Genomic DNA, 57,671 nt, shown 5'->3' on the forward strand with positions numbered 1-57,671 from the left:
TAGCATTTTGCCTGTAATAAATGATAGTGTCTTTGAAGGATATAGATATACAGTATGTGGAACTTCCCCTGAACAAATTGAAAAGGATTCTTCAAGATAAAAATCTGAGGAGATGAAATTAGTTAGGAGTGATGTCTAAATGGTATCCAAAATAGAATCAGTACCAAACTTGAAAAATGAAAATTTTAGTATAATATGCAACAATTGCATAGGTGGATTTATATATCAATATTACAATATTGAATACAAGACCCCTACAATAGGGCTATTTTTTCTTGCACAAGATTATGTTAAATTTTTGTCGAATATTGAGTTCTATCTTTCAAAGCAGTTAGAGTTTATTGATCCAAAGGAATCTATACATTTTGAGCAATTTAAAAGATATGTAGATTCTATAAACTTCCCAATTGCCAAGTTAGATGATATTGAAATATTTTTTTTGCATTATAAAGATCAAGAAGAGGTAATAGAAAAATGGAATAGGCGAATGAGTAGAGTTAACTGGAAGGATTTGATAATTATTCTTGCGGAAAATGAGACTTGTAACTATGAAGTAATAAAACAATTTGATGCTCTTCCATTTAATAATAAGGTATGTTTTACAAAAGATCATTATCCAGAAATACAATCAGCATGTTGTATAGAGGAAATGAAAGATCCTACAAGGTTGTGGGATGTAGAAATAATAATGAAGCATTTTGACATAACAAGTTTTATAAATAATAGGATTATAAAGTTGGAATAATTAAAACTATGTAGAAGGGGATTATAGTTTGGTAAGGCAAGATAAAGTTGTGATATAATGATTACAAAATAAAGAAAAAATAAGAAATTATCTGGAGTGTAATATGTACAAGATTTTAATTGTGGAAGATGATATGGTAATTGCAAAGTCAATGAAAAATAGCTTGTGTCAGTGGGGTCACGAAACGGAATGTATAACTGATTTCAAAGATGTTATTGCACAATTTGTACAGTTGGAGCCACATCTTGTGCTTTTAGATATATCGTTACCATTTTTCAATGGTTACCATTGGTGCAGTGAAATACGAAAAATATCCAGTGTTCCTATAATCTTTATTTCCTCTATGTCAGATAATATGAATGTAATTATGGCAGTAAATATGGGTGGCGATGACTTTATTGCTAAGCCTTTTGATTTAAATATTCTTGTGGCAAAGGTTCAGGCGCTGCTCAGAAGAACTTATTCTTTTGGAGGGAAAATGGATGTAATAGAACATAAGGGTGTAGTTCTAAATCTTAATAGTGCAATGTTAGAATATAAAAATAATAAGCTTGAGCTTACGAAAAATGAGTTTAAGATTCTTCAGATTTTATTTGAGAATATCGGAAAAGCCATCTCTCGAGATGATATTATGACAAGACTTTGGGAAAGTGATAGCTACATAGATGACAACACTTTAACAGTTAACGTTACCCGTTTGAGAAAGAAACTCTCAGATGTTGGACTTTCTGATTTTGTTAAAACGAAAAAGGGTATAGGTTATATGGTGGAATAAGATGAAGGAAAAAGGTTTTTTACAGGTTTTACTGTGTTACATTAAAGATCACAAAAAAATAATAGTACTGGACAGTGTTTTTATTTTTATATTTGTTATAGTTTTCTATTTATATGCTTTGCCTCTTGAGTCAATATTATATGGATTTCTTTTATCGGGCTCTGTGGGAGTTGGAGTTATATTTAATGACTTCATTAAATATTATAGAAAACATAAACAGTTATGTATTCTTGAAAAACAAATAACTAGTGGTTTAGATAGAATACCTCCAGCTAAAAATTTGATTGAAGATAACTATCAAGATATTTTGATGGCACTTTATAATCAAAGTACGGAACTAGCTTCAAAGATAGATATTAAACAGACTGAAATGATAGATTATTATACACTTTGGGCACATCAAATTAAAACTCCTATTGCTGCAATGAGCTTATTATTGCAAAGTGATAAAACAGAAGAAAACAAAGAATTGTTAACACAAGTCTTTAGAATAGAGCAATATGTTGAAATGGTGCTGTGCTACTTAAAAATAGATGGTACATCATCAGATTTACTTCTTCAGAATTATAACTTATTAGATATCGTAAGACAGAGCGTTAGAAAATATGCTTACATGTTTATTAGAAAGAATATAGTGCTAGAATTAAAAGAAATGGAGTGTACCGTATTAACTGATGAAAAATGGTTAGCATTTGTAATTGAACAAATACTATCAAATGCTCTAAAGTATACAAGTAGCGGTAAAATATCCATATATATGGAGGAAACTGTAGGAAAAGTCCTTGTAATTGAGGATACAGGAATAGGGATTGCAGAAGAGGACTTGCCTAGAGTATTTGAAAAAGGATTTACTGGTTATAACGGGCGAATGGATAAGAAGGCAACTGGAATTGGACTTTATCTTTGCAAAAAGATCCTCGATAAGCTTTCGCATAAAGTAACCATTGATTCTAAAATTAATGTTGGGACAACAGTGAAAATTGACCTTACTTCTATAAAAACTATAGTTGAATAAGGGATGCTCAAAAATAATAGTAATTTTCTTAAGGTATATTTTAGAACATTTACTATTTGAAAAAAGATTTCTAAAATAATAGGCTAGTACATTGGTCTATTATTTTTTTTCTTGCGGACAAAAGTAACCTTACACCGATGTAAGGTTAGAATGCTAAATGTAAGGAAAAGTTATGGATGGGCATTTTTGTTTTTCTTATAATTAGAGTATAGTCAAGTTGCTGTGGAGGTAAAAGTACTAAAGGTACTTTTACAGGTACTCTGGTGAATAAGAAGGAACTCCTTAGTATCTCATGTTTTGACTAAGAGGAGGAAGAAGAGATGAAATTATTAGAAGTAAATAATCTAAAGAAAATATATACTACAAGATTTGGTGGAAATCAAGTTCAAGCACTTAGCAATGTAACATTCTCCGTAGAGAAGGGTGAATATGTTGCAATTATGGGAGAGTCAGGTTCAGGAAAAACTACACTACTAAATATATTGGCATCCTTAGATAAGCCTACTAGTGGCGAGATTTTATTGCAAGGTAAAAACATTGTATCAATTAAAGAAAGTGAAATAGTTGCCTTTCGTAGAGATAACCTAGGTTTTGTGTTTCAAGACTTTAACTTACTTGATACATTTTCTTTAAAGGATAATATATTCCTACCACTTGTTTTATCTAGAAAGTCATATGAGGAAATGGAAAAAAGATTAATGCCTATCGCTGAGAAGCTAGGTATAAAAGATATTTTAGAGAAGTTTCCTTATGAAGTATCTGGTGGGCAAAAACAAAGAGCTGCTGTTGCAAGAGCTCTGATCACAGAGCCACAGCTTATTTTGGCAGATGAACCAACAGGGGCACTTGATTCTAAGGCTACAGATCAGTTGTTAAAATTATTTTCAGAAATTAATAAAGAGGATCAAACTATCGTTATGGTTACTCATAGTACTAAAGCAGCGAGTCATGCAGGGAGAGTATTATTTATTAAAGATGGAGAGGTTTATCACCAGATATATAAAGGCTCAATGTCTAATGAAGAGATGTTTGAAAAAATTTCAAATACACTTACAGTCATTGCTGCTGGAGGTGGAGTAAATGAATAAGTTATTTTATCCGAAGCTAGCAGTAACAAATATTAAAAAGAATAGCAAGACATACTTACCTTTTATCATTACCTGTATATGCACCATAGCAATGTTTTATATTATGCATGCTCTTTCAATAAATAAAGGATTAGATGGCGCAAGTGGCTCTGCAAGCGTAAAAATATTACTCTTTTTAGGAACAATAGTAATAGGGATTTTTTCAGCTATATTTCTTTTCTATACAAATAGTTTTTTGATAAAAAGACGTAAGAAGGAAATCGGACTATATAATGTGTTAGGCCTTGAGAAAAAACATATTGCTAAGGTTATGTTTTTCGAATGTATGTATACTTCGGTTATTAGTTTAGTAGTTGGACTTATTGCTGGGATTATCCTAAATAAACTTATGTTTCTTTTACTTTTAAAGCTTTTAAAATTTGAAGTAGCCTTTGGTTTTTACGTGTCAGTACCATCTATAATAAAAACTTTAATTCTTTTTATAGGTATTTTTTCCTTAAACCTATTATCAAATTTATTTCAAATTAAGATGTCAAAGCCTATAGAGCTTTTAAAAGGTGCAGAACATGGAGAAAAAGAACCAAAAACTAAATGGATTATAACTATCATAGGTGTTATAGCTCTTGTTGCTGGATATACAATAGCTTTAAAGGTTAAAGCTCCTATAGCTGCTTTAAAATTGTTTTTCGGTGCAGTTCTTTTAGTTATGTTAGGCACATATGCCCTATTTACAGCAGGAAGTATTGCAGTACTAAAGCTTTTAAGAAAAAATAAAAAGTTTTACTATAAAACAAGTAATTTCATCTCTGTTTCTGGCATGATGTACAGAATGAAACAAAATGCAGTAGGGCTTGCAAATATTTGTATATTAAGCACTGCAGTGCTTGTTATGCTTTCTACTACAGTTGCTTTATATGTAGGAATGGAAGATGTAATAAGAACTAGATTTCCAAGAAATTTAGTAATGAATGCTTCACAAATTCAAGAGGCGCAAGCACAAAAAATAGATAAAATTTTGGATACTGAAGCAAAAAATAACAACATAGCCATAGAAAATAAACTTAATTATTGGGAAAATAGTTTTCCAGTTATAAAAAAGAATGGAAAATTTTTATTAACTGGCGAAGAAGATATGAGTTCAACTGTTTGCGTTATTGTAGCAATTCCTATTTCTGATTATAACAGAATAACAGGAAAGAATATTACCCTGGCTAATGATGAAGCCTTGAGTTTTTCAAAAGTAAAAGATTATGATAAAAATAGCATTACCATTGAGAACAAAACCTTGAAAATCAAAGAAGCTTTAGATAAGCCTATACAAGGACTAGAATATGGTATTGAAGATATGGTAGACACTTATGTATTGTTTGTAAATAATATAGATTCTATAGGAAAAGAGAATAATAAAAAATATTCAATTGGAGTTGATATTCAAGGAACGGATAAGGAGATTATAACACTATCTAATAAGCTCAGCGAAAAGCTTAGTGAAAACAACATAACAACATATATTGATAGCTCTGCAGGTAGTAGAGAAGATTTCTTTATGGTGTATGGTGGATTATTCTTTTTAGGTATCTTCTTAGGTACATTATTTTTAATGGCAACAGTATTGATTATTTATTACAAACAAATATCTGAAGGCTATGATGATAAAAACCGCTTTGAAATTATGCAGAAGGTAGGAATGGGTAAAGATGAAATAAAGAAAACTATAAGAAGACAAGTATTGATGGTATTTTTTCTACCACTTGTTTTTGCTATGATTCATATTGCTTTTGCATTCCCAATGATTACAAAGCTTCTAGCTGTTCTAAATTTGAAGAATGTATCATTATTTATGATTTCTACTATAGCAACAATCCTTGTTTTTGCAGTGATTTATGCAATTGTATTTTCATTAACTGCGAGAACTTACTACAAAATTGTTGAATAAGTAGAAAGAGTAATAGAAGTTGAGAAAATAGTTATTATATAGTTGATTATGATATAAAGTATTGGATAAAAAATAATGCTTTACTTTTGATATCTTGAGACCCTATACCATTAAGTGGTTAGGGTCTTTAATTTTCATATTATTTGTTATTCTTGCTATTCTAGTAACTTACTAAAGGATTTTCTTGGGTTTTCTGTAGTATTTCAGGATGAACTTTTCACCTTTGATTCAGATATGTGTCTTAGATCTCATTTTCTTAAGTTTTAGGACAATTTTTTTGATTTTATAAGAAACTTATTAAAGGTTAAAATCAGTAAAAATATATATTTAATTGGCACAGAAATAATATTGGCGCAGTAGTAAGAAAGTTTTCAAAAAGTTAAAAACATTATATACTAAATCTATTCAAAATAATGGTAAAATTATATTATATTACATGTGATAAAAAATGTTTGTAGAACATAGCTTGTATTTTTGTAAAGGATTACGAGAGTTTAGTAGGGTATAGAACTAAAATCCTTTGTAAGAATAACAAATCTTGTCTATAAGCTGGAGGAGAAAAAATAATTCAATTAAAAAGGGGGGTATAGTCAGAAAAATAATAAAACATCAAATATAATATTCACGTACATATTTTCTACTGCTTAAGATGAATTAATATAATCCTTATTACGTGTAGATTGTATAAAATTAAGGAGGAACTTTTATGAATATTAAAAAAAACATTCTTAATGTAGTTATGGCTATAGCACTATTAGCTTATAGCATCCCAGTAAGTGTAAATGCAACAGAAGCTGATTATTCTAATTTAATTGTTAGTCCCGCTGAAAAACCTTCTGAGGGAGGAGCATTACAAATTCTTGAAAAGAGCGGGCAAAAGACAATATGTGATCAAAGTGGGAAATCTATTCAATTACGTGGAATGTGTACTCATGGACTACAGTGGTTTCCAGGAACAATCAATAACAATGCTTTTGCAGCTCTTTCTAATGATTGGGGCTCAAATGTAATACGTTTAGCTATGTATGTAACTGAAAATGGCTATAATAATGACCCAATAGGTATGAAGGAAAAGGTAATAAAAGGAGTAGATTTTGCAATAGCAAATAATATGTACGTTATTGTAGATTGGCATATGATTACGCCTGGAGACCCAAATGCAGCTGAATATTCAGCTGCAAAGGCTTTCTTTGAAGAAATTTCTAGTTTATATCCTAATAATCCAAATATAATTTATGAACTTTGTAATGAACCTAATGGTGAAGCACCAGGAGTAACTGCTGATGCGAATGGTTGGATAAAGGTAAAAAATTATGCAGAACCAATTATAAAAATGTTGCGTGATAAAGGAAATAAAAATCTTGTTATTGTTGGAAGCCCTTATTGGAGTCACCGTACAGATTTGGCAGCTGATAATCCAGTTATAGATAGTGCAGATAATACAGCCTATGCAGCACATTTTTCCGCTGGAAGTGATTACCCAACAACAGATGATACTGATAGGAGAAAGGTTATGACTAGCATTAAATATGCTCTTAATCATGGAGTTGCAGTATTTGTATCTGAATGGACACTTGCTGAAGCTGGTGGGATGATTGAAAGTGGCGGATTATATTATGATTATGCAGATAATTGGTTAGATTTTTTTAGCAAAAACAATATAAGTTGGTGTGCTTGGTCTATATGTAATAATAACTATACATCATCATCCCTAGTACCTTATGAGATGTGTAAGACTAATGAAACAAGCCTAGATCCAGGTGACGATCAACTGTGGTCACCCAATGAAATATCTCCAGCAGGAGAATATTATCGTGCACGTATTAAGGGAATCACATACAATCCAATTGATCGCAAAAAGGTAGACTTTACTACAAATCTTTTTGATTTCGATGATGATACTACACAAGGCTTTGGAATTAATAGAGATAGCTTTGTAAAAAGTGTAATGCTATCTAATGAAAACAAGGCTTTAAAGCTTAATGGTTTAAGTGCTAGTAATGACATATCTGACTATAATTTTTGGGGGAATGCTCGTCTTTCAGCAGAGGCATCTGGGTTATACAAAGATATAAAGGATGCAGAAAATTTAACTATGGATGTTATTACAGCGACACCTGCAACGGTATCTATCGCAGTAGTGCCACAAAGCTACTATCATAGTTGGATTGATCCTAAAAATGCTGTACAAGTAGTTCCAGAGGATTTTAAATTGCAACAAGATGGTTCTTATAAAGCAACTTTGACAATTTCATCAGAGGATTCACCAAATCTCAAGGCAATTGCTTCAGATTCAAAGGATAGTATATTAACAGATATAGTGTTAATTGTTGGATCAACAACAAGTGCTATTTCAATAGATAACATAGCAGTTTCGGGAACCCATACTATAGTTGACCAACCAATTGTACATTCACCAATTGGAACACCGACTATTCCATCAGACTTTGAAGATTCGACTCGTAATGGGTGGGATTGGGATAAAAACTCAGGAGTTAAAGGTTCATTAACTATTGAAGAAGCAAATAATTCTAAGGCTATGTCTTGGTATGTTCAATATCCAAAGGTAAAACCTTCAGATTTGTGGACAGCATCACCTCATATAAGGCTAATTAAAGCGAAGGCTACACCTGTAGCTAACAATTATTTAACCTTTGATTTATATTTAAATCCAATTAGTGCAAGTAAAGGTTCTATACTAATTTACTTAGTAACTGAATCTCCAGAGCTTGGTTATTGGGCAATGGCTTCAGAGAAATATAATATTCCTCTAACAAACCTTAACCAAGTAGAGAAAACAACTGATGGATTATATCACTACAAGGTTAACTTTGATTTAAGAAAAATTGATGGTGATAAAGTTATTTTACCGAATACAAATCTAGATCCTCTAACACTTGTTTTTTATGATGTGAACTGTGATTTTGATGGTAAAATGTACATAGATAACATTAAATTTTCTAATGATATAACACAATAGGTGTAAGAGAGAAGCGAACCCCTATTTATAACGATAAGAAGATAAGAAGTTATATGCTACAGTAAGTATAAGAGTTAAGAGAAACCAATGAGAAAATTATTTTTCTAAAAACATATAGCCTGAAACATTCAACTAGTGTTTATGAATGTTTCAGGCTTAATTATTTCTTGTAAAAATATATTCTAAATATATGTAGCAACATCATGAAAATTTGAAGTAGCTTAGTTACTTCTTGGGTAAATATATTCACAAATTAGAAAGCTAGATTTTTAATTTGTGAACTTGTACTAGATTAATTGTATGTATAATTAAGAGTATAGCTTCCTGTACCATTACTACTGTGAGTTACTTTAACATAATACTGTGTGTAAGCAGGTGAAGTAAACTGAATTTTAAAGTTATTTCCCTCACCACCATTATCTGCTGAGGCAATAAGATTTCCATTGATGTCATACACTTCTCCGTAAGTATCTGTAGTACCTGTTGTTTCAAAAATACATTGATGGTTTGCACTGTTTCCAAAGGAGAATTTGTAGAAATCAACATCTCCGACTTGTCCTATGCTTCCTTGAACTGTTTGGTCATTAGTCAAAGGAAGTGCATCAGATAAAGTATTATTGACAGGTTCATTGTCTGTAGGAAGAGGACTTGCAGGGTAGAAAGTTACGCAAGTGAGAGGAGATACATCAGGAATTATATGCTCCTGTCCGTCTAGTGGATCATTGTAAATAGTATTAATAACACCGTTAGTATCTTCCATATATCCTTTTAAAACTATGACGTGAGCTCCTCCATGTCCGTTTGAAATCTTAGCCAATATAGGATATCCCTTATCAATGCTTTCAATTAACTCAGCTTTGGTGTAACCACATGAATAAGCCTTTTGTGGTTCTAGATAATATGGTCTTACTCTTACGTTAGGAGTAATACTTGGATCTATATATTCACTACAATTTATAAGTTCGTGTGGCTGGTTAAATACAGAAGGATATTTATAGTAGTCAGGTCCATATAGTGACTCAGAGGAAGCATAATCAATTTTAGCACGATTCTGCGCAATCTCTAAAGTACGATCTATTGTATCATGGTTAAAATATGATATTGCCATTGATGTACTTGATGCCCAGCAAAGCATGTCATATGGTAATTGAAGATATTGTGGAACATTTAAGCATTTTCCTTTTGCAATATCAATTGAGTAACTTCCGGTAACACCTGGATAAGAAGAAACCATTAAATAATATGTTTGGTTAGCAGTAAGAGAAACATCTATCATGAAGTTCTCATCAGCGCCACTATCTTTGTCACTTTTAAGAATATTATGATTGTTGTCTAAAACAGTACCATCTACATTAGTTAGACCAGAGCTTTTGAAGGTATATATTCCATCAACTCTAGGTGTAAACTTAAAAAAGTCTATATCTTCTGAATAATTTATACCTAGACCTGAATGTGATACAGCATTACTAGTAGCTGAGGTTAAGTCCACTGCTGAAGAAAAATCAGAGCCATCTAGATCATATGCTGATTGAGTTTGTGATATTTTCAAGTTGTAGCTGCCTGTCCCATTTGGTGAAGCATGATTCACTTTCACATAGTATGTTTGACGACCAGCTAGAGGTGAAATAATTTTCATGTTGTTATCTTCACCGTTGTTATCATCTGCAGAAATTAGGTTATGATTACTATCATATATAGCACCGAAGGTATCTGTAGAACCTGTTGTTTCAACTGAAAAAGTACCGCCACCAGGAAGGGTAAGGGCATAGTAATCTTCGTCACCTGCTGTACCGATTGTTGCAGGCATGTTTGTAATGACACCAGACAAACTTGTTGCTGTTTCAAATGAATTATTGGATTCTATCTCTTTATTGTAATAGTTGCAGATAGGATCAATTTTTAATGTGTAGTTACCTGTGTCAGTAGTATTTTTATGGCTGACTTTTATGTAGTATGTATTACCTGCTGTAAGGTTATAGCATAGCTGAAGATTGTCAGAGTTGGGATTAAACTCATCATCACATACGTCAAGTATATTCATATTGCTGTCATATAAATAACCAAAGGTATCAGTGCTTCCTAAGGTTGATATTGAATAGCCAGCACTGTTTAATGGTACGAATTTGTAGTAGTCTACATCTCCAGGATTTTCGATGGAACCTTGGATTTCTTGAGTTAAATTAAAGTTTGATGGGATTACAGTAGCTGTAGCCACTGAATCATTGGCTGTACTTTCAGTCATACCTATCGTAGCAAGAGCAGGGATAGCAGATGAAAGCATAACGGTAGATGCTGTAATTAAACAAGCAATACTTTTTTTGAATCTTAACATAATTATCACCTCATAGTTTTTTTGATTATTATCTTATTATTAATAATAATGTATTATTATACACTATATTATAAAAAATTACAGTAATTTTATTGAAAATATTACAATAAAATAAACAAAATAAACAATATATTCATTAAATGTATATTGTGTAAACGATAAACAAATAAAGAGTGCTAATTATGATGTATTTATTGTAAAAGTGTAGTATTTTATAAAATCACTAATAAAAAGTCAGATAAAGATTTATTAAATCCTTGGATTAAGAATGTTTGGTAAGGGAATCAATATTGTGAAGTATCGCGAGAATTAATTTATTGAAATATAGGTAAGCTTGTCATGGAAAAATATGAGAGTATAATAGATAGTAAAGTGATATTATGGAAATAGAGGGGAATTGATGAAATGAAAAAAAAGAAAATGCTAAGTAGGACAAGTTTTACAATTTTAGTTACATTAATAGGCGGAAGCCTAATTATAGGTGGATGTAAACAAAATGATATTAAAACAACAGATTCAAGTAAGGAAACAAGTAGTGAGTGTAAAATTGATAGAGAGATAATTAGTCAGGTTTCCACTCTTAATTCATTGATGGCAGGAAATTATGATGGCATAGATTCTGTTGATATTTTGAAGAAAACTGGAGATATTGGATTAGGTACATTTGAGGGCTTAGATGGAGAAATGATAGTGGTTGATGGTCAGGTATATCAAGCAAAGGCGTCAGGGGAGGTTAATATAGCTCCTGAAACAATAAAAGTACCTTTTTCAGCTGTAACTTTTTTTGATAAGGATGTTGAAGCTAAATTTCAAGGAATAAGTAACATAGAGAATCTTAAAACTCAGATAGATAATTTAATTAAAGAAAAAGATGCTTTTTATGCCATAAGAGTAGATGGTACATTCAGCCATGTAAAAGTAAGAAGTGTACCAAAACAGGATAAGCCTTATAAGATACTTTCTGAAGTAACAAAAAATCAACCAACATTTGAGTATCAGGATATAAAAGGAACGATAGTAGGATTTTGGTCTCCAGATTATGTAGGTGGTATTAATGTTCCAGGATACCATCTTCATTTTATTTCGGACGATAAAACAAAAGGGGGACATCTTTTAGAGGTAAGTATGATAAGTGGTGATGTAACACTAGATAGCACAAGAGGATTCATTATGGGTCTTGGCGATGAAAAGAATAGTAATTCAAAAGCTGCCGTAACTAAAGAGGATATAGAAAAAGTAGAAAAGTAAATTGTGCAAGCTACAATTTGAAACTAGAAAGCTTTAATATCTTGACTTCATATAATATAGTATAATAAGATATATAAAGTTGCCTTTGAAAAGTGCAATAAATTTAGGAACAATGGATAGAATACATTTTGTACTAAAAGTTGCACTTTAAGTTCTATAATTAGTAAAAATGTATACGATTTAGTAGAAACTAGCATGAAGTTAAGAGAAGCTTAATTATCATCACTACATAGTGGTTAGATTCAATTTATTATTGAAGAAAAAAAGAATAACAAAGGTTAAAAATATAATTTAGGAGGAAGAAGTTATGTCTCAAATACCAACGCCTCATATTGGCGCAAAATTAGGAGAAGTTGCAAAAACAGTATTAATGCCAGGAGATCCATTAAGAGCAAAGTTTATAGCAGAGAATTTTCTAGAGGATGTTATTCAATTTAATACAACTAGAAACATGTTTGGATACACAGGAACATATAAAGGGAAACGTGTTTCAGTAATGGGAAGTGGTATGGGAATTCCATCTATAGGTATTTATTCATACGAATTATTTAATTTTTATGAAGTTGATAATATTATTCGTATTGGTACTGCAGGAAGTATGAATGCAAATGTTAAGGTTCGTGATGTAGTTATAGCTTTAGGAGCATCTACTAATTCAAATTATGCTGCACAATATAACCTACCAGGAACTTTTGCACCTATTGCAAGCTATGATCTAGTTAGTGCTGCAGTTGAAGTAGCAAAGGAAAAGAATATAAGAGCAGTTGTAGGAAATGTATTATCATCTGATACCTTCTATTCTGCTGATGAAACTGCAATGAGTAAGTGGATGAGTATGGGTATTCTTGCGGTAGAAATGGAAGCAGCTGCATTATATATGAATGCTGCTAAGGCAGGGAAAAATGCTTTATGCTTACTTACAATATCCGATTCTATAGTTACTGGAGAAGCACTTTCAGCTGAGGATAGACAATCAACCTTTACAGATATGATGGAAATTGCACTTAGAATAGCAAAGTAATATAAATAAATAGCTTAATGGCATTGATATATAGCTTAAAAACATAGAGTCATTTGCAAATATAGATTGTGTTTTGCTATTATAGTGTTATTGTAGAATAAAGCGAGCGATAAGGGAAACTTTTATCGCTCGTTATGTTTATATATAGGTTTCAATAATGCTTCTACATAAATACCTAGATAGCTTATTGGAATCAATGTAGAGTTTAAATCAGAATATATGTATCTCAAATTCTAATGGAACCTCATATTGGTTTTTCTTGATAAAACTTAAGAAGGATTTCTTTGAATAGGAGTAAGAACATATGAATTTTATAGCTATAGATTTTGAAACAGCAAATGAAAAAAGAAATAGTCCCTGTTCTATTGGTATTGTTGTGGTGAAGAATGGAGAGGTTGTAGAAAGAATACATCATTTAATCAAACCTAAGGAAATGAGATTTATGCCCATTAATATTGGAATTCATGGCATAAGACCAGCCATGGTTGAAAATGAACCAGAATTCCATGAAGTATGGGCTAAGATTAAGCATCATTTTAATGAAAGCTTAGTAATAGCTCATAATGCCTCTTTTGATATCTCAGTTTTAAGAAAAAGTGCAGAGCTTTATGATATAGAATTACCTAGTTTTAAGTATATTTGCACCATGAGGCTGGCTAAAAATTTTTATAGAGGAATTGAGAATGCAAAATTAAATACAGTGAATGACTTTTTAGGATATGAGTTTAAACACCATGATGCATTATATGATGCGCTTGCTTGTAGCAACATATTACTGAATATATCGGAAGAACTCAGGTGTAAGGATATTGATGAAATATCTAAATTGATAGGGGTAACTATTGGAGCTGTAGATAATGATGACTACAAACCATCGAAGGCAGAGGGGAGACCTATTAAAATATCTAGCAGAAATTATTGCCCTAAAAAGGAAAATATATATGAAAGATTTGAGAAGGATGCTTTTAAAGATGAAGTAGTAGTATTTACTGGAAGGTTATGCTCTATGGCTAGAGATGAAGCCATGAGATTAGTTAGGAGACTAGGGGGAACTGCAGGAAGTTCTGTTACTAAAAAGACAACAATCCTAGTAACTAATACGAAGGATCCAAAGGAGTTACGTAAAGAAGAAATGAGCACTAAGCTTAGAAAAGCAACAGACTTAAGTGAAAAAGGGCAAAATATAAGATTCTTAAATGAAGAGGACTTTCTGAATATACGGTAATAGGAGTGGCTTTTATGAAATATAAAATTGGGGAATTGTCTAATCTTCTTAATGTTTCTACAAATACAGTGAGAAGATATGAAAAGGCTGGTTATATTACATCTAAAAGATCTGAAAATAGTAATTACCGATACTATAGTGAAGATAACATAACTAAGTTTATGACTGTAAGACTGTTACGAAAGTATGGCTTTACACATACGGAAATAGCAAGTATGAAAAACAGTGAAATGTCGAGCTTAATATCTGCATATGAAAATCGAATTGAGAAAATGGATGAGCAAATTAGTTATTTAACTAGCTTAAGACATAGAGTTAAAGATGATTTACTTTTAATGAAGAAGGTTGATGAATTTAAAGAGGTATGTTACATAAGAGATTGTGTTGATTTATCATATGTAATTTATCAAAGTGGAGATAAGCTTTTAAAAGAATCCAAAAGGATAACTACAGTACAGGACTATTTATATATATCACCAGAGGTACAAAGAATTTATTTGATTAGAAAAGAAGATATAGAAAATGATAATATAATTTTAAATGTTGGATGGGCGATAAAATCCATTCATTTAGAAAGATATAAAATAGAAGAAAATGAATATACAGAAAGATATGAAAAACGTAGATCTTTGTTTAGTTTGGTTAAGCTTCCTGTAAAAACAGAAGATGCTGGGAAATCGACTAACGGACAATTGAAAGAAATTTTATTAGATAAATCCTTTAAATATATTGAAGAAAACCACTTCAAAATAGATGGTGATGTTATTGGAGTGGTAATTACTAATGTTATAGAAGAGAATCAAGAAATTCAGTATATTCTAATGTGTGTCCCAATAGTACATAGATAAAACTATATTGACTATGACATTGTGTCAGACTTTATAATTGATATTAGCGTAAAAACGCGAATACTAATTATGGAGAGTGGAATAAGAAATGGAAACAACGGTAAAAAGGCACATGAGATACCTATTAGCAGCAATGTTGACTACAGCATTTTGTCTTGGAAGTGGAAGCGTAGCTAAAAAGGTTACAGCAAAACCAGTGAATCCTAAAGCAGCTGATTCTTCTAACATATGGATTGTAGGAGATTCAACAGTAAGTAGCTTTACAGATAACTATTATTATCCAAGATACGGATGGGGCACTCAGATTGGAAATTATCTTGATGGCTCATTTACAATACAAAACCTTGCATTGTCAGGTCGAAGTTCAAAAAGCTATACAGTTGACCAACAGTATAGTACATTACTTAGCGGAATGAAGAGTGGGGATTACTTGCTTGTAGGTTTTGGACATAATGATGAAAAATTAGAAGCAGAAAGATATACAAATCCAAATGGAACATATTTAGATAAAGGTTCATTTGCTAATTCTTTATATGAAAATTACATTAAACCAGCGCAGACAGCAGGTTGTAAAGTAGTACTGTGTACTCCTATTGTTAGAAGAACTGAGACTGGAGTATGGAGTGATTCAAATCTTCATATTACAACAACTTTTGGAGGCTTTGCTGGTGGAGATTATCCACAGGCTATTAGGGAACTAGGAAAAACTCTTAACATACCAGTAGTTGATATGACAGCTTTAACTAAAGCTTTGTATGAAAAATTAGGCTCAGATGAGACTTTAAATCTACATGCATGGACATCATCAAAATCAGTAAGTGTAGATAATACTCATACGAATATTTGGGGTGCAAAATATAATGCATATTTAATAACAAAAGCAATTAAAGAATTAGCTGTAGCTGGATTTGCAGAACATGTAATTAATGCTGCAGCACCAACTAAAGCAGATTCATTAGTATCAAATCCTAATTACAAGGTATCCACATATACTGGTGAGTTAAAACAAAGTGCTTTATGGGGAGACTGTGGAATTTGGAAAGGTACTGTATTTGGAGATGTTGGATTAGAGCCAAGCACTGAAAATCAAATCCTTGAGAAGGACAGCGATGGAAACATGCATATTGCAGTATCAAACAATAAGGGAAAAATAGCAAGTACCTCTGATGGAATTGCAATGTATTATTATAAAGTTCCTGTGAAGAGTAAGTTTACTTTAACAGCAAAGGCAAAAATCAATAAATTAGCTTTAAATGATCAAGTATCCTTTGGACTAATGGCTAGGGATGAAATGTATATTGATTATAATACAATGGGAGCGCTTGGTGATTATGTTGTAGCAGGACCTTTAAAGCTAACTAAGACAGGCAATGTTTGGAATTGTTTTGCAAGAAAAAGCGGAGCCCTTATAAAAGGGGGAACCTGCACAAACTCAATTGCTGTTGGAGACACTGTAAATCTTTCCATCCAAAGCAACTCAGATGGATACGCATGTACATTTGGTAATGAAGCTACTATAACTGGAGGCTTCGATTTTAATCTTACAAGCATCGATCCGAATTATGTTTACGTAGGTATGTTTGCAGCGCGAAATGCAGATATTACATATAGCGATATTAAATTAGTAGTTGACGGAGTTGATATTACTGCTAGTGGTAGCAGTTCTAAAACACCTAACACCGATGGACCTACTAACGGTGGGGGTAACTCTAATACTGTTGATAAGATTAATACAACTACTGACCCAGTAGATAAAACAGAGGTACAAGTAGGAACAGCAGATAATAGTTCTTTGGTGATAGCTGGTGAAGATATTAAAATAGTAGGTAGCTTACCTGAAACAGGGACTTTTATTAATAGCAAAATGCTTATTTACATTGGTGGGATCATTTCAATGTTAGGAACTGCAATGTTTATAGTAGGTAGAAAAAAGTAAGTAAGCGTCAAAAATTCGACGCATAATACTTTGAAAAAGTATATGAAATAATAGCCTCAGTAGAGTACAATTTTTCTACTGGGGCTTAAGTTCAAATATAGAGTTAGACAATCAAGAGTGAACCTATTACAAAATGAAATATGACATAATTTCAACTAGGTAATTTTTTATATGCATTAAAAAAAGAATATGATGATGAGATTAATTAGAAAAATGAAAACTAGTTAAAGTTTTGAAATATTATTATTCTCAAATATAATTCCCCCATATGTAGTTAAAGCCGTTTAGTTAGTGGTTTTCAAAGCAATATAAAAGGTGTCGTTGAAATGTAGAATATTTCAACAACACCTTTTTTGTTACAAGTATCTACTGAATGGATGTAACAGCATAACTTGAAATGTCTATATTTTTTCTAGTTGAATTTAAGAGTTAATTGAACCCTTAAAAATCAAATTTTTTTATGAACTCATACCACTCATTATAGCGTTGATTATTCCTTGTTGAGTTACAGTAGCTGAAGATCTGTTAAATAATCCAAAGCCATAGTTTCCATTATAACCGTTGTCCCAAACTATTGGAACTGATTTATATTTCTTTGCAGTTGAGCATACTGCTTTTGCAAATGCAGCACGATAAGTATTATTTGAAGAATCTGCAAATGACTTGTCTACTGCACCGAATTCACCAATAACAACTGGGTATCCTTGAGTTACGAATTTATTGTACATAGATTGGAATTGTGAATTTAAGTAATCTTCTTGTCCCCAAGTTGATTTTTTTGCACTATTAGTAGCTGTAGCTCCCCATTGAGTTATGTTGGTTGATTCTTCACCACAGAAATCCCAAGGTGAATAGTAGTGAACTGAGATCATTATTCTCTTTTCAGAACTTGGTACAGTTGTGGATCTGTAAGTGTCTTTAGGAAGAGCAAAACCGTAGTTTCCTGCAGTATAATCAATGTTTGTATTCCAACCAGGAATTAGAAGCCATCTTGCGCTGTTATTTCCTCCAGTTTTTCTTACAGTATCAACGAAAATTTGATTATAAGCATTTATGTTTGAATAGTAAGTTGTATTAGGATTACCATAAGTTCCATCGAATTCTTCATTCATAGATTCAAATACTAATTTTTCATCATAATTTACAAAAGTATTTGCAATTTGTTGCCATACCTTTGTATATTTTGCTTTAATAGTAGTTTGGTCACTTGAATTACATAATAACCATGAGCCAGAAACTGAATGATAACCATCTCCGTGGACGTTAATGATTACAGTTAAGCCTTGGCTATAAGCATAATCAACAACTTGTTTAACTCTAGCCATCCAAGTTGAGTTAATTGTATAGTTTGGTGCAGGTCCTATATAATTTAAATATGATACTGGAATACGGATTGTTTTGAAACCAGCTGCTTTTACTTTTTGAATTAATGCTTGTGTAACTGTTGGATTTCCCCAAGCAGTTTCGCTTGGTATACCGTTAATGCTTGCTTCAAGTTGATTTCCTAAGTTCCAACCAGCTCCCATAGCTGTAACAACTTGTGTAGCATTTAATTGATTAAAATCAGATGTCATAGTTGCAGCAGATACTGAAGTAGCAGGACCAGCTGATATAGATGTAGCTAATAAAGCCGTAGCAAGTAATAAAGACTTTAATAATTTACCTTTTGACATAATAAAAAACCCCTTCAAAATTTATTTTTTATATTTGCTATTTTAATTGAAAAGTAAGAAAAATCTTAATGCTAACAAGAAGTATATTTTTAGCCATAGTAGATTAAATACGTTCATTAACAATTGTTTTACCGAATTGTATAAAGTGCATAACTTATCTACAAATAATAAAATAAAAGAGTTCGATTTATAATAATCGTTTCCAAAACATATATAGCGTTGATGATATATTTTTTTATAAGATATAAAAACTTAATAAAATGGTTTTAAGAAGTGATTACAAATTACTAATTTTTTTATAGTTATCGTTTCCAGACTATATATGAATTGTGTGAAAAAATAAATAAATTATGCTACAAAAACTTAATAAAATGGATTTAAAAAGTGGGTATAATTTGCTAATATATTATAAGATATATGACTAAAGAAATGCTGCGAATTAGTTTAAGATTATCGTTACAAAAATAGTTTTGTGATTTTATTGATACAATGTGAGAAAACGTTTTCCTTAAGTCTATAATACAGAAAACGTTTCCTGATGTAAAACTCAAAATTTCCTTAAAAAACTTAATTTAGTCTCAAAAAGGCTAAAAATATGCAAAAAAATCTATTTTTCGCATTGTAGCTTTAGTTATTAAAATTTTTTAGCAGTTATGGCTTAATAAAGTTAAATAAAACACTATTTTACATTGAATTCATATGGGTAAAATGTCACAATATGGAGTGAGATGAAGTATAATAACATGCTCATGAGAATTGTAAAAGTCTTAAAGCAAAAATTTCTTTTCTAAGGTGAAAATTGATTTTTTAGCAATATTTATTTCATTGAGATTTTCAATGTTAAATTAATGAATTAAAGATATTTCACCACTACCAGTTATAACCAGAGTTTCTGGTCCTTTTATAGGACCAATTCTTAAGTTTTCTTTTTCATTGCTAAGTTTTACAAATAATATCTGAGCACCATTAGCGTCGAGCAATGTAATAGTAACAGGTTTATCAGGCGTTACCAGTTTGATATTTCGATAATATCCTAAGTGCTCAGAAGAGATATTATAAATACCTTCTTTTAAAGTAGTTGATACGGGAGATTGTTGAGCTTGGGAGATTTGACCGAACATAAAAATAGATATTATAAAAACTATGAAAAATCGTTTTATTTGCATATTGATCACCTCTTACTATTAGTATTTTAGTTTGGCAGTGACAATATACTAAAGAAATAAGAAAAGCAACTGAATCGCTAATGATTCAGTTGCTTTTTAAATGAAAATTAGTTTGTAACTGTAATATACATTGATGTTTTATTGTTACTCTCAGAAAATTCACCAAGATAGTTTTCAGGGTCTACTTCTACTGTGATTTTATAGGTCCCAGGAGTTCCAAAGGTATAAAGTAGTGCACTGTTGCCATTGTCTACAGTAGTGTAAGCAGGAACTGGTAGGTGATAACCAGCGCCAACTGGAGTATCATTAACATACCATGCAATATTGAAGCCACTACCAGTATGCTCACCTAAATTTTGAACAGCAGTATTAAAAGTTATTTGTTGCCAAACTTTTGGAGAAGCCAATGAAGCTGTAATTGGAGTTGCAACAAGATCTATGCTAGGTACAAAAATTGTGGTAGATACTCTATTATTAGTTTCATTAAATTCTGATATATGATTGTCGCTATCTACTTCGAAGGTAATGGTGTATGTTCCAGGATTCTTAAAAGTATAAGAAAGACTACTATTTCCATTCATTACCGTACGTCCTTCTGGCACTTCTCCATGTCCACCATAACCAACTTGTACATTATTAACATACCATTTAATATTAAATGATTCGGCGGTTACTCCATTATTTCTGATGCCACTATCAAATAGAATAGCCTCTCCAGTTTTTAATGGTTGTGAATATGTAATAGGAGTAGGGGTTAAATCTGCGCGGGTATTTGCAACTATAGTAGGAACACTAGATGCAGCAAAGGTAGGTATAGGGGTACCTAAGGTAGTAGCAACTAAAGCTGCAGAGAATAGAATACCTTTTAAAAATTTAGTTGTTTTAAATGTTTTTGAAAATCTCATATAAAAACCTCCTTTATATACTGTAAATAAGGTATTCACAGTATATATATAAACTCTTTTTGACTAAAGTAATTTCATACCTATATCTTATCAGCGTTATTACTTAAGTTTAGTTAGTAACTGTAATATACATTGATGTTTTGTTATTTTCTTCAAAGGCTTCATTTATACCATATCCAGCATCGACTTCCACGGTGATCTTATACGTTCCTGGAGTTCCAAAGGTGTAATCTAGTGCACTGTTACCGTTGTCCACAGTACTGTGACCAGGAATTGAATTATGACCACCGAAGCCTACAGGAGTATCATTAACATACCATGCAATAGCGAAGTCACCACTATTTTGGTAGCCTGTGTTCTTCACACTTGTGTTAAATGTTATTTTTTGCCAAACTTTTGGGTAAGCTAATGAACTAGTGATTTGTGTTGGCTCAAGATCTACTGGATATATAAAAATATATGTAGTAACAGAATTGTTAGCTTCATTTTGTTCTGCAAGTTGATTATCAGCATCTACCTGAAAAGTTATTTTATATGTTCCTGGTGAGTTAAAAGTATAAAGAAGTTGGCTATTACCGTCCATCACTGTTGTATGACTTCCTATTCCATTGTGTGGCCCATAAGCAACTTGTATATCATTAACAAACCATTTTACATTAAATCCAGATGTAGGTAGATAACCCCAATTTTTAACTCCACTATCAAAAAGCATTACTTGTCCAACTGTTTGTTGCTGTTGACAAGAAATAGGTGTTGGATACACATCTGGACGCAAATCAGGTAAAGGTCTAGGTCCACCTATAGGGCCAGTGTAACCTGGTAGAAGAGATGTACCAGCATATACAGGTAGACTTGTGCATAAAGTAGTAGCGATTAGAAGGGTAGAAAGTGTAAGCTTTCTAAAGAATCCATTAGTTTTTAATGTTTTTAATAATCTCATAAAAAACCTCCTTTTAGTACGTTATTCTTTTATAAAAAATGGGCAATAACCCAAATTTCAGGGTATATAAAATTATACCAATTATAAAGAAATCTGTATTGTATAAAAACGACACAACAATGAAATTTATCCTAAAAGTTACTTGGATTAGTCACTAAAACATGCTTCTAACATACACTTTATATACTATCTTACACCTTATATTCCAGCTTACACTTTATGCTCTAACATATAACGACTCTCCTAACATACAATTATCCCTCTAGCCTATACTTACTTGGAGAACATCCGATGGCCTTAATAAATTCTCTATTAAAATAACTTATATTATTAAAGCCAACATTTCTAGCGATATCAGCTATTTTCCAATCAGTTTCTGTTAGCAGAGTGCAACTCTGTAATATTCTATGGCGTATTACGTATGCAATTGGTGATATATTCATCACTTCCTTAAACGCATGGCAAAATTGTCCTTCACTCATTGGTAGGATTTTTGCTAAGGCCATTAAGGTGATTTCTTCTTTATAGTTTTCATGTATATAATTTAAAACTGGTTGCATTCTTTCTAGCTTATAGTTTCTATTTTTTCTTCCCTGAGGAGCTAATGCCACTGAATTTTTATAGCATAGATGCCATATCTCAAAAATTTTACTTTTTAAAAGTAATTCATTTTCAGATACATTTTCATATTTAAGGTCATCCAGTTCACTTAGTAACTTCATCACTAATCTTTGCCATTCTTCTTCACATTTAAAGTAATTTTCAAAGACTAAATCTCCTTCTAAAATAGGATAAATAAATTTAGAATATGTAGAGCTTTGTTTGTTATGACCAAAAAGATTTGGATGAAATAACACTACACAAGCCTCGCAAGGCATACCGTTGAAAGATCTGGCAGCGTGAAGCTGATTGGAGTGAATAAATAGTCCTTCTCCCGCTTTAACGCAGTATTCTTTATCTTCAATAGAGTATAAAATTGCTCCACTTAGTATATAAACAAATTCAAATTCAGAATGCCAGTGTAGGTAGAAAAAGTTTTCTAGTCCTTCAGCATAGTTTAAATGTCGGATTGCTATGGGGATAAGGGCTGTTCCGTGAGTAGCTTTTTCTTTAAGAAGTATCTTTGATTTCAAATTATCACCTCAGTTTTAATGTCCGCAATATTGTGTTATTAATTATCTGTTTATATATAATCTCAATGGAAAAAGATTATTATAATACTATTATAAGCAGGCAAGTAAGTGTAAACAATACCAAACTTATTTATGTTATGGTAAATATTCGATATGATTAATTAAATTAGGCAAATATATTGATTAAAGCTTGAATAATGCATAGTAGAATTTTTCATTCAATAATATTGTATTACTAATTAACAATTTACTTAAAGTATCAAGGAGAGTTTCTTAATATAATACAATTATAGGTGAATCCAATAAAAGTAAAAGGCAGCTAAAAATTTTTCCATATTTAAGTCAAAACATGGAATGGTAGATGTTGTAGGCAATTTTAATTGAGTATTGGTGATCTATATATGGAAATAATAGAAACAGAATTTAAGATATAAAAATTTCGATAGAATAGGGGAGAAATAAAATGAGGTTTACCCAAGATGGAAATCGTTTGATTGCAAAATCAGGTTCAGAAACTATATGGATAGAACCATGGGGTGCAAATTCACTTCGTGTTCGTATGACAAAAGAAGCAATTATGGATGCTAATGATTGGGCATTAATTGATAAGCCAGAAGCAACTACAGCTAAAATTGCCATTGAGGACATTGAGTTAATAGAGCCTTGGATTAAAGAGGAAGATAGAGCAAGTCGTGCTCAAAAAACACAAACAGCTTCAATACAAAATGGTGAGATTATTGCTGTCTTTAATGGAGAAGGCTGGCTTACTTTCAAAAATAGTGATGGTAAAATACTTACCGAAGAATACTGGAGAGATAGAAATCGTATTGATAGGTATTGTGTTCCACTTCGTGTTGAAGCAAGGGAATTAAAGCCTATTACTGGAACCAGTGATTACAGCTTAACTCTTCGTTTTGAAGCTTATGAGGATGAAAAAATCTTTGGGCTTGGTCAATACCAAGAAAAAGTTTTAAATAAAAAGGGCGCAACTTTAGAATTAGCACACCGTAACTGTCAAGCTAGTGTACCATTTATGATGTCAAGCCGTGGCTATGGTTTCTTGTGGAATAATCCTGCTATTGGAACTGTAACCTTTGGAACAAATCGTACTGAGTGGTCTGCAAAGAGTACTAAAAAATTAGATTACTTCATTACTGCTGGTAAAACACCTGCTCAAATTGAAGAGCAATATGCAAATGCAGTTGGAAAAGCTCCTATGATGCCTGAGTATGGGCTAGGTTTTTGGCAATGTAAGCTTAGATATCGCAATCAAGAAGAATTGATTAATGTTGCTAGAGAATATAAGCGCCGTGGCATTCCAGTAGATGTGATAGTTATAGACTTCTTCCACTGGACAAGACAAGGAGATTTCAAATTTGAACCAAGAGACTGGCCAAATCCTGATGCAATGATAGCAGAATTAAAGGAAATGGGTACTGAACTTATGGTATCTGTATGGCCAACAATTGATAGCCGTTCTGAGAATTATGGAAAAATGGCTAGTGAAGGATATTTAATCTCCGCTGATAGAGGTTTGAATATCAATATGAACTGGATGGGGGAAACAGTATTCTTTGATGCTACACATCCAGGGGCAAGAGATTTTGTATGGCAAGTTTCTAAGAAAAATTATTATGATAAAGGTGTTCGTATCTTCTGGTTAGATGAAGCAGAACCAGAGTATGGACCTTATGATTTTGATAACTATAGATACTATCAAGGTCCTGCACTACAATGCACTAATATATATCCTGCTATGTACGCAAAAGGTTATTATGACGGAATGGTTGCAGAAGGACAAGAAAATGTATGTAACTTAGTTCGATCTGCTTGGGTTGGCAGTCAAAGATATGGTGCACTTATATGGTCAGGAGATGTTTCTTCCACTTTTAGAGCAATGAGAGAACAATTGCAAATCGGTCTTAACATGGGTATCGCAGGTATTCCATGGTGGACAACAGATATCGGAGGCTTCTTAGGTGGATATGTAGAGGATAAGAATTTCCACGAATTATTACTTCGTTGGTTTGCTTTTGGAGTATTCTCACCAGTATTCCGTCTTCATGGAGAACGTGTTCCTCATATTGAACCAGAACAAGCAGTTATTGATGGTGTAGCTCAAATGATGACAGGCAGTGCTAATGAAATCTGGAGCTATGGTGAACAAAACTATGAGGTTATGAAAAATTACATCGATATGAGAGAAAGACTTCGCCCATATGTTAGAGAATGTATGAAGGAAGCTCATGAAAAGGGAACTCCAGTTATGAGAACTATGTTCTATGAATTCCCAGAGGATTCTGCTTGCTGGACTGCTGATACACAATATATGTTTGGGCCTGATATTTTAGTAGCACCTATATTAGAATTAGGTGAAAGAAGTAGAGAAGTATATCTTCCTAAAAATCAACTTTGGAAGAATCCTAAGACTAATGAAGTTTTTGAGGGTGGGCAAACAATCACTGTTGATGCTCCAATCAATGAGATTCCTTTATTTATGAGAGCGGAAAAGGAACATCCTATATATTTATAAATTTCATGGTGAGCCTAGAAAACAAAGCTATATTTGATATGTTTATAAGTTTTATATTGAAACCCTCGATGGATGCGTCGGGGGTTTTTAACATAAAATTTTAAAATTAATTGTAATTAGTTTGTTTTGTATCTATTTTACAACTATTTTACAACTAATTTGAAAGATTATTATATAATGGATATATGAATTAACATTCATTGAATAGATATTAAGTTGCTGTACTAGGGGGATAAAATTGAAAATAAATATTTTAATCATAGAAGACGAAGAAGCAATTTCTAATTTAATAAAGATAAACTTGACTATGGCTGGTTATGAAAGTCGGCAAGTATTTGATGGCTTGGAAGCTTTAAACTTGCTTAAAGAAGAATCTTTTGATCTGATACTCATGGATATTATGCTGCCAGGGATGGATGGTTTTGAATTAATGAAAAGAATAAAAGACTTAAATATACCAGTTATATTTCTTACAGCTAAAAATGGACTAGCAGATAAGGTGAATGGACTTAAAGCTGGTGCTGAAGACTATATTGTTAAACCATTTGAAACAGTTGAACTATTGGCAAGGATTGAAGTAGTCTTAAGACGATATTCTAAAAATAGTAATTGTATAGAATTTAAAAGCTTGCAGATATATGAAGATAAAAGGATTATAAAAAAAGATGAAGAGACGATAGAACTCACTTTAAAGGAATTTGAACTTATGCTTTTACTTGTGAAAAATAAAAATATAGCTTTATCAAGAGAATATTTACTAGAAAAAATATGGGGTTATGAATATATGGGAGAAACAAGAACAATAGATACTCATATTCAAAAGGTAAGAAAAAAGCTTAATATTGCAGATAACATAAAAACTGTATATAAAATTGGATACAGATTAGAGGAGTAATAGATATGAAGCTTTGGCTGAAAATATATCTTTTTTCTTTACTATTACTTATATTTACTTTAAACATAACTGGATTTGGATTGATACAAAAACTTCATAATAATCTATTAGAAAAAGAAGTTGAGAAGTGTATTTCAGAACAAAAATTTGCTTCTAGAGAATTAAGAGGTAATTCTAGATCTTTACAAAAAAACTATACAGATGTATCTCCTGATATAAATAACTTAATAAGTACTTTAATTAGTGAATATACTAGTTCCATTGACTATGAAGCTGGGCAGCATGGGGAGATACAAATTTTAGACAAGCAGAATAAAATACTATACTCCGATGTAGAGTTTCCAGTTTCAAGCGAAAAGAAAGAATTGGAAAATCTTTCTTTAGGAACATTCAATTACATTATAAGAACATTGAATGACAAGCAGTATTTATATATCAGTAGTTTAGTCAAGGTATATAATATTCCAGTAAAAATACACTATGCTAAGGATATTTCAAATATATACATTGAAAAAATCAATTACTATACTCTTTTTGTAAAATTAGATATTTTAATTTGTTCTATTTTTGCTGTATTTATGTTTTTTATAAGTAGGTTGATAACAAAACCAATAAATACTCTAATAGATTCCACTCAAAAAATATCTTTAGGTCAGTATTCTGAAAGGTTAAGAATAAAATCAAAGGATGAATTTAATGTTCTTTCAGGTCATTTTAATCTAATGGCTCAAACAGTAGAAGATAAAATAAATGAACTAGAAGTATCTAATATTGAAAAAGAAACCTTCATAAATAATTTAACTCATGAACTTAAGACGCCTTTAACTTCTATAATTGGATATGCTAATTTAATAAGAACATCAAAATATAATGAAGAGTTATTTTTTCAAGCAACGGATTACATTTATAAAGAGGGAAAAAGACTTGAGCAAATGTCTTTTAAGTTGATGGATTTAATCTACGCAAAGACTCAGGATGTTAAATTAACACCTGAAAAAATAATGCCAATAATAGTTGAAGCTGAAAAGGCACTGCTTGTGAAACTTAAGGATAAAAATATAGATTTAATTATTGAAGGGGAAGATTGTATATTAGATATGGACAAAGATTTGCTTAAGATGGCATTGTGTAATTTAGTGGAGAATGCTATAAAAGCATCTACTAATAATTCTAAAATATATTTAAAAGTATCTGATTCACATAATAAAACCTCCATATCTATAGTGGATTGGGGCTCAGGAATGGATAAAGAACATCTGGATAAGATATGGCAGCCTTTTTATGTAGTTGATAAAGCAAGATGCAGAAAAAACAATGGAGCAGGTATTGGTCTTTCCATATGCAAAAAAATAGCAGAAGTACATAGTGCAGATATTATAATAAATAGTCAATTAGGCAGAGGCACAGAAGTAACCATAATTTTTAGTAGATAGATTAAAGTTTACAACTACTTTACAAGTGGAATAAACTTCTGAGACATCTAAATTTTATACTTAAAGAGTGGTAAGTATTTACACACAATAAAAGTATATGGAGGAATTATTATGAGTTCTAAAAAAGTAATGGCAGTATTATTAGCTGTAGGAGTGGTAGCATCTACTTCTGCTATGGTTAGCAAAATCAATATTAAAGAGGTTTTTGCAGAAAGTATAAAACAAAATGTTGTATATACTAAAGAAGATACTACAACAGCTTCTCAAGATGATGGTACAGGGAAAGTAACTGGTGCTGAGGAGGAAGTCTATAAAGAAAGAACTTTAGATATTCTAAAAAATTATTTTAACATATCAGTTGAAGAAAATGAAAATTTCAAGTTTAGTGCATGTATATTAAATGAAAAAACTTTAGATGTAATACAGTTAAAAGAACAAGAATGGGTGCAGGAAGCATATGACAAGAAGGAGATTTCTAAGGAAGAATATGATAAACGAATGGCTGACATTGAAAGAAATTATAATGGACTCAAAGAGAGAGTAAAAAAATTAAAACATGGACTGGTTCAAGCTACATGGTTTGGTGAAAATAAATGCTATATGTTTGACTTTAATGAAAATACAAAGGAAGTAGACTTTGTAATGGTTAATGAAGGTAATCCAGCAGAATCAGATGTTCCATTAACAATTAGTGAAGAGCAATTAAAAAATACAGCTGAGGATTTCATTAAGCAAAATAAGTTAGCAGATATAGAAAAACCTAAATGTATATTTGTAAAAGGAAAGCATATTTTCTATGAAGATGAAAATGATTCAGCTAAAAAAGCAGAGATAAGCATTAATCCATTTACAGGTAAGGTATGGAGCTTTGCAGTAAAAGGATATGCAGATTTAGAGTATAATACGGCAATTAATAAAAAATAAACAAGGTTAGTAAGAATGAAGTAATAGAGCCTTAATATAAATTATATTTAAGTAATAGAGGAGAACCAAGTTCTGATGAAAGAGGTTTTCCTTATTTTTTTGTTTGAAGAGGCGTGTTAATGATAAATCTTAGCATAAACGATAGAGAGTTGTACTATTAGTCATTGATTTTATTTTGATAAGTCTGTTTTTATAAGTAACAATGACATACCAAAAGTAATAATGTATTTACAAAATATGTTACAATAAAATTAGGAAGATATTTTAGTAATAGAAAAATAGTAGTTTGCAATGGGGATTATTACTTGAATAATGGGAGGCAATAATTTGATAGATAAAGGCTAAATAATAGGAATAAATACTCAAGTGTGTGAAGAGGCTGAAGTTATTGAATCTACACTTAATTCAAGGGTTTTTGTTGATAAATATACAAGAATTGAACACAGTGAATTAGGAGAAAAATTAAGGATAGAACGTAATAATCAAATTGTGTATTCATATAGGGGCAGATATTGCTATACAGGTGCAAATACAGTTATAAAGAATGCTCGTCTTGAAAGTTTTGTTTCAATAGCATGGAATGTTAGTATTGGTGGAAATACACATGATTTAAATCATATTACAACCCATAGTTTTCTTGTATACCCAAAATGGGAGATGGGAGATGGGAGGAAACGGAAACTGGAAATCGGCATCTGATGAATGTGAAATTGGGAATGATGTATGGATTGGTGCTGGAGCTAATATTTTAAGAGGAGTAACCATTGGGAATGGAGCAGTAATTGGAGCTTCAAGTGTAGTTACGAAAGATGTACCACCATATGCAATTGTAGTAGGTAATCCGGCAAAAATAGTGCGTTTACGATGCAAAGAAGAATGGATTGAGCGGTTGCAAAAGTTAAAGTGGTGGGAGTTACCAGAGGAAGTTATTCGTAATAATCTAGATCTTTTTAAAGAAGCGTTAACGAATGATGTAATAGAAAAGATTGAAAATATAAAAGCAAATCTCTAACGAGGTATAAACAATATATAATAAAAACGAGATATGGAGTGAGATATATGAAAATATTATTGCTATGTGCAAAAGCATTTGAAACATTAGAATTTAGTGCATTTATTGATGTGATGGGTTGGGCGAGAGAAGACTATAAATGCAACATTTCAATTGATATATGTGGGTTTGAAAAAATCGTTACTAGTACTTTTGGTGTCTCTGTAATGATGGATGTCCTTATAGATGATATTAACGTTGAGGAGTATGATGCATTAGCAATACCAGGTGGATTTAGAGAATTTGGATTTAATGAGGAAGCCCTTGATGTTAGAACTTTAGATTTGATAAAAAAATTTGACTATTATGAAAAGCCTATTGCAAGCGTCTGCGTTGCTGCATTTGCTTTGGCTGAGAGTGGAGTACTTAAAGGCAGAAATGCAACAACATATCATCTAGATAATGGGAAGACTCAAGGAGAACTTGCTAAGTATGGTATTAATATTATAAATAAACCAGTTGTTATTGATAAAAACATTATCACATCATATTGTCCTGAGACAGCTCCTGAGGTGGCATTCAAGTTATTAGAGATGTTAACTAATACAGAAAAAATGCAACAAGTAAAAGGAGCCATGGGTTATAATTAAAAATTAGTGGATGAAATGGAATGAATGTCGAAATTAAAAAATTGACACCTGCTCACGTAGAAGAATATATAAATTTTTTTGACACGACGCCACATGATGACAATATTCCTGAGCATACTTGTTATTGTGAGTGTTGGTGTAGTGCTGACCACCGTTTCGGAACAGGGATTCCATCCTGTGAAGAAAGAAGAACAATGGCTATTGAATATGTTAAGAGCGGAAAAATACAAGGATATTTAGCATATTTTGACGATCGTATCGTTGGTTGGTGTAACGCAAATACAAAAACAGAATGTTTGAACTGTATCGGTTGGTATCGTTTTATGCCCCAAGTAAATGAATTGGATATTGAACCAAATGATAAAGTAAAATCTATATATTATTTTCTTGTTGAACCTGATATGAAAAGAAAAGTAATAGCAAAACAATTATTTCAATATGCTTGAGAAGAGGCGGCGAAAGATGGTTTTGATTATGTTGAAGTATATCTCGAAAAAGAAGCTACAGATGAACTTAAATATTTTATGGGATTTGTTGAGATGTATAAAAACTTCGGCTTTACTATTCATGCAGAAATAGAACAAAAATTTGTAATGAGAAAACAACTAAAGATCACCACAGTATCAGAATAATTTGAAGTTATATTTATGGATAAATTTTAATTTAAGATTGAGTACTTTCAATAGTAATATGGAGATAGATTTAAATGAATAATAAGAGAATGAATAATAAGAGAAATTCAACAATATGGGGAATAAGTTACTTATTATTGGAATTGTAACTGTGATAAATGCTTTTTTTCACTTCTTGGAATTGAGTTACCAGATAAATTAGTAAGGTTAGTGGGGATTATAATGATTGTTGTTCTTCCTGTTATTGTGTATAGTTTTGTAAAAGTATTAAAGAATGGTAAAAGCTAAATCCCCAATTTGTATTATTCAGGCTAAAAATTTAAATAAAAAAGTTTATTATGTGAATTTAAGAGATGAAAGCACTGATTCTGTTTCGAATGAGTGCTTTTTCTCTTTGTATATATGAATGACAAGAAAAGTAATCTTGATAATTTGAGCATATTTTCAGGTCTTAGTCAGTTTTAGGTATAGATTTAAGGGTATATTCTTCGAAGGGAGCAGATATTATAATACCTGATGAATCAAGTTTATAATTTGTTCCTTCAGTAATCTTTTTTTCATTAACTAAATTCATGCCAACAGTGTAAATAGTGTCTGCTAGAATTCGAGGATTATGAAAAACAGAACCAAGCATAAAACCTTTCTTAATTAATTCTTGAGCTTCTGGCAAAGCATCGATGCCAACCACAGGAATAGTTTTTGATTTATTTCCTTTATTATAACCATACTTTTGTAGACCTTCTATGGCTCCAATAGCGAGAGTATCATTGTTTGCAATGATTGCTTCAATTTTAGGACCATATCTTAAAAATAATGAAGTAATAGCATCTTTTGCTGTTTCTCTATTCCAATTACAAACTACTGTTGAAAGTTCATCGGTTTGTATTCCAGCGTTCTTAATTGTTTCTAGTGAATATTTTGTTCTTGTATCACTTAATGTACTATCTTTTTTTCCTTTTAACATAACATATTGAAGAATATTATCTCCATTTTTATCCATGATTTTCTTGTTTGTTTTCCATTCATCAACAATTATTTGTCCTTCTAGTACAGGAGGGTCTTTTAGAGCTGCTGCTATAATAGCAATTTTTGAATAACTTTTCATAATATCTAAATTTGGAATAGTGGAAAGAAATAGAATTAATGCGATATTTTTTTGTTTGGCTCTATAAATAATATCTTCTAATATTTCTTGTTTGCTTTCAAAGATATTTAAAAATATAAGATCAAAATTTTTATTAATCATTTCATCCATAAGTTGATATTGTATAGCTGAATTTGCTTTCCCATCAAAAAAAGTAAATTCAACTTTGTCTGTATTCTCTTTTTCAATGTCTTCTAAACTTTTTTTTAGCAAGGAAAGATACATTTCTTCAAAGGAATATAATAATATTCCTACTTTGATTGGATTTTTTGTACTAACATTTGAAGAAACTTTTATTGTTTTTAAGCCACAACTTGTTAGTGTAACAATAATAAAAATTAAAGTAATAGTAAGTGTTAGAGTTCTTTTTAATAAATTCATTTTTACCTCACATAATTATCTTCTGGATTATTTCTTAGATTAATTCTTGAATAGTTAGATTATGAAGATTAATATCAAATATTCGTTTGCCTATGCAAAGCAACTCTCTATACAATGATAGATTTAGTATAAGAAAATAACTTTTAGATTATTCTTAACAATTGAAGTTTCTATTGTGGATAAATTATAATAGAGAAGGCGTTGAGTTTTTGGCTCACCGCTTTTTTTATATACAATTGCCCAAAGGTACAATTGTTGAAAGCACTGCTTTAAATTAATATAAATATATATTAATGATGCAGATATATAGGGATTATTGATGAGAACTGTGTGTTTTAAATTAATATAGATATATATCAATAGAAAAAGCGAGGTAGGTGAAAGTTTTGAAAAATAGATTTAAATCAGTATTTATAGAAGATTTTGATGAAATGATTTCACCAAAGTTTCCTGTGGTATTTGGTGTTGTACTAATTTATCTTGCTACTGTATTTGTGCAAAGTTCGGGAAAGTTATCTTTTCATGAGACTATAGGATTTACAATAGTTATGCTAATCCAAATTCTAGTATTTTTATTTTCTAACAAAATATTTAAGCATAAGTATTGGATTTACTTTATTGTGCAGGGAATAATAACCTTTGACTATGCCATAATAGCCCATGAGGGATATAAAACTATAGTTCTTGGGTTAGTGCCTCTTTTAATCATTCAAAGTATGATTGTTTATAATGATGCTATTAAAGTTATTCTTACCTCAATGTTTTTCTATAGTATTTTTGGTGGCACTATCATTATCATCAATGGCTTCCATGAATTAATTCAGTCTTTGCCACTGATTATAATAATAACTATAGCCATGCGTGCATATGCAATCTTTTATTTTAAGCAAGTGAAGTTGCGGATACAAACTCAGAAGGTTTTAAAGGAATTAGAGTTAGCTTATGAGAAGGTTGAAGAGCTAACCTTAGCTAATGAGAGACAGAGAATGGCTAGAGATTTGCATGACACCCTTTCTCAAGGTCTTGCAGGATTGATAATGCAACTTGAAGCAATAAATGCTAATTTAAGTAAGGAGAATGTGAAACGAGCTAATGAGATAGTTGAAAAATCAATGGAACATGCAAGAAGAACCTTGGCAGATTCTAGGCTTGTTATAAATGATCTAAGAAGTTATGAAAAAAGAAAAATGGATTTAAATAAGTCTTTAGAAAATGAAATAGATACTTTTAAGAATGTATCTAATGCTTTTATTTCAAAAGACATTAACATAGAAGCCCAAATATCTTCAAGGATAATTAAACAGATGGTATACATTGTGAGAGAAGCTCTAAATAATATAGCAAAACACGCAAAGGCTGAAAATGTAGTTGTCAAAATAATAGAAATCAATAATAAAATTAATATAAATATTTCTGATGATGGTGTAGGGTTTGATATTAGGATTTTAGATAAGTTATTTGGACATTACGGTATAGTGGGGATTACCGAGCGTGTAAAGGCAATTAATGGTGAAATCAAAATAGAAAGTAAACGGAAGGTTGGAACAAATATAAATATCATTATACCAATAGAGAAAGGAATAGATGAGGAAAATGGATAAGAGAAAAATATTGGTAGTAGATGATCATTTGGTAGTTAGGGAGGGACTAAAGCTAATTTTTGAAACAGAAGAAGAATATGAAGTTATAGGTGAAGCAGAAAATGGAGAAAAGGCATTGGTTCTTATTGAGCAGTTAAAACCTGATGTGGTTTTGATGGATTTGAATATGCCTAGAAGAAGTGGGCTAGAAGCAATACGAGCCTTAAAAGAAAAGAAAAATCCCGTTCCAATAATTATTCTAACAACCTTTAACGATGAAAATTTAATCAGAGAAGGCCTTGCTTTAGGGGCTAGGGGGTATTTGTTAAAGGATAGTACTCGTGAGGAACTTATAAGAACTGTTGAGGCTGCAATCAGAGGGGAACTACTTCTTCAGCCTGAAATCAGTGGGATAATTTTTGGGGCAAAAAAAGAATCAAAAGAAAGTAATAATACTTTTAACGCAGGGATTACGGAAAGAGAATTGTTTGTTCTACAAGCAGTTGCAAGAGGTTGTACTAGTAAGGAAATAGCTGTTGATATGGGTATTGCTGAAAGAACTGTGAAAGCTCATCTAACTAATATATACAGTAAGCTTAAGGTTGAGTCTAGACCCCAAGCAGTTGCAGTAGCTATAGAACAGGGAATCATCCATATTGAGAAATAGAAGGTATTTGAATTTAGCAGGTAATTATCAGAGGTAATCAATGAAAATATTGTAGCGTGTTTCTAAGGAAAGGGGAAAATTATGAGAAAAGTATGTGTAATAACTGGTGGTGGCAGTGGTATGGGACTCGCAACTGCAAAAATAATAGGTAAGGATAACTATATTATTATTGTAGGTAGAACCATAAAGAAACTTGAAAAAGCGTTGGAAGAATTAAGAGCAGAAGGTATTGAGGCAGAAGCTTTTGCTTGTGATATTTCAGATGAAGCTTCAGTAAATAAATTAGCAGCCCATGCAAAGGAAATAGGAACTATTTCTTCGGTAATACATGCAGCAGGAATGTCACCACATATGGGAGAGGCAGTAACAATAATGGAGGCCAATGCCTTAGGTACAATCAATATAAATGAGGTTTTTTATAAGGTTATGGAAAAAGGTTCTTGCATTATAGATGTATCATCTATGTCGGCTTATCTTACTCCGAAATTTATTATGCCCAAAGGTAGTTATAAATACAGCAGAACTAATAAAGAAATTTTTATGAAGAAAATGATGGCAAGAGTTAATCTTTTCCCTAAAAAGGTTAGGTCAGGTGTAGCTTATGGCATCTCTAAAAACTTTGTTACTTGGTATGCAAAAACTGATGCTGCAAAGTTTGGGCAAAAGGGTATCCGAGTATTATCAATTTCCCCAGGATCTTTTGAGACACCTATGGGTGAAGTGGAAAAAGACGAAGTTGAAAATCTTATAAAATTTTGTGCAATAAAGCGACTGGGACATGTTGAAGAAATTGCAAATTTGATGGCATTTTGTGCCAGTGACAAGGCTGGATATTTAACTGGGGTGGATATACTTTGTGATGGAGGCTGTGTTGCCTCTGGATGTAATCCTCTTAAAATGAAGCAGAGTTGAAATTCATATAAGATATTATAAATCTAAGATAGTATAATGTGCATAATTAAATTTGCCCCCAAAACATATATATGACCATGGAAATTAACAAAGTTGACGAAGCCACACTACTGCAGTGATATATAGGTTATATATTGATAGTAAAGCTGAACCTAGATAAAAGCTTTACCCAAAGGTGCAAATGCCAGATGCCCAAAGGTACAATTGAGGAAAAGGTTTAAGAATTATATACTAAGAACATAAAAGATAGCCTGTTGTGCTAACTGAATATTAAGGATTATAAAATAATTAATCATAGGGGGAAATTATGAAGGTAGAAAATAAAAACATAGTAGTTACTGGTGGAGGAAACGGTGTTGGAAGAGAAGTAGTTCTTAAACTATTATCAAAAGGTGCTAGGGTAATTGCAATTGATATAAATAAATCTGCACTAGAGGAAACATATAAAATATCTGGTGGAAGCGATAAATTATTGACACGAGTTGTGAATATTACAGATAAAAAAGCTGTCTTAGATTTTGCAGAAGAAATCATTGGAACTTTGGGGTATATTGATGGAGTTATCAATAATGCAGGAATTATACAACCCTTTGTACAATTGAAAGATTTAACCTTTGAACAAATAGATAAAGTAATGGATGTTAATTTTTATGGAACATTGTATATGACAAAAGCATTTTTAAATCATTTATTGACTAGACCAGAAGCACATATTGTGAATATTGCTAGTATGGGAGGATTTTTCCCAGTGCCAGGTCAAAGTGCATACGGTGCTTCAAAGGCAGCAGTTAAGATAATGACGGAAGGCTTGTATTCAGAACTATCAGATACTAATGTACATGTATCCGTTGTATTTCCAGGTGGTATAGCCACAGATATAAAGAAAAACTCACAGCTTACTAATGAGAGTGCTTCGGAAAAAGAGAAAAATTCTAAATTAATATTATCACCTTCTGCTGCTGCTGAAAAGATTATAAGTGGAATGGAAAAAAATAAGTACAAGTTCTGCATTGGCAAGGATTCTAATCTTATGGATTTTATGTATAGAATAAATCCAGGTTTTGCTACTAAAGTAATTAAACGAGCTCTTGGTTCAAAGATACATTAGATTTAAATAATATTAATAAAAACAGAAATGCTTAGCAGATATTGCTAAGCATTTCTTAGGATAAGGGGGTTATCCTGTTTCTATATTTATATTATTTAATATAGCAAAGTTATTATTTTTTACTTAGGAAAATAAAGCATATTGTAATCTTAGTATTACCATGTATTATTAGCGTCATCTAATAACAAATCTCTACGACTACACCAGTTGTTTTCTAAAGCATTTCTTCTTAATACTAAATATAATTCAGCGTTTGTAGCATTACTATAAGGCATAACGAAGAATACACCTATTCCGCAAAGTAATGAGCCTAATATATACCAACCAATAAATGATAAGTCTAATACAAACATATCCCATTTATGTCCCATAGTCATTTTATTACTTAGAGCAATTGCTTCCTCAGTTCCGATATTTGGGTTGTCTGAAAGGATATAAGGTACCATTCTGTATGCATAAGCTTTTATGATACCAGGTATGATTAATAGTAGAGTCCAGAGGAAAATAAAAATATTTGTAACTAACATTGTTTTTACTATACCTTTGTAGTTTTCACCATTAAACCCAAAGCCTAAACAAATTCTATCATCTCCATATTGAGAAGCTTGAGTAAAAAATCTCTTTCCACCTACTTCTAAAGAATATCCGACGAAAATACGAAAGGCTAGTATTAGTACAGATACTATTAAGAAAATGGAAGCAAAAACAAGTATAAAGTGCCAATCTATAAAGTCACTATAGTGGAAATTTGAATAAGTATGATTTTTAAAATCTTTATAGTTAGAACGACCGTTACCGCCGCCACTCCAGGCATCATTTCCACCAGTAATAGCTATTACTATACTAACCACAAGTGCACGCCAATAAGTCTTTCTTAAAATATCTTTAGCTCTGTTTTTTAATTCTTTTCTAGACCACATATAGATCCTCCATTCAAAATATCAATCTAATTTATTTAAAGCATTGAATAAGTAATTGGTATAAATTTATTATATGGTAACTTATACTTTATAACAAGTTTAATATATGCACATAAACGGTTATAATTACTAATTGTATCTTCTAGATCCCAATATGCTAGTTGTTGCTTTTGATTACTTTCTTTTTCTAGGCTTTTCAAGTTAAGAAGTATTTATACATAACTAGGACCTTTTATTGAGGTTGAAATGATAAAAAGAGTTAGGAAATAAAAGGTTGTTTATCGAAAATTAAATGATGTGAGTTAAAAATTTGCATATGTTAGTTAAATGTTTACAAAATATTCAGCAAAAAAATAATCATTTATACGAATTACTATATTGAGTTACTTTATAGATATATGAGTGCTTATTGAGAAAATTGCATAACTCAAAAACAAAGCATTTGTATAAAATCAATATTTTGAAAGGAATGATGGGAATGAAAGTCAAACAATTAGTGAAAAAGACTACAGTTAGTGTTGCTACATTAGCTATCTTTTCCACAATGCTTGGGGTACAAGCACACTCTGAAACTGTAAGCAAGACTTACAATTATGCAGAAGCATTTCAAAAATCAATGTACTTTTATGATGCAGAGAAATGTGGAGCAGGTATTACAGGTGGAAAGTTAGAATGGAGAGGGGATTGTCATACTGATGATGCAAAGATCCCTTTAGTGCCAGCAGGAAAAGGCGCTGATGGTGCAATGGCAGAGAAAGGTGTTTCCTTAACTCAAGAATTTATTGATGCCAACAGAAAATATCTAGATCCTGATGGTGATGGAACTGTTGATTTAAGTGGTGGTTTTCATGATGCAGGAGACCATGTTAAGTTTGGGTTACCTGGCTCTTATGCAGCAGCTACTTTAGGTTGGGGTTTTTATGAATTTAAAGATGCTTATGCCAGAATCGGTGAAGAAGCTCATATGAGAGATTTATTAAAGTGGTATTCAGATTATTTCTTACGTTGTACTTTCATGAATGAAAATGGAGAAGTTGTGGCTTTCTGCTATCAAGTTGGAGAAGGAAGCTCCGACCACAGCTACTGGGGTGCGCCAGAACTTCAACCTACACTTAGACCTGCATATTTTGCAACTCCGCAGACTCCTGCTAGTGACCAAGTTGCTGGAGCTGCTGCAGCACTTGCGATAATGTATTTAAATACGAAAGATACTGATGCTGCCTATGCTGAAAAATGTTTAAGTACTTCAAAAGCTCTTTATAATTTCGCAGTTAAGTATCGTGGACTTGGATACTCTGGAGGGTTCTATGGTTCATCTTATGATGAGGATGAACTTTCTTGGGCAGCAGTATGGCTTAATATTGCAACAGGAGAAAAATCTTATATTAATGACATAGTTGAGGTTTCTCCAGATGGACGTTATTTAGGCTATCTTGGAAAGATAATTAAATCTACTCAGGATGATTGGCAAAATATTTGGTGTCATAGCTGGGATGTTGTTTGGGGTGGTGTATTTGCGAAGCTAGCTCCAATAACTAATACAGAGAGAGATTGGTACATATTTAGATGGAACATCGAATATTGGTCAGGGGTTCCACATGAAGACCCAAGTGACAAAACCTTTATGGCTGCTACTCCAGGTGGGTTCAAGGTAGTAAATACTTGGGGCTCAGCACGTTATAATTCAGCTGAACAATTATGTGCCTTAGTATATAAGAAGGAAACTGGTAGTAGTGATTTCGATGCATGGGTTAAGAGCCAAATGAATTATATATTAGGTGATAATCCTTTGAATAGATGCTATGAGGTAGGTTATGCAGAGAATTCAGCAAAGCATCCACATCACAGAGCTGCTCATGGTTCTATAACTAACAACATGGGTGTCCCAAATGAACACAGACATACTCTTTGGGGAGCTTTAGTAGGAGGTCCAGACCAGACTGATAGCCATAAAGATGATACAACGGACTTTGTAGGTAATGAGGTTGCAGTAGATTACAATGCAGGTTTTGTTGGAGCTTTAGCAGGTATAACTAAATATTTTGGACAAGATCAAATGCCACTTGAAAATTTTCCACTAAAAGAAGCTCCTGTAGATGAATTCTTTGTGGAATCAAAACTTGAGCAGGAAAATGGTGAAAGAACACAGGTTACAATAAGAGCCAACAATCTTACAGTACATCCACCTCATACTGAAGACACAATAAAGGTTAGATATTTCTTTAATATATCTGAGCTTATGCAATATAACCAAGGAATAGATGCGATAACTTGTCCTGTTATGTACGATCAATCAAATACTGTTGATGTTAAGGGTGCAACTATAAGTGCTCCAGTTGAATGGGATAAAGAAAAGGGTATTTATTATGTTGAAATTGATTGGAGTGGCAATGCTATATACGGTTCTAGAGAATTCCACTTTGGACTTGTAACAGGTCAAGATTCAAATTGGAAGGCTCATTGGGACCCTACTAATGATTGGAGCCGCCAAGGTGTAACAGAAGAATATGCTCAAAACCCTCATATATCAATGTATGTTAATGGAAAGAAAGTATTCGGAGAAGAGCCAACAACAAAAGTTCTAGTAATTAAAGGTGATGCTGATGGGAACGGAAAGGTTACAGCCATTGATTTAGCATACATTAAGAAATATATTTTAGGCCAAGGTAGCATAATTTTCCCAGGAGGCATAGAAGTAGTAGATATGAATGGAGATGGTGTAATAAATGCAATTGACCTTGCCCTCTTAAAGAAGGCTTTATTAGGACTTTAAATTAATCAATCAATTGATCAAGGATAAAAATATATAGGTTCCAGTAATGTTTCTACATTGAATGCGTATAACATTTATGAAATTAATGTAGATTTCTAATTGGAATATATAGATAAATTATAAAGGCTGTCTAGGTAACTAAAACTTCCATAGGCAGTCTTTATGTATTAAATAAATATAAATAAAGTTGATATATTAATAGTTTTAGAGTTTCAGTACAATATCTATGTAGATGTAAGAACAAAGAATACTATATATTTCCCTATTTTAATGAAGTCAAAAGTAGAATAAATAATTTTAGGAGAAGGTTTATGAAAGATATGAAATTTACAGTTGAAGAAGCTATAAGCTTTTCAAAGGAAGGAAAAATAGAAGAATGGGTTCATTTATTTTTGAATTCTGTAGGAAATAATGTGCCTTTTTCAGAAGGACTAAAATTGCAAAAAAGATATTGGACAGGTCCCTTGCTTATAAGTATTGATAAGTTAAGACGATGCTGTGGTCCAGAACCAGGTATGGAATATTACAATCCACCAGAGCATTGGGAGCCTCGCATTTTCAACTTACAAGAACTTATTCGTAAAGGTTGGGGCATGCCACCTTTAATAGTACAGCATGAAGGAGATGACTTTAGAATAAACGATGGAAATCATCGAGTTGAGGCTATGACTAGAGAAGGTATTGAAAAATGTTGGGTTATTATTTGGAATTCACATTATCAGGATGATATTAATGATTTTTACTAGAGTTTTTATAGATACCTAAAGTCAAAGATTAAATTATTCGTCTAAACTTTGACTTTAGGATTTAATGATATCAAGAAAAATATTTATGTATAATCTTAGCTTTATTCAAATATGTTAAAGTGATTTATTTTGTGGATAATTCAAATTTAGTTGTTGATATATGTATGGATTATATACAAGGCAATGTATTTTGAAAAAAGGTTAAGAGCCTATGTATCAGAGAAAAAAGTTATGGGAAACATATTGACATAAGTGCATTTGTTTACTATATTAATAAAAAGGCCATGAAAAGAGCAGTAGTTATTTTTAAAACTTACAGAGAGTTCCTTTTGCTGAGATGGAACAGTGGACAATTTAATGAAACAAGTCTTGGAGCTGCATACGGATCCTATTTTATCCATAGGTGATGCTATGACGTTTGTTCACGTTACAGAACTAGGGTATAATTTTGTACTTGATAAGGTTAGTATGGTGACATACTAATGAAATAGGGTGGCAACGCGGTATAATCGCCCCTACAAATTATTTGTAGGAGGTGTTTTTTTTACGTTTTTTTATGCAAAGATAGGATTATATTTTAAGGAGTGTTCATTATGAAAGATAAAAAAATAGAAAGACCTATATTTCCTAAAAAAGCTATTATAACTGCGGGAATGCCATATGGTAATAAAGATTTACATTTTGGTCATGTAGGTGGCGTGTTTGTTCATGCTGATACCTTCGCAAGATTTTTAAGAGATAGAATTGGAAATGAAAATGTTATATTTGTCTCAGGAACAGATTGCTATGGCTCACCTATTTCAGCGAGTTATTTAAAGCTTGTAGAGGAAGGAAAATATGAAGGGTCTATAGAGGAGTATGTTCGTGAATATCATGAAAAACAAAAGGAAGTTTTAGAGAAATACGAAATGAGCATGAATCTATACGCAGCTTCTGCCTTGGATAGAGCTGGTGAAATTCATAAAGGTGTATCGGAAGAAATATTTAATAAGTTATATGACAATGGGTATTTAGCAAAAGCTTCTTCACCACAGTTTTATGACCCTGATTTTAAGGTGTTTCTAAATGGCAGGCAAGTAGTTGGGAAATGTCCTATTGAAGGGTGTAGCTCAGACAAAGGTTATGCAGATGAATGTGATTTAGGTCATCAATATATGCCAGATGAATTAATTGACCCAAAGAGTATTTTATCTGGGAAAACACCTGAATTAAGAAAGGTGACAAATTGGTATTTTAAATTAGAGGAGTATAACAATACCTTAGCTGAAAGGGTAGATTATTTAAGGGCAAATTCTAACTTACGAAAAAATTTATTAAATACCATAGAAGAATCTCTAAAACCACCAGTCATTTTTGTAAAACGTAAGCAACTAGAAGGTATTACAGATTTAGAAGAAAAATTACCGAAGCATAGGACGATTGATGAACCTAAAAAGCCTTCTATTACTTTTGTGTTTGAAAGTCTAGAGGATAGAGATATTGCAAGAGGGGTATTTGATGAAGTTGGAGTTCGTTTTAGAACCGGTAAGACCTTAGTACCTTTTAGGTTATCAGGAAATGTTGAGTGGGGTATACCAGTGCCAGATAAGGAAGAGCTGAAAGCTTTAACCTTTTGGGTTTGGCCTGAATCTTTATGGGCTCCTATTTCTTTTACAAAAACATATCTTGAAACCATAGGTAAGAATCCTGACCAATGGACAGAGTGGTGGCATTCCGAGGATTCAAAGGTATATCAATTTATTGGAGAAGATAATGTTTATTTTTACGGGATTGCTGAAATGGCAATGTTTATGGCTTTAGAGGGGATTAAAGCTGGAGATAAAATAGATTGGGATAAGATAAATCTTCCACACTTGATTGCTAACAGCCATCTATTATTTATGAATAAAAAAGCAAGTAGTAGTGGTGCTGTAAAACCACCTATGGCAAGAGAATTATTAGAATATTATACACCAGAGCAATTACGTATGCATTTCCTGAGCTTAGGACTTTCAAAGGGAAGTGTTAGTTTTATGCCACAAGTATTCATGGAGGAAAAAGATAAACAAGGCCCTGATACAGTTTTAAAAGATGGCAATTTGTTGACTAACGTATTTAATAGACTTGTCCGTTCTTGTTTTTACACGGCACAAAAGCATTTTAATGGTACAATACCAGTAGGTGAAATTAGTGATAGTATTATGGAAGAATCAAAAGAAGCTATTCTTACCTATGAAAGGCATATGTATAATCACGAATTTCATAGCTTAATTTACGTTTTAGATAGCTACATTCGTAATATGAACAAGTATTGGGTAAATAATATGAGAGTAGCAGATACTAGCGATGATAATGCACTTAGAAAACAAGTTCTGATAGATGCCTTTCATGCCGTTAGAACTGTTACAACTTTAATTCATCCAATTGCACCAAAGAGCTGTGAAAAGGTAAGAGAATATCTAAATGTTAATGAAAACCTTTGGAATTGGGAATATATTTTTGAGCCAGTTTATAAATTTATAGTTGATCAAACTATGCATAAGTTAAAGTTTTTAGAGCCACGAGTGGACTTTTTTGAAAAGCATCAATCACAAATTTCTTTCTAGATTCAAAGATTGAATTTTAGAATTATATACTGAATATCTAGTTTAATTTATATTTGGTTGTTGGGTTGGTAGTTCATTATATATAAAGTACTACATAATATAAAGGATTCCACTTCATAGCTAAGTTAATATGTTAGTTCATTATATATAAATTTACCATCAGTCGAATGTTTCATTACAATTTATTAGTGATTCAGGTTTCATCATATATCTCAAATACCACCTGTAGATGTAGTTATTTACAGGTGGTTATATTTTTGTTTTACGAATACCACAGGTTTTACCTGTGGTTCTAAAAAGCTTCTAGCGATGAGTAGAAAAAAAGAATACCTCCAATGTAAAATGGTAGTAGGTTTTCCGACCACAACCAAAAGTACAAAGGAGGTATATCCGTAATGGATAATAGTAGTTTAGCACATAGTAAATGGAATTGTAAATATCACATAGTCTTCGCACCAAAGTATAGGAGACAAATCATATATGGAAAAATAAAAGCGGATATAGGGGTAATACTTAGAAAGTTATGTGAACATAAAGGAGTAGAAATTATTGAAGCAAATGCATGTAAGGATCATATACATATGCTTGTAAGTATACCTCCGAAGTTAAGTGTCTCTCAGTTTATGGGGTATTTGAAAGGTAAGAGTTCATTGATGATTTTTGACAGACATGCAAATTTGAAATATAAATATGGGAATAGGCAATTTTGGTGTAAAGGCTATTACGTTGATACAGTTGGAAGAAACAAAAAGATAATAGAAGAATACATAAAGAATCAAATACAGGAAGATTTAGCATATGAACAAATGAGCTTGAAAGAATTTATTGACCCGTTTACGGGTGAATCAGTAAACAAAGGCAAAAAATAAAGCACCTTTTAGGTGCAGCCAGTAAAGGTATGCGGTTGGCAAACCGCTCAATGTGCGAGTAGCACGGCCAGTAACATGCCCTTATAGGGCTAAAGCAAACCACCCGTTTGACGGGTGGTCCTGATTTTATCAATTAATGTTAATAGAAAAAGTGAGGGATAGAAAATTTGACAACTATATCATTAAATGATATAGTTCAATTATGGATATATCATTTAATGATATACTTGGAATTGGAAGGAGAACTTTATGCCAAGGAAAGATTCTATTGATATTGGAGAACTAACGGATTCAGCTTTTTATATTCTATCTAGCGTCATTGAAGAAAAGCATGGATACCTAATTATGAAAACTATTGAGAAGTTTACTAATAATGAAGTTACTATTGGACCTGCATCACTTTATACAACACTGAAAAAGCTTTTATCAGCAGAGTTAGTGGAGTTAAGCCCTAGTGCAGAGGAAAATAAAAAGGTATATAAAATAACAGGTAAAGGGCGAGAAATGCTCATAAAAGAGATTGAACGTAAAAAGCAGATGGTGAAATTCGCTGAGAATTGTTTTGAATTAGAAAAGGGGGATATTCATGGACAATAAATATTTAATAATTAATGGCCTTGCCTTTAGTGAAGAAAGTGATATGGAGAAATTAAAAAATTACGCCAGCAAAGGTTGGATATTAGAAGAGATAAAATACGGTTTTTTCTATAAGTTAAAAAAAGATAAGCCACAGGATATAATATATACCTTGGATTATCAATCAGAGGCAAATGAAGAGTACTTTACTATATTTAAAGAAGCGGGATGGAGTCCCGTGGTTTCTATACAAAATTACATGCATATTTTTTCAGCAAAGGCTGGGACTAATCCTATTTATAGTGATAGTGCATCAGAAATAGATAAATATGAAAGCATGAGAAACTTAACAAAGAAAGGCACCATTGTTTCTTTAGTAATAGCTATAGCATTAATAGCGTTGTTAGCTGTTTCTTTAATAGCTATAAGACCTATGTTTTTAATTATCTTGGGACTACTAATAATTGATATGTTTGTGTTTGTTTTTAACTTTATGCCTTACATAGCATATAACTCAAGGATTAAGGAAATAAAAAAATATGGTAAGTGTAAAAGTGCAAAAGTAAATAATAAAATTTCATGGAAATTATATATATTCGCAGGGCTTATGCTTTGTATTTTAGGAGTCTTATATTTAATTTATAAAAAGGTTTTTGGAATATTTTACATGGCTTTAGGCATAATTTATATAGCTTTAAGTGTAAAGTATTATAAGAAATATAAAAAGTCTTTATAAATTAATTAAGGGGAATGGTTATGGGCAATAAGGCAACTTTAATAGTTTGTGCATCAGTACATCATAAAAATACTATAAAAATTGCTAATGCAATTAGTGACATATTAGAGGCTGATGTAATAGAACCAAAGGATTTTGATATTGAAAGTATATCTAGATATGACTTGATTGGGTTTGGTTCGGGTATATATAATGGAAAACATCATGAGAGTATATTAAATTTGGTTAGCAGTATTAATAAACAAAATAATAAGAAAGCGTTTATCTTTTCAACAGCAACTATTCCATTAGAAGTTCCACATAAAACTCTTAATGAAATGTTGATTGAAAAAGGTTTTGATGTAATTGGGCATTTTTGCTGTAAAGGCTTTATGGATTACAGTTTTACAAAATACCTATTTAGAGGCTTAAATAAAGGAAGACCAAATAATAAAGATTTTGAAAGAGCGCGTCAATTTGCTATGAAAATAAAACAAACGCTACAAGCATCTTCATTTTCATAAAAATGTATATTTAGTTGTGATTAGTTACAATATAGATAAAAACTACTGTTATTCAATAATGTAATGAGTAACAGTAGTTTTTATTTCCTTAGTATCGTAGTGGAGTTAACCATTAGTAGCTTTTTAAGTTTATAAGAGTAGGCTAAAAAGTATATATCTATGGAATATCAAAATATCGTTAAGTTCTTTTTTTTACAAACTTCCTTGCAACATAAAGACATAAGCATATTACTAAAATCGAAGCAATGATATCTGAGTAAAAGTCCATAAAATGGAGCACATCTTCCCAGGACTCTCCAAGAATTGCTCCTGCATATACCAGCAATGTGTTCCAAATAAGAGTTCCTGCTGTGGTGTATATTAGAAAAACACTAAACCTCATATTTGACATGCCAGCTGGGATTGAAATTAAGCTTCTGACCAAGGGAATCATTCTGCAGAAAAATATAGTTCTGTTCCCATAGCGATTAAACCAACTATTGGCTTTATGAATGTCGCTTACCTTAACTCTAAGAATATGTCCATAGCGACTAATTATCCTTTCTAATTTATTTACATTAAGTAACTTGCCAATATTGTAAAGTATAGCAGCACCAGTTACAGAGCCAGCAGTGGCAGCGATAATTACCCCTAGAATAGTCATGTGTGTATTTGTGGTCATGAATCCCCCAAAGGTAAGAACTATCTCAGAAGGAATAGGTGGAAAAACATTTTCCAGTAAAATCATTAAAAAGGTACCGAAGTAACCGTAGTTCTCCATAAAATTTGTAATCCAATTGTCCATAATGCAATCCTCACTTTTGGCATAGTTTATATAGAAGCGTATAATTAAATTATGGCCATTTTTTATGAAAATGACGGAGCTTTAAAGTTAATTATAGAGGCTATACTATTGACTTATGCAATTTTATCTTTAGATATAACTGGAAGTATATTAAACGACCTAATATGATAAATATAACTATATCAGCTAAAGGATAAATTATCAATAGATTTAGTTGTTTTACAAATTTTGTTAAAAGGGTTCAGCATTTCAGTTGCCATTTATGGCAAGTTAGATGCTGTTTTTAGTATCTTGAGAATAATTTGAACATGTTGCTTATTTTGGGTGTTAATATTGTATCAGATCAATCAAAGAGATGTGAGAAAGAAAGGTAAGAATATACATTATTTAATATAACTTAGAATAAGCCTTGTCCGAAAATTATACGTGAAAGGCAAATTTATATATCATACAACAGTTAGTTTAGTTGGTTAGTAATATCTAATTTAATCAAAAAGGTGGAATGATAATGATTAATAATAATAAAGTTACCAATGAAGTTAAGTATTATTTAAGCAATAAAGTTAAGCATCATTTAAGCAATAATGCCATTGATGAAATCAAGTTATGCAAGGTCATTATTAGCTTATCTCATAATTATAAAATCGAGAATTTAGTAAAGGCAATAAAAGGCTTACCAGATATAAATATAGAAGCAATTGATAATACAGAATATTTTGTATTTGCATCACTTACACCTGAACAAATTAATTTACTAGAACATATTCCAGAGGTTAGGAATGTATGGATTGATAAAGAAGTAGAAAAAATGGATTATGAAGTTTTAAAAACTATAAATGAGCCAGCTTTTCTTTTTGATGGAACTGAATTTTGTAATGATATAACATGGGCTGTTTTAGATGATGGAATTGATAAAATGCATGATGCGCTTAAATATTCAAATGTAATAGACATTGATCTTACAGGAGAGGGACCCACAGGTAAACATGGTACACATGTAGCTGGAATAATTGCTGGTTGGGATCCTAGTAATCATTTTTCAGGGGTTGCACCTAAATGTAAATTATATAATTTTAAAGTAATTAGTGAAAATTCGTCAAGTTCCCTTAGTCTTTGTATAAAAGCTATGGAACAGATAAGGAAGATTAACAGTGAATCAAATGAATTAGTTATACATGGTGCAAATTTAAGTTTCGGTGCAGCAAATTCAATTAAAGAATTTTATTCTGGACATAGTCCTATTTGTGAAGAGGCCAATAGATTAGTGGATTCAGGAGTAGTTGTATGTGTGGCAGCAGGAAATTATGGAGCTCAGGCATTTGAGGTACCAGGTGATGATATCAGTCCCAAAATATGGGCAAATTATGAGATGATTTCTGTGACGGATCCGGGTACTGCAGAAAAAGTAATTACAGTAGGTTCAACTTATAGAATTGAACCTGAAAAGTATGGGATTTCTGTATTTTCCTCTAAAGGGCCTACTGGTGATGGTAGGATAAAACCAGATTTAGTAGCGCCGGGTGACTGTATTTCTTCAGCGTTTCTTAATAATTCTTATATATCAGCAAGTGGGACAAGTTGTGCAACACCATTTGTTTCAGGTGCGGTAGCTCAACTTTTACATAGCTATCCACAATTAATTGGGAATCCAAGTAAAGTAAAAGAAATTATTATTTCATCATGCAAAGATTTGAAAAGGGATAATTATTTTCAAGGACATGGATTACTAGACTTGGGAAAAGCTCTTGAATTGGCAAAAGAGAGCTAATTTTTACCTTATTTAGCCACTTGAAAGGAGGTGAAAAAGATGAGTAAGAATATAGATGATTTAATAAAAAACCTACGTAGTGCAGCAGATCAATTAGATTCAATAAAAGATTCAGCTTCAGATGAAGATATTAAAAAAGTAATAGAAAATAATGTTGAACCTATGAGTTGCTGTGGTACTTGTACTGGTGTACCACCAATACCACCATGTGAAAATACATGTGTAAGTCTTCCACCATTCATGTAGAAATTTTTTATTACATTATGTACTCATACAATCTATCATAAATTGTATGCTATGTACACATGTTTGGCGGCTTTCAGCCGTCAAACAATCTATTAATAAATTCGTAATGTAACTTTCATTTTATAAATGTAGGAGGGAAATATGAGAGAGGATTATTATCCATTATTAAAAGATACAGTAAGAATAAAAAAAATGCCTTCAGGTTGTTGGGTTGTAGATTTAGTTGCAGATAATGGAGCGGTTATACATCCATTCGAGGCATTCGCTTTATCTCTCTGTACAGGTGAATATACTCTTGAAAATCTGAAATATATATTTTCATCAGTTTTTAGTATAGAAAAAAGCGACTATATTGATACTATTTTTAATAAGCTCGACAGATATATTATATGGAAGGACAAGGTTTCAGCTTGTAACCATAAATATGATCCAAAAACATTTTTATATGATATTAAAACTACAGAAAATTCTTCTAAAAACAGATTTGATAGCCCTGGTGAGATGACTATAATTCTAACACATAACTGCAATTTTAGATGTATATATTGTTTCAACAATTCAGGAGAGGCAAAAACTGTTCAGTTAAATACCAATGAATGGCTTGAGGTAATAAAGCAAGCTAGGGAATTAGGAATAGTAAAATGTACTGTAAGTGGTGGAGAGCCAATGTTACATCCCGGATTTTTTGATATTCTAAGAGCTATTACGGATAGTGGAATGTCTGTATACATATGCACAAATGGAAGTCTTGTTGATGAAAATGTGGTAAAACAATTTAAGGAAATAGGATTGCCATGTGTTCAATTTAGTCTTGATGCTGGTACACCAGAAATTCATGATAAAATGGCAACTGTAAAAGGAACATATCCAAAAGTAATTAATGCTATTAAACTCCTTGTAGGTGCTGGGATAGATGTATATATCAAGTCGGTAATTACACCTGTCAATTATAGTGATATAAGTAATCTTATAGATTTATGTAGTGAATTAGGTGTGAAACAATTAGTACTTGATAGATTTGATCTTAGCAATGCAGGCAGAGGAGGTACTGAACTTTTTATGACAAGAAAGCAAGAGCTTGACTTAGAAGATTTAGTACAAACAAAGATAAAAGAACTCTCAGGGAAAATGATACTTAAGGCAGCTACAGTTCAAAGATGTTGGTCTGGTGAGGATAATATAGTAGTATGTGGAGCATTTAGACGTTCTATAAATATTCTTCCGAATGGTGATATAAGTGTATGTGAAAAACTCATCGAAGTACCTGAGATGACAGCAGGTAATGTAAAAGACAATACACTTGAGGAGATATGGAATTCTAAAAAAGTTAGTGATATTGTTAATCCAAGTAAAGATATTATAGACGAACCTTGTAAAACTTGTGAACACTTAGATCATTGCCATACAGGATGTTATGCTTTATCTTTACTTGTCAGTGAAAATCCATACTCTATAGATCCAAGATGTTGGAAAGGAAATTATTCTAATAAATTTTTTATGGATTCAACTTATGAAAGGATATAGTTATGTCAATTATAAAATTTGAAGTGAATTCTAGGGAAAGACACCTTTATCCAGTGCGAGCTAGATATATAAGGACTCATATTATGAATAATTATAATATGATATCTAATTTTAGAGATGGTGGATCTGAATATATATCAACACAAAAAGCATTGATTTTTGAATTATTTAGCGGCAAATATGATATTGAAACTATTACTAAAATATTTTCAGGTACATTTGAGATTGATTTAGAAAAATCAGAACAATGTATAAAAGCTGTTCTGGATGAATACGCTTCACATATAACATTCTATCCACATGAAATCCAAACAGATTTATCCTGTGATCCCATGAGGATTCTGAAAAAGTCTTCTACAAAGTGGCAATATAATCCTGTGAGATATGAAAGTCCTGAGGAGTTAGTGCTATCCCTTTCATATGTGTGTAATCATAAATGTATTTATTGTTGTAATAGTTCTGGAAGCCGTATAGAAGATGAACTTTCGTTTAATGATTGGATTAAAGTAATTGACGAAGCTGCAGATTTAGGGGTTGAAACAATACTTTTTTCTGGTGGCGAACCATTAATGTATCCAGACTTTATAAAGTTAGTAAAGCGAACAAAAGATAATGGTATATATCCAATAGTTTCAACTAATGGTACATTGATATCTGAAGAAACTGCAAAACAACTTTCAGAAGCAGGTATAGACTTTGTTCATTTAAGTATGTCGGCAGCAAATGAAGAATTATATGATAGTATTATAGGTTATAAAGGTAATCTTCCTAAAGTGAAAGCTGCAATAAAAGCATTAAAAGATAATAATATTTATATTAGGTTAAAAGTGGTTTTAATGCCTGTGAATATAAAGCATATTGAGGAATTGTTAGATTTCTGTATTGAAAATAAAGTAGATTGCGTACATTTAGCGCCATTTATACTTACACATATATCACGAAATGGGAAAGAACTCATGCCCTCAGTAAACGATTTAAATAACTTGAAAAAAGTGATAAACAGTAAGAGAAATAAAATTAAAATATTAGAACCTTCTGTTGAGGGAATGTGCTGGAGTGGACCAACTGACATTGTAAAATGTGGTGGAATAAAATCTAAACTGACGATTATTTCAAATGGGAATATAACACTTTGTGAGACTCTAGGTAAGACCCCTAATTTTATATTAGGTAATGTGAAAACAACAAAAATAAAAGATATATGGAACTCTGATTTACCTGATAATATATTAAAGGTAAATATGAAATTAGTTGAAGAACCCTGCAAAAGTTGTGAGTATTTAGAAGGGTGTAAAACAGGTTGTTTTATGTGTTCATTAATATATTCTGATAATTCATATTCAGTTGATCCAAGATGTTGGAAAGCTAATATCTCGAATAATGCTTATAGAAGTATTTATAGTTAGCTTTTATTACTAAGTTTCAATTAAATTAGAATAATAATTTATTTAATAATAAGGAGACAAAAATGAAATATATTTTTTTAAGCGATGTTCATATAGGTGAAAATATTCCAGAAAACTGGTATCAGAAATCTGTTCATCAAGTATACCTTAAAGCTATTTTACAATACATACAAGCAAATGCACAGCAAATACAAGATGTTGTTATTCTTGGAGATTGGTTTGATTCATGGATGTATCCGCCTGAACCTCAAATTTCAGCTACAGTAACTGAAATCATAAATAATAATCTCGAAGTGTTTACTGTGCAGGATGATGGAGATTTTATTACTTGTATGGATAGTATAAAAGGAGACTTATATTATGTTCGTGGAAATCATGATATGACTATAGATTTCAATGAATTAAATAATTATATAAAGCTTCATAGTAAGAAAAACAAACAAGTAGTATGTTTGGATGAAGCTTATGGGGTAAATGGCATTTATGCTGAGCATGGTCATTACTTTGATTTACTTTGTAAACCTGATCTCGGTGACAAAAATCTGTACAAGCCGTTACCTATAGGTTATTTTGTTTCAAGAGTTTCAGCTTTGTATTGTCAACAAAAATTGCAAGAGGCTGGTAATCAGAATGCAGCTCAACTACCTGGTCAAGGAAACCCTGATATGTCCAGTATTTTGAAGGCAATAGTGTCAAATTATTCTGGAGATTATAGTAATTTTGCAAATGTGATAATGTCAACCCTTTCAAATTTAGTTAAGTGTCCGGATATGACTAAATTAGTTTTTACAATGCCTGATGGTACAGTAATAAATGCAGCAGATGTTGCAAAGATGTATCCTGATATTTTGAAAAATCAGCAAGACTTAACTAGCTTACTTGTAGTTGATGCGGACAACTCTTTAGACAATAATGGTGAAAATTTATGTAATAGTAGTTATAAAGGAATTAAAAATAGAGTTGTAGTAATGGGACATACGCATGTAGATAGACTTCAAAGTCACTATACATTATTTAATGGTAAGACTATTTACGTCAATTCAGGTTTTATGTGTCCAGCAATTCCAGACATAAGTACTGGTATGGTAATGACATTTACTGAAGTTGAACAAAATGGTTCAACATTTACAGTTAGGTTAAAGAAAGTTAATTATCCAGGCACAAGTATATCAACGTTAACAGAAGCTACTATTTGAGATTAGATTATAATAAATTACTTAACGTCTTTACGGATAACTTACAGATTATAGTTTTAGGACAGTGCGTAGATTGTATAGAAGAAAGTATATAAGTTCCAATAATGTTTCTACACAAAGTTATATACTGTAGTTGAAATAAAGGTAGTTCATTTATTGGAACAGTTATACAAGATCATTGAAAGAATTAAATGAGCATACTTAATAGGGAAAGTTATTTAATGATACTCTCTACATAAAGAGTAAATGCAGTTTTTTTACTTTCATTGCCTTGTGCATCTTTATATACAGATATAAACTTTCCGTCTATATAAGAACTTTTTTTATTAAAGCTTGTGGTTCCATTAAAGTAAAATTGGGAACTAGAAGCTTTAATGTGTGTAACACTAAAAGTTGGATTAGTGTCGAGATTTGTTACTTTAAAAGTAGCTCCGTCCTCATTAATAGATAATTCTTTAGTGACTCTAGAACTTGCAGATAATTCTTTGGTGTCTCCAGAACTTACAGAAGATACTGAGAACGGATACTCGCAGCCAAATATAGGACTAGTGTTATTAATTGCAAGAGCATTAGAAGAAGAAAGTTTGATAGCAAACATTAAGGGCTCATAAGGTACTATTTCAATCCAGCAATCTTCAAAACCTTGTCCAAAGCTTAAATTAGTATCTATAATAATTTTTGACATATGATTATCTAAATATATTTCACCAGATACTTGTGGCAGGCATTCGGAAAGATTTTTGATTTTATTGTTGATGTCTAAGGAAAATTTAATGTTAGAGGTATTATCAGGGGTTGTTATGTATATTTCTGTAGAACTTAGCGTATTATTTTGAAACTTTGGATTAAAAATTACATTTATAGAACTTGGTGTCTTTATATTTGTCATTTTTACACTCCTTTTAAATTTAAATATTTTTGTTAATAAGAATTACAAACCAAAGAGGCTTTTAAAACTAGTCATATAACTTCTGCTTACAGTTATATCAGAGTTGGAATCTCCATCCATTATTAACTTAAAGGTGCTATTGAACCAAGGAATAATTTCAGCTATCTTTTTAGTATTCACGATGAAGCTTTTGTGACAGCGAAAGAAACTAAGTTCATTTAATCTATCCTCATAATAATTAAGAGTTTCTTTGCTAGTGTAAGTCTTTCCTTTACAGGTGTTAATTTTCACATAACCACATTCTGAAAAAATAAAGCTTATATCTTCAATATCGCAAAGAAAGATTCTATCATTTTCCCATAGAGGTAGCTTTGAAATATTAGTTTTCATAGCTTTTTCTTTTATAAATTGATTTTTTTTAAATTTTTCCTTGGTAGTTTGGTCAACAGAAAACTTACTTAGTCTTTTAATTGTTGCTTTTATTCTTTGTGGATCGATAGGCTTTAGTATATAGTCGATAGCACTTAACTCGAAGGCTTTTATCGCATAGTCGTCATAGGCAGTAACAAAAACAATTTTCATTTCCTCGTCATGGGATAAGATTTCTGCTGCACAAGATAACCCGTCAATTTCAGGCATGGAGATGTCAAGAAAAACTGCATCAGGTTTGTCAGTAATAATTTTCTTGATAGCTTCCAATGAGTCTTGGTACATTCCTATAATTTCAATATCCTCTTCTTTTGATAAGTAGTATTTAAGGTTATTAAGACTTGCTAATTCATCGTCTACAAGTATTACTCTCATGTATTTTATTTCCTCCCTTTATCTAAGCCTGACTTTTTTATGGTACTCCACGATAGGATTCTTATTTATTTAAGCTTTCTGTTTTATTTATCAAAGGTAACTCCTCCTCGATTCCTCGGAGGAGTAAGTTCTGTTGGCTAAATCAAAGATTTAGAGCATCACTTAAAGGTAATTCTAAGGTTACAATGGTACCTATTCCCTTGGTACTTTTTATTTTAATGGATTTGCCGTAAATCCTTTGTATACGGTTCTGAATATTTGAGATACCTATTCCTGCTTTCTTATCTGAACTGTTAAGTAAGGCAGTTAATTTTTCTTCAGTCATTCCTACTCCATCATCCTCAACGATAATAATAAGCATGTTATTATTTTTTTTAACTGTGAGTCTTACAGTGCCTCCATCTTTACAGGGCAGTATTCCATGTCTTACTGAGTTTTCTACAATTGGTTGAATGATATATGCAGGAACTTTGCAATGTATATTGGTGTCAATATCAAATATTATGTTAAGTTTATCTAAGAAACGAGCCTTTTCTATATGTAAATAAGATTTTACATGGAGCAATTCTGTTTCTAAGTCAGCAAATTCATCATCATTTTTAAAACTGAAGCCACATCTCAAGTAATTACTTAAGTTAAGAAGCAGTTCTTCAGCTTTTTCAGAGGATTCTCTGCACACACATATGATTGTATTGAGAGTATTAAATAGAAAGTGGGGCTTAATCTGCGCCTGAAGCATTCTAAGTTCTGATTTTAGCAATTGCTCTTCATGAAAGAAAGCTTTTGCAAATTTCCTTGAAAGCATAAAGGATTGGACAAAGATAAAGATAAAAACTCCAAAAGGAATAAAAAATCCAGTGGAAATAACCCCATAGCTATTTAAGATATCATTAATAGCGATTAATATAATAAATAACACTGCACTAAGCACAAGAATTGAGGATTCCCTTTTCTTTAAAAATGCCTTAATAAGAACAGAAAGCAGTACGATTAATATAAATACGCTTATTATTTCATAAGGCACAATAAATAAGTTACCAAGTTTTTCGGTAAAAATTATAGCTGTTGTAAAAAAGAATAGCCCTATAGCTTGTGAAAATCTCACGAACCATCTTGGGGTATCCAATGGGAAAACTATATGGATAAACATAACAAAAAAAGTAAGAGCTAGATATAGAGTTATCATCGATAATTTAAGAAATATATGTAATGGAACAGAAGGTAGAAATGAATAAAGTAACATTTGTCCCATTAATAAAGTCCTTATTGCTATTAATAAGCAGATAATTCCAAAATACAGTGTAGAACAATCTTTTCTTCTTAGAAGGTAGAGCGTTATATGGTAGAGTCCCATTATAAGAATGCTTCCAAAAAGAAACATATCAACATATGCTTGTTTGTTGTTTTCATTATTAAGTAAATGTATATTTCCAAGCTCCAAACCAGTTACAAATCCCCCATATGCGCAGCCGAAATTCGAAATTTGAACTGTTATATAAAATTGTTTGTTTTGAGGATGAATTGTTATTAGCTGAGGTTTGAAACGATCTTTAGAAGTATTAGGGTTATCACTGACAACACCTGTTTGAAAAATCTCTTTATTGTCCACCCATATTCTGCAGGTTGAAATAAAGGCTTTAGTATTAATGGCTAGGTCTTGGGGAATATAGTCAAGATCAACTAAGAGTCTGTAGGTGGCATATCCTTCATTGGGAAGTTTTTTGTCTTCGATTTGGTAGTTTCTCCATGAAGTAGGAACTGCCACAATATGATTTTTATGGGAAACAGTTGATTGATTAAAATCTTCAGGATAAAGCAGTTTATTCCAGTAAAATTCCCACTGACCATTTAATAAAATAGCTCCCTCCTTTTGAAAGTCCCAGTCCGAAAGTTCAAATTTACCATTAATAGCTTTGGGCGGTTTTTTATCTGTTGATTGATGTTCAGTGCATCCTGAAAAAACAACAGACATTAGGACTATAATAAATATTGATAAAGTTGTTTTTAAAACAAGAAATTTGTTTTTTTCATATAGTAGATAATGAATTTTTGAGTATAGTAACATTTTTATCCTCATGAGATTATATATTATTTTGTGTAAAAATACATTAATGTTATTAAATGTATTCAATAGTATCTTACAACAAAATAGAGGTGTTGGCAATGAGAGTCCCAATGAGTAAATTAAGCACTATAAATTAATTAGATATAAATGAGAAAATTCAGATGAGAAACTTTACAGTTGTTATCTATACTATGTAATATAAAATTTTTAGAGGTTTAAAAACAATTCCAATAATGAAAATATGGAGATACATATATAAATATATTTCACCTCCATACTTTTCTTGTAATAAGTTAACGACAATTATTTTCTTATATCATTTTCGGGATTATTTTATGATTTTGTTTTGAATTCTGATATAATAGCTTTCCAACCAAAAACAGAAGGGTTGTAATATCCACCGAGTGTTTGATCAAAGATGTTTTTTTTGCCTATGACTGGAATATCTACATCTATACGTATATG

49 protein-coding genes and 1 other annotated feature (2 of these 50 running past the window's edge) are annotated in these 57,671 nt (G+C 31.6%); of the genes, 36 read left to right on the forward strand and 13 right to left on the reverse strand.

All coding sequences use genetic code 11. The annotated features are described in order from the left end of the window. The 7 genes from CLOCEL_RS04520 to CLOCEL_RS04550 all read left to right on the forward strand — a co-directional run. Window positions 1-100, forward strand: partial view of a hypothetical protein gene (locus tag CLOCEL_RS04520; RefSeq protein WP_010076490.1) — the 3' end only. 212 nt of this gene lie to the left of the window's left edge; the window shows 100 of its 312 coding nt (coding positions 213-312); the start codon falls outside the window, past its left edge; the stop codon is at window positions 98-100. Between the two features lie 39 nt (window positions 101-139). After that, window positions 140-745 carry a DUF1919 domain-containing protein gene (locus CLOCEL_RS04525; RefSeq protein WP_010076489.1) on the forward strand — a complete coding sequence of 202 codons (606 nt, stop codon included), beginning with the start codon at window positions 140-142 and terminating at the stop codon, window positions 743-745. 103 nt (window positions 746-848) lie between these two features. Then, window positions 849-1,520, forward strand: a complete 672-nt coding sequence (locus CLOCEL_RS04530; RefSeq protein WP_010076488.1) for a response regulator transcription factor — start codon at window positions 849-851, stop codon at window positions 1,518-1,520. 1 nt (window position 1,521) lies between these two features. Beyond that, a complete protein-coding gene (locus tag CLOCEL_RS04535) occupies window positions 1,522-2,535 on the forward strand; it encodes a sensor histidine kinase (protein WP_010076487.1) in 1,014 nt (337 codons plus the stop codon). 320 nt (window positions 2,536-2,855) lie between these two features. Next, window positions 2,856-3,623: an ABC transporter ATP-binding protein gene (locus CLOCEL_RS04540; protein WP_010076486.1), complete on the forward strand. Its 768-nt coding sequence runs from the start codon at window positions 2,856-2,858 to the stop codon at window positions 3,621-3,623. Then, window positions 3,616-5,559, forward strand: coding sequence for an FtsX-like permease family protein (locus CLOCEL_RS04545; RefSeq protein ID WP_010076485.1), 1,944 nt, complete (start codon window positions 3,616-3,618; stop codon window positions 5,557-5,559). Before CLOCEL_RS04540 ends, CLOCEL_RS04545 begins: the two co-directional genes overlap by 8 nt. A 706-nt stretch (window positions 5,560-6,265) precedes the next feature. Then, complete coding sequence (locus CLOCEL_RS04550; protein ID WP_010076484.1) at window positions 6,266-8,539, forward strand: carbohydrate-binding domain-containing protein; 2,274 nt, start codon at window positions 6,266-6,268, stop codon at window positions 8,537-8,539. Between the two features lie 292 nt (window positions 8,540-8,831). On the opposite strand, the gene CLOCEL_RS04555 is transcribed toward CLOCEL_RS04550, so the two are convergent. Further along, a complete protein-coding gene (locus CLOCEL_RS04555; RefSeq protein ID WP_013291628.1) occupies window positions 8,832-10,871 on the reverse strand; it encodes a C39 family peptidase in 2,040 nt (679 codons plus the stop codon). A 405-nt stretch (window positions 10,872-11,276) separates the two neighbouring features. Between CLOCEL_RS04555 and budA the strand changes: the two genes are divergently transcribed. From budA to CLOCEL_RS04580, 5 genes are all read left to right on the forward strand, one after another. Then, window positions 11,277-12,119, forward strand: coding sequence for an acetolactate decarboxylase (budA, locus tag CLOCEL_RS04560; protein WP_010076481.1), 843 nt, complete (start codon window positions 11,277-11,279; stop codon window positions 12,117-12,119). A gap of 307 nt (window positions 12,120-12,426) precedes the next feature. Beyond that, window positions 12,427-13,140 (forward strand): purine-nucleoside phosphorylase, encoded by a 714-nt coding sequence (deoD, locus tag CLOCEL_RS04565; RefSeq protein ID WP_010076480.1) that lies wholly within the window; start codon window positions 12,427-12,429, stop codon window positions 13,138-13,140. A 304-nt stretch (window positions 13,141-13,444) separates the two neighbouring features. Further along, a complete protein-coding gene (locus tag CLOCEL_RS04570) occupies window positions 13,445-14,365 on the forward strand; it encodes an exonuclease domain-containing protein (RefSeq protein WP_010076479.1) in 921 nt (306 codons plus the stop codon). Window positions 14,366-14,379: 14 nt separating this feature from the next. Continuing rightward, window positions 14,380-15,213: a MerR family transcriptional regulator gene (locus tag CLOCEL_RS04575; RefSeq protein WP_010076478.1), complete on the forward strand. Its 834-nt coding sequence runs from the start codon at window positions 14,380-14,382 to the stop codon at window positions 15,211-15,213. Between the two features lie 88 nt (window positions 15,214-15,301). Further along, the gene (locus CLOCEL_RS04580; RefSeq protein WP_010076477.1) at window positions 15,302-17,149 is read left to right on the forward strand and encodes a GDSL-type esterase/lipase family protein; all 1,848 of its coding nucleotides are present in this window, start codon (window positions 15,302-15,304) and stop codon (window positions 17,147-17,149) included. A 458-nt stretch (window positions 17,150-17,607) separates the two neighbouring features. On the opposite strand, the gene CLOCEL_RS04585 is transcribed toward CLOCEL_RS04580, so the two are convergent. The 5 genes from CLOCEL_RS04585 to CLOCEL_RS04605 form a co-directional block, all read right to left on the reverse strand. Beyond that, window positions 17,608-18,822: a glycoside hydrolase family 5 protein gene (locus tag CLOCEL_RS04585; protein ID WP_010076476.1), complete on the reverse strand. Its 1,215-nt coding sequence runs from the start codon at window positions 18,820-18,822 to the stop codon at window positions 17,608-17,610. A gap of 845 nt (window positions 18,823-19,667) precedes the next feature. After that, complete coding sequence (locus CLOCEL_RS04590; RefSeq protein ID WP_010076475.1) at window positions 19,668-19,988, reverse strand: hypothetical protein; 321 nt, start codon at window positions 19,986-19,988, stop codon at window positions 19,668-19,670. A gap of 107 nt (window positions 19,989-20,095) precedes the next feature. Further along, window positions 20,096-20,893 (reverse strand): CARDB domain-containing protein, encoded by a 798-nt coding sequence (locus CLOCEL_RS04595; protein ID WP_010076474.1) that lies wholly within the window; start codon window positions 20,891-20,893, stop codon window positions 20,096-20,098. A gap of 109 nt (window positions 20,894-21,002) precedes the next feature. After that, on the reverse strand, window positions 21,003-21,833 hold the full coding sequence (locus CLOCEL_RS04600; protein ID WP_010076473.1) for a CARDB domain-containing protein: 831 nt from the start codon (window positions 21,831-21,833) through the stop codon (window positions 21,003-21,005). A 254-nt stretch (window positions 21,834-22,087) separates the two neighbouring features. Then, window positions 22,088-22,966, reverse strand: coding sequence for an AraC family transcriptional regulator (locus CLOCEL_RS04605; protein WP_010076472.1), 879 nt, complete (start codon window positions 22,964-22,966; stop codon window positions 22,088-22,090). Between the two features lie 463 nt (window positions 22,967-23,429). Here CLOCEL_RS04605 and CLOCEL_RS04610 point away from each other — a divergent pair, with 463 nt between their 5' ends. The 8 genes from CLOCEL_RS04610 (at window position 23,430) to CLOCEL_RS04645 (ending at window position 30,838) form a co-directional block, all read left to right on the forward strand. Beyond that, the gene (locus CLOCEL_RS04610; RefSeq protein WP_010076471.1) at window positions 23,430-25,499 is read left to right on the forward strand and encodes a glycoside hydrolase family 31 protein; all 2,070 of its coding nucleotides are present in this window, start codon (window positions 23,430-23,432) and stop codon (window positions 25,497-25,499) included. Between the two features lie 238 nt (window positions 25,500-25,737). Continuing rightward, window positions 25,738-26,394, forward strand: coding sequence for a response regulator transcription factor (locus tag CLOCEL_RS04615; protein ID WP_010076470.1), 657 nt, complete (start codon window positions 25,738-25,740; stop codon window positions 26,392-26,394). 5 nt (window positions 26,395-26,399) lie between these two features. Beyond that, window positions 26,400-27,827, forward strand: coding sequence for a sensor histidine kinase (locus CLOCEL_RS04620; protein ID WP_010076469.1), 1,428 nt, complete (start codon window positions 26,400-26,402; stop codon window positions 27,825-27,827). 111 nt (window positions 27,828-27,938) lie between these two features. Then, entirely contained in the window at window positions 27,939-28,751 is an 813-nt protein-coding gene (locus CLOCEL_RS04625; RefSeq protein WP_010076468.1) for a hypothetical protein, read from the forward strand. 366 nt (window positions 28,752-29,117) lie between these two features. Next, window positions 29,118-29,450: a hypothetical protein gene (locus CLOCEL_RS04630; protein ID WP_010076467.1), complete on the forward strand. Its 333-nt coding sequence runs from the start codon at window positions 29,118-29,120 to the stop codon at window positions 29,448-29,450. Then, the gene (locus tag CLOCEL_RS04635) at window positions 29,416-29,763 is read left to right on the forward strand and encodes a CatB-related O-acetyltransferase (protein WP_010076466.1); all 348 of its coding nucleotides are present in this window, start codon (window positions 29,416-29,418) and stop codon (window positions 29,761-29,763) included. The genes CLOCEL_RS04630 and CLOCEL_RS04635 overlap by 35 nt, the downstream gene beginning before the upstream one ends. Before the next feature lie 47 nt (window positions 29,764-29,810). After that, on the forward strand, window positions 29,811-30,392 hold the full coding sequence (locus tag CLOCEL_RS04640; protein ID WP_010076465.1) for a DJ-1/PfpI family protein: 582 nt from the start codon (window positions 29,811-29,813) through the stop codon (window positions 30,390-30,392). 20 nt (window positions 30,393-30,412) lie between these two features. Beyond that, window positions 30,413-30,838, forward strand: coding sequence for a hypothetical protein (locus tag CLOCEL_RS04645; RefSeq protein WP_010076464.1), 426 nt, complete (start codon window positions 30,413-30,415; stop codon window positions 30,836-30,838). A 637-nt stretch (window positions 30,839-31,475) separates the two neighbouring features. Here CLOCEL_RS04645 and CLOCEL_RS04650 read toward each other — a convergent pair. Further along, window positions 31,476-32,549 carry a galactose ABC transporter substrate-binding protein gene (locus CLOCEL_RS04650; protein WP_010076463.1) on the reverse strand — a complete coding sequence of 358 codons (1,074 nt, stop codon included), beginning with the start codon at window positions 32,547-32,549 and terminating at the stop codon, window positions 31,476-31,478. A 377-nt stretch (window positions 32,550-32,926) separates the two neighbouring features. On the opposite strand from CLOCEL_RS04650, the gene CLOCEL_RS04655 reads away from it, so the two are divergent. The 4 genes from CLOCEL_RS04655 to CLOCEL_RS04670 all read left to right on the forward strand — a co-directional run bounded on the left by CLOCEL_RS04655 (window position 32,927) and on the right by CLOCEL_RS04670 (window position 36,816). Further along, complete coding sequence (locus CLOCEL_RS04655) at window positions 32,927-34,150, forward strand: sensor histidine kinase (protein WP_242655220.1); 1,224 nt, start codon at window positions 32,927-32,929, stop codon at window positions 34,148-34,150. Continuing rightward, window positions 34,143-34,796, forward strand: coding sequence for a response regulator (locus CLOCEL_RS04660; protein WP_029169264.1), 654 nt, complete (start codon window positions 34,143-34,145; stop codon window positions 34,794-34,796). Before CLOCEL_RS04655 ends, CLOCEL_RS04660 begins: the two co-directional genes overlap by 8 nt. A gap of 81 nt (window positions 34,797-34,877) precedes the next feature. Next, a complete protein-coding gene (locus tag CLOCEL_RS04665) occupies window positions 34,878-35,708 on the forward strand; it encodes an SDR family oxidoreductase (protein WP_010076460.1) in 831 nt (276 codons plus the stop codon). A gap of 307 nt (window positions 35,709-36,015) precedes the next feature. Then, window positions 36,016-36,816 (forward strand): SDR family NAD(P)-dependent oxidoreductase, encoded by an 801-nt coding sequence (locus CLOCEL_RS04670; protein WP_010076459.1) that lies wholly within the window; start codon window positions 36,016-36,018, stop codon window positions 36,814-36,816. A 155-nt stretch (window positions 36,817-36,971) separates the two neighbouring features. Here CLOCEL_RS04670 and CLOCEL_RS04675 read toward each other — a convergent pair whose 3' ends face one another. Continuing rightward, window positions 36,972-37,736, reverse strand: coding sequence for a DUF975 family protein (locus CLOCEL_RS04675; protein WP_010076458.1), 765 nt, complete (start codon window positions 37,734-37,736; stop codon window positions 36,972-36,974). 478 nt (window positions 37,737-38,214) lie between these two features. Between CLOCEL_RS04675 and CLOCEL_RS04680 the strand changes: the two genes are divergently transcribed. The 7 genes from CLOCEL_RS04680 to CLOCEL_RS04710 all read left to right on the forward strand — a co-directional run bounded on the left by CLOCEL_RS04680 (window position 38,215) and on the right by CLOCEL_RS04710 (window position 46,524). Continuing rightward, a complete protein-coding gene (locus CLOCEL_RS04680) occupies window positions 38,215-40,509 on the forward strand; it encodes a glycoside hydrolase family 9 protein (protein WP_010076457.1) in 2,295 nt (764 codons plus the stop codon). Window positions 40,510-40,820: 311 nt separating this feature from the next. Beyond that, window positions 40,821-41,255 (forward strand): ParB/Srx family N-terminal domain-containing protein, encoded by a 435-nt coding sequence (locus CLOCEL_RS04685; protein WP_010076456.1) that lies wholly within the window; start codon window positions 40,821-40,823, stop codon window positions 41,253-41,255. 275 nt (window positions 41,256-41,530) lie between these two features. Further along, window positions 41,531-41,775 (forward strand) — a binding site (T-box leader). A 73-nt stretch (window positions 41,776-41,848) separates the two neighbouring features. Beyond that, complete coding sequence (locus CLOCEL_RS04690) at window positions 41,849-43,840, forward strand: methionine--tRNA ligase (protein ID WP_010076455.1); 1,992 nt, start codon at window positions 41,849-41,851, stop codon at window positions 43,838-43,840. A 395-nt stretch (window positions 43,841-44,235) separates the two neighbouring features. Further along, entirely contained in the window at window positions 44,236-44,709 is a 474-nt protein-coding gene (gene tnpA, locus CLOCEL_RS04695; protein WP_013291570.1) for an IS200/IS605 family transposase, read from the forward strand. A 249-nt stretch (window positions 44,710-44,958) separates the two neighbouring features. After that, a complete protein-coding gene (locus CLOCEL_RS04700; RefSeq protein WP_010076454.1) occupies window positions 44,959-45,306 on the forward strand; it encodes a PadR family transcriptional regulator in 348 nt (115 codons plus the stop codon). Then, window positions 45,296-46,021 (forward strand): DUF2812 domain-containing protein, encoded by a 726-nt coding sequence (locus CLOCEL_RS04705; protein ID WP_010076453.1) that lies wholly within the window; start codon window positions 45,296-45,298, stop codon window positions 46,019-46,021. The genes CLOCEL_RS04700 and CLOCEL_RS04705 overlap by 11 nt, the downstream gene beginning before the upstream one ends. A gap of 20 nt (window positions 46,022-46,041) precedes the next feature. After that, a complete protein-coding gene (locus CLOCEL_RS04710; RefSeq protein WP_010076452.1) occupies window positions 46,042-46,524 on the forward strand; it encodes a flavodoxin family protein in 483 nt (160 codons plus the stop codon). Window positions 46,525-46,702: 178 nt separating this feature from the next. On the opposite strand, the gene CLOCEL_RS04715 is transcribed toward CLOCEL_RS04710, so the two are convergent. After that, window positions 46,703-47,308 (reverse strand): DedA family protein, encoded by a 606-nt coding sequence (locus CLOCEL_RS04715; RefSeq protein WP_010076451.1) that lies wholly within the window; start codon window positions 47,306-47,308, stop codon window positions 46,703-46,705. A gap of 508 nt (window positions 47,309-47,816) precedes the next feature. On the opposite strand from CLOCEL_RS04715, the gene CLOCEL_RS04720 reads away from it, so the two are divergent. The 5 genes from CLOCEL_RS04720 (at window position 47,817) to CLOCEL_RS04740 (ending at window position 53,448) form a co-directional block, all read left to right on the forward strand. Continuing rightward, a complete protein-coding gene (locus CLOCEL_RS04720; RefSeq protein WP_010076449.1) occupies window positions 47,817-49,076 on the forward strand; it encodes a S8 family serine peptidase in 1,260 nt (419 codons plus the stop codon). Between the two features lie 39 nt (window positions 49,077-49,115). Next, window positions 49,116-49,322 carry a hypothetical protein gene (locus CLOCEL_RS04725; RefSeq protein WP_010076448.1) on the forward strand — a complete coding sequence of 69 codons (207 nt, stop codon included), beginning with the start codon at window positions 49,116-49,118 and terminating at the stop codon, window positions 49,320-49,322. Between the two features lie 141 nt (window positions 49,323-49,463). Further along, the gene (locus tag CLOCEL_RS04730) at window positions 49,464-50,846 is read left to right on the forward strand and encodes a radical SAM/SPASM domain-containing protein (RefSeq protein WP_010076447.1); all 1,383 of its coding nucleotides are present in this window, start codon (window positions 49,464-49,466) and stop codon (window positions 50,844-50,846) included. An 83-nt stretch (window positions 50,847-50,929) separates the two neighbouring features. Beyond that, entirely contained in the window at window positions 50,930-52,252 is a 1,323-nt protein-coding gene (locus tag CLOCEL_RS04735) for a radical SAM/SPASM domain-containing protein (protein ID WP_242655221.1), read from the forward strand. 62 nt (window positions 52,253-52,314) lie between these two features. Further along, window positions 52,315-53,448 carry a metallophosphoesterase gene (locus CLOCEL_RS04740; RefSeq protein WP_010076445.1) on the forward strand — a complete coding sequence of 378 codons (1,134 nt, stop codon included), beginning with the start codon at window positions 52,315-52,317 and terminating at the stop codon, window positions 53,446-53,448. Between the two features lie 214 nt (window positions 53,449-53,662). On the opposite strand, the gene CLOCEL_RS04745 is transcribed toward CLOCEL_RS04740, so the two are convergent. The 4 genes from CLOCEL_RS04745 to CLOCEL_RS04760 form a co-directional block, all read right to left on the reverse strand. After that, on the reverse strand, window positions 53,663-54,337 hold the full coding sequence (locus CLOCEL_RS04745) for a hypothetical protein (protein WP_013291629.1): 675 nt from the start codon (window positions 54,335-54,337) through the stop codon (window positions 53,663-53,665). A 42-nt stretch (window positions 54,338-54,379) separates the two neighbouring features. Then, entirely contained in the window at window positions 54,380-55,141 is a 762-nt protein-coding gene (locus tag CLOCEL_RS04750; RefSeq protein ID WP_010076443.1) for a LytR/AlgR family response regulator transcription factor, read from the reverse strand. Between the two features lie 142 nt (window positions 55,142-55,283). Next, window positions 55,284-57,206, reverse strand: coding sequence for a sensor histidine kinase (locus CLOCEL_RS04755; RefSeq protein ID WP_010076442.1), 1,923 nt, complete (start codon window positions 57,204-57,206; stop codon window positions 55,284-55,286). A 333-nt stretch (window positions 57,207-57,539) separates the two neighbouring features. Next, window positions 57,540-57,671, reverse strand: partial view of a hypothetical protein gene (locus CLOCEL_RS04760; RefSeq protein ID WP_010076441.1) — the end only. The gene runs 282 nt beyond the window's last position; 132 of the gene's 414 nt are visible here — the last part of the coding sequence; the start codon falls outside the window, past its right edge — the gene reads right to left on this strand; its stop codon occupies window positions 57,540-57,542.

It is taken from the genome of Clostridium cellulovorans 743B, from assembly GCF_000145275.1.
GTDB lineage: Bacteria > Bacillota > Clostridia > Clostridiales > Clostridiaceae > Clostridium_K > Clostridium_K cellulovorans.

Coding starts and splice junctions, on each gene's coding strand:
- CLOCEL_RS04710 (WP_010076452.1), top strand. CDS start 46,042: ATGGGCAATAAGGCAACTTTAATAGTTTGTGCATCAGTACATCATAAA.
- CLOCEL_RS04650 (WP_010076463.1), bottom strand. CDS start 32,549: ATGAATTTATTAAAAAGAACTCTAACACTTACTATTACTTTAATTTTT.
- CLOCEL_RS04620 (WP_010076469.1), top strand. CDS start 26,400: ATGAAGCTTTGGCTGAAAATATATCTTTTTTCTTTACTATTACTTATA.
- CLOCEL_RS04745 (WP_013291629.1), bottom strand. CDS start 54,337: ATGACAAATATAAAGACACCAAGTTCTATAAATGTAATTTTTAATCCA.
- CLOCEL_RS04715 (WP_010076451.1), bottom strand. CDS start 47,308: ATGGACAATTGGATTACAAATTTTATGGAGAACTACGGTTACTTCGGT.
- budA (WP_010076481.1), top strand. CDS start 11,277: ATGAAAAAAAAGAAAATGCTAAGTAGGACAAGTTTTACAATTTTAGTT.
- CLOCEL_RS04675 (WP_010076458.1), bottom strand. CDS start 37,736: ATGTGGTCTAGAAAAGAATTAAAAAACAGAGCTAAAGATATTTTAAGA.
- CLOCEL_RS04705 (WP_010076453.1), top strand. CDS start 45,296: ATGGACAATAAATATTTAATAATTAATGGCCTTGCCTTTAGTGAAGAA.
- CLOCEL_RS04550 (WP_010076484.1), top strand. CDS start 6,266: ATGAATATTAAAAAAAACATTCTTAATGTAGTTATGGCTATAGCACTA.
- CLOCEL_RS04535 (WP_010076487.1), top strand. CDS start 1,522: ATGAAGGAAAAAGGTTTTTTACAGGTTTTACTGTGTTACATTAAAGAT.
- CLOCEL_RS04725 (WP_010076448.1), top strand. CDS start 49,116: ATGAGTAAGAATATAGATGATTTAATAAAAAACCTACGTAGTGCAGCA.
- CLOCEL_RS04735 (WP_242655221.1), top strand. CDS start 50,930: ATGAATAATTATAATATGATATCTAATTTTAGAGATGGTGGATCTGAA.
- CLOCEL_RS04590 (WP_010076475.1), bottom strand. CDS start 19,988: ATGCAAATAAAACGATTTTTCATAGTTTTTATAATATCTATTTTTATG.
- CLOCEL_RS04665 (WP_010076460.1), top strand. CDS start 34,878: ATGAGAAAAGTATGTGTAATAACTGGTGGTGGCAGTGGTATGGGACTC.
- CLOCEL_RS04660 (WP_029169264.1), top strand. CDS start 34,143: ATGGATAAGAGAAAAATATTGGTAGTAGATGATCATTTGGTAGTTAGG.
- CLOCEL_RS04595 (WP_010076474.1), bottom strand. CDS start 20,893: ATGAGATTTTCAAAAACATTTAAAACAACTAAATTTTTAAAAGGTATT.
- CLOCEL_RS04575 (WP_010076478.1), top strand. CDS start 14,380: ATGAAATATAAAATTGGGGAATTGTCTAATCTTCTTAATGTTTCTACA.
- CLOCEL_RS04640 (WP_010076465.1), top strand. CDS start 29,811: ATGAAAATATTATTGCTATGTGCAAAAGCATTTGAAACATTAGAATTT.
- CLOCEL_RS04645 (WP_010076464.1), top strand. CDS start 30,413: ATGAATGTCGAAATTAAAAAATTGACACCTGCTCACGTAGAAGAATAT.
- CLOCEL_RS04600 (WP_010076473.1), bottom strand. CDS start 21,833: ATGAGATTATTAAAAACATTAAAAACTAATGGATTCTTTAGAAAGCTT.
- CLOCEL_RS04555 (WP_013291628.1), bottom strand. CDS start 10,871: ATGTTAAGATTCAAAAAAAGTATTGCTTGTTTAATTACAGCATCTACC.
- CLOCEL_RS04680 (WP_010076457.1), top strand. CDS start 38,215: ATGAAAGTCAAACAATTAGTGAAAAAGACTACAGTTAGTGTTGCTACA.
- CLOCEL_RS04730 (WP_010076447.1), top strand. CDS start 49,464: ATGAGAGAGGATTATTATCCATTATTAAAAGATACAGTAAGAATAAAA.
- CLOCEL_RS04635 (WP_010076466.1), top strand. CDS start 29,416: ATGGGAGGAAACGGAAACTGGAAATCGGCATCTGATGAATGTGAAATT.
- CLOCEL_RS04740 (WP_010076445.1), top strand. CDS start 52,315: ATGAAATATATTTTTTTAAGCGATGTTCATATAGGTGAAAATATTCCA.
- CLOCEL_RS04700 (WP_010076454.1), top strand. CDS start 44,959: ATGCCAAGGAAAGATTCTATTGATATTGGAGAACTAACGGATTCAGCT.
- CLOCEL_RS04540 (WP_010076486.1), top strand. CDS start 2,856: ATGAAATTATTAGAAGTAAATAATCTAAAGAAAATATATACTACAAGA.
- CLOCEL_RS04610 (WP_010076471.1), top strand. CDS start 23,430: ATGAGGTTTACCCAAGATGGAAATCGTTTGATTGCAAAATCAGGTTCA.
- CLOCEL_RS04670 (WP_010076459.1), top strand. CDS start 36,016: ATGAAGGTAGAAAATAAAAACATAGTAGTTACTGGTGGAGGAAACGGT.
- tnpA (WP_013291570.1), top strand. CDS start 44,236: ATGGATAATAGTAGTTTAGCACATAGTAAATGGAATTGTAAATATCAC.
- CLOCEL_RS04690 (WP_010076455.1), top strand. CDS start 41,849: ATGAAAGATAAAAAAATAGAAAGACCTATATTTCCTAAAAAAGCTATT.
- CLOCEL_RS04625 (WP_010076468.1), top strand. CDS start 27,939: ATGAGTTCTAAAAAAGTAATGGCAGTATTATTAGCTGTAGGAGTGGTA.
- CLOCEL_RS04525 (WP_010076489.1), top strand. CDS start 140: ATGGTATCCAAAATAGAATCAGTACCAAACTTGAAAAATGAAAATTTT.
- CLOCEL_RS04570 (WP_010076479.1), top strand. CDS start 13,445: ATGAATTTTATAGCTATAGATTTTGAAACAGCAAATGAAAAAAGAAAT.
- CLOCEL_RS04685 (WP_010076456.1), top strand. CDS start 40,821: ATGAAAGATATGAAATTTACAGTTGAAGAAGCTATAAGCTTTTCAAAG.
- CLOCEL_RS04720 (WP_010076449.1), top strand. CDS start 47,817: ATGATTAATAATAATAAAGTTACCAATGAAGTTAAGTATTATTTAAGC.
- CLOCEL_RS04750 (WP_010076443.1), bottom strand. CDS start 55,141: ATGAGAGTAATACTTGTAGACGATGAATTAGCAAGTCTTAATAACCTT.
- deoD (WP_010076480.1), top strand. CDS start 12,427: ATGTCTCAAATACCAACGCCTCATATTGGCGCAAAATTAGGAGAAGTT.
- CLOCEL_RS04530 (WP_010076488.1), top strand. CDS start 849: ATGTACAAGATTTTAATTGTGGAAGATGATATGGTAATTGCAAAGTCA.
- CLOCEL_RS04580 (WP_010076477.1), top strand. CDS start 15,302: ATGGAAACAACGGTAAAAAGGCACATGAGATACCTATTAGCAGCAATG.
- CLOCEL_RS04755 (WP_010076442.1), bottom strand. CDS start 57,206: ATGTTACTATACTCAAAAATTCATTATCTACTATATGAAAAAAACAAA.
- CLOCEL_RS04545 (WP_010076485.1), top strand. CDS start 3,616: ATGAATAAGTTATTTTATCCGAAGCTAGCAGTAACAAATATTAAAAAG.
- CLOCEL_RS04585 (WP_010076476.1), bottom strand. CDS start 18,822: ATGTCAAAAGGTAAATTATTAAAGTCTTTATTACTTGCTACGGCTTTA.